General features: G+C 44.5%; 46 protein-coding genes, 1 tRNA gene and 1 rRNA gene. 18 read left to right on the top strand and 30 right to left on the bottom strand.

The genetic code is table 11. From position 1 onward, the window contains the following. Positions 1 to 70 precede the first annotated feature (70 nt). From GKS34_RS09750 to GKS34_RS09735, 4 genes are read right to left on the bottom strand one after another with little or no spacing between them, the layout of a single operon-like run. On the bottom strand, positions 71 to 1,603 hold the full coding sequence (locus GKS34_RS09750) for a Ppx/GppA phosphatase family protein (RefSeq protein WP_163384633.1): 1,533 nt from the start codon (positions 1,601 to 1,603) through the stop codon (positions 71 to 73). Between the two features lie 10 nt (positions 1,604 to 1,613). Next, a complete protein-coding gene (locus GKS34_RS09745) occupies positions 1,614 to 2,342 on the bottom strand; it encodes a succinate dehydrogenase/fumarate reductase iron-sulfur subunit (protein ID WP_163384632.1) in 729 nt (242 codons plus the stop codon). Further along, positions 2,342 to 4,276 (bottom strand): fumarate reductase/succinate dehydrogenase flavoprotein subunit, encoded by a 1,935-nt coding sequence (locus GKS34_RS09740; RefSeq protein ID WP_163384631.1) that lies wholly within the window; start codon positions 4,274 to 4,276, stop codon positions 2,342 to 2,344. The genes GKS34_RS09745 and GKS34_RS09740 overlap by 1 nt, the downstream gene beginning before the upstream one ends. 35 nt (positions 4,277 to 4,311) lie before the next feature. Then, complete coding sequence (locus GKS34_RS09735) at positions 4,312 to 4,563, bottom strand: hypothetical protein (RefSeq protein WP_163384630.1); 252 nt, start codon at positions 4,561 to 4,563, stop codon at positions 4,312 to 4,314. 34 nt (positions 4,564 to 4,597) lie between these two features. Here GKS34_RS09735 and GKS34_RS09730 point away from each other — a divergent pair, with 34 nt between their 5' ends. Further along, positions 4,598 to 5,470 carry a sterol desaturase family protein gene (locus GKS34_RS09730; protein WP_163384629.1) on the top strand — a complete coding sequence of 291 codons (873 nt, stop codon included), beginning with the start codon at positions 4,598 to 4,600 and terminating at the stop codon, positions 5,468 to 5,470. A 38-nt stretch (positions 5,471 to 5,508) separates the two neighbouring features. Continuing rightward, positions 5,509 to 6,363, top strand: coding sequence for a glycoside hydrolase family 16 protein (locus GKS34_RS09725; RefSeq protein ID WP_163384628.1), 855 nt, complete (start codon positions 5,509 to 5,511; stop codon positions 6,361 to 6,363). Between the two features lie 64 nt (positions 6,364 to 6,427). On the opposite strand, the gene GKS34_RS09720 is transcribed toward GKS34_RS09725, so the two are convergent. From GKS34_RS09720 to GKS34_RS09705, 4 genes are all read right to left on the bottom strand, one after another. Continuing rightward, positions 6,428 to 7,477, bottom strand: a complete 1,050-nt coding sequence (locus GKS34_RS09720) for a DUF3500 domain-containing protein (RefSeq protein WP_163384627.1) — start codon at positions 7,475 to 7,477, stop codon at positions 6,428 to 6,430. A gap of 45 nt (positions 7,478 to 7,522) precedes the next feature. After that, positions 7,523 to 8,692 (bottom strand): FG-GAP-like repeat-containing protein, encoded by a 1,170-nt coding sequence (locus tag GKS34_RS09715; protein WP_163384626.1) that lies wholly within the window; start codon positions 8,690 to 8,692, stop codon positions 7,523 to 7,525. 78 nt (positions 8,693 to 8,770) lie between these two features. Then, positions 8,771 to 9,436, bottom strand: coding sequence for an SDR family oxidoreductase (locus GKS34_RS09710; RefSeq protein WP_163384625.1), 666 nt, complete (start codon positions 9,434 to 9,436; stop codon positions 8,771 to 8,773). A gap of 102 nt (positions 9,437 to 9,538) precedes the next feature. Continuing rightward, positions 9,539 to 10,384 carry a purine-nucleoside phosphorylase gene (locus GKS34_RS09705; protein ID WP_163384624.1) on the bottom strand — a complete coding sequence of 282 codons (846 nt, stop codon included), beginning with the start codon at positions 10,382 to 10,384 and terminating at the stop codon, positions 9,539 to 9,541. Between the two features lie 120 nt (positions 10,385 to 10,504). Between GKS34_RS09705 and GKS34_RS09700 the strand changes: the two genes are divergently transcribed. Then, positions 10,505 to 11,029: an NADPH-dependent FMN reductase gene (locus GKS34_RS09700; RefSeq protein ID WP_163384623.1), complete on the top strand. Its 525-nt coding sequence runs from the start codon at positions 10,505 to 10,507 to the stop codon at positions 11,027 to 11,029. A gap of 2 nt (positions 11,030 to 11,031) precedes the next feature. Here the strand turns inward: GKS34_RS09700 and ftsZ are convergent, their stop codons facing one another. The 14 genes from ftsZ to GKS34_RS09630 all read right to left on the bottom strand — a co-directional run bounded on the left by ftsZ (position 11,032) and on the right by GKS34_RS09630 (position 27,616). Next, positions 11,032 to 12,654 (bottom strand): cell division protein FtsZ, encoded by a 1,623-nt coding sequence (ftsZ, locus tag GKS34_RS09695; protein ID WP_163384622.1) that lies wholly within the window; start codon positions 12,652 to 12,654, stop codon positions 11,032 to 11,034. Positions 12,655 to 12,700: 46 nt separating this feature from the next. Beyond that, positions 12,701 to 14,017, bottom strand: a complete 1,317-nt coding sequence (gene ftsA, locus GKS34_RS09690) for a cell division protein FtsA (protein ID WP_163384621.1) — start codon at positions 14,015 to 14,017, stop codon at positions 12,701 to 12,703. An 11-nt stretch (positions 14,018 to 14,028) separates the two neighbouring features. Then, positions 14,029 to 14,796 carry a cell division protein FtsQ/DivIB gene (locus GKS34_RS09685; protein WP_163384620.1) on the bottom strand — a complete coding sequence of 256 codons (768 nt, stop codon included), beginning with the start codon at positions 14,794 to 14,796 and terminating at the stop codon, positions 14,029 to 14,031. Further along, the gene (gene murC / locus GKS34_RS09680) at positions 14,783 to 16,183 is read right to left on the bottom strand and encodes a UDP-N-acetylmuramate--L-alanine ligase (RefSeq protein WP_163384619.1); all 1,401 of its coding nucleotides are present in this window, start codon (positions 16,181 to 16,183) and stop codon (positions 14,783 to 14,785) included. The genes GKS34_RS09685 and murC overlap by 14 nt, the downstream gene beginning before the upstream one ends. Beyond that, entirely contained in the window at positions 16,180 to 17,292 is a 1,113-nt protein-coding gene (gene murG, locus GKS34_RS09675) for an undecaprenyldiphospho-muramoylpentapeptide beta-N-acetylglucosaminyltransferase (RefSeq protein WP_240459261.1), read from the bottom strand. Before murG ends, murC begins: the two co-directional genes overlap by 4 nt. A 4-nt stretch (positions 17,293 to 17,296) precedes the next feature. Further along, positions 17,297 to 18,466 (bottom strand): FtsW/RodA/SpoVE family cell cycle protein, encoded by a 1,170-nt coding sequence (locus GKS34_RS09670; protein ID WP_163384618.1) that lies wholly within the window; start codon positions 18,464 to 18,466, stop codon positions 17,297 to 17,299. Continuing rightward, positions 18,453 to 19,814 carry a UDP-N-acetylmuramoyl-L-alanine--D-glutamate ligase gene (gene murD, locus GKS34_RS09665; RefSeq protein ID WP_163384617.1) on the bottom strand — a complete coding sequence of 454 codons (1,362 nt, stop codon included), beginning with the start codon at positions 19,812 to 19,814 and terminating at the stop codon, positions 18,453 to 18,455. The genes GKS34_RS09670 and murD overlap by 14 nt, the downstream gene beginning before the upstream one ends. Then, a complete protein-coding gene (mraY, locus tag GKS34_RS09660) occupies positions 19,815 to 21,026 on the bottom strand; it encodes a phospho-N-acetylmuramoyl-pentapeptide-transferase (RefSeq protein WP_163384616.1) in 1,212 nt (403 codons plus the stop codon). Between the two features lies 1 nt (position 21,027). Further along, on the bottom strand, positions 21,028 to 22,494 hold the full coding sequence (locus GKS34_RS09655; protein ID WP_163384615.1) for a UDP-N-acetylmuramoyl-L-alanyl-D-glutamate--2,6-diaminopimelate ligase: 1,467 nt from the start codon (positions 22,492 to 22,494) through the stop codon (positions 21,028 to 21,030). Then, positions 22,491 to 24,599 carry a PASTA domain-containing penicillin-binding protein gene (locus GKS34_RS09650; protein ID WP_163384614.1) on the bottom strand — a complete coding sequence of 703 codons (2,109 nt, stop codon included), beginning with the start codon at positions 24,597 to 24,599 and terminating at the stop codon, positions 22,491 to 22,493. The genes GKS34_RS09655 and GKS34_RS09650 overlap by 4 nt, the downstream gene beginning before the upstream one ends. Further along, entirely contained in the window at positions 24,596 to 24,976 is a 381-nt protein-coding gene (locus GKS34_RS09645) for an FtsL-like putative cell division protein (RefSeq protein WP_163384613.1), read from the bottom strand. Before GKS34_RS09645 ends, GKS34_RS09650 begins: the two co-directional genes overlap by 4 nt. A 2-nt stretch (positions 24,977 to 24,978) precedes the next feature. After that, positions 24,979 to 25,884, bottom strand: coding sequence for a 16S rRNA (cytosine(1402)-N(4))-methyltransferase RsmH (gene rsmH / locus GKS34_RS09640; RefSeq protein ID WP_163384612.1), 906 nt, complete (start codon positions 25,882 to 25,884; stop codon positions 24,979 to 24,981). Next, positions 25,877 to 26,326 carry a division/cell wall cluster transcriptional repressor MraZ gene (gene mraZ / locus GKS34_RS09635; RefSeq protein WP_163384611.1) on the bottom strand — a complete coding sequence of 150 codons (450 nt, stop codon included), beginning with the start codon at positions 26,324 to 26,326 and terminating at the stop codon, positions 25,877 to 25,879. Before mraZ ends, rsmH begins: the two co-directional genes overlap by 8 nt. Positions 26,327 to 26,641: 315 nt before the next feature. After that, complete coding sequence (locus GKS34_RS09630; RefSeq protein WP_163384610.1) at positions 26,642 to 27,616, bottom strand: polyprenyl synthetase family protein; 975 nt, start codon at positions 27,614 to 27,616, stop codon at positions 26,642 to 26,644. Between the two features lie 119 nt (positions 27,617 to 27,735). Here GKS34_RS09630 and GKS34_RS09625 point away from each other — a divergent pair, with 119 nt between their 5' ends. After that, positions 27,736 to 29,430, top strand: a complete 1,695-nt coding sequence (locus GKS34_RS09625; protein ID WP_163384609.1) for a 1-acyl-sn-glycerol-3-phosphate acyltransferase — start codon at positions 27,736 to 27,738, stop codon at positions 29,428 to 29,430. Then, the gene (locus tag GKS34_RS09620; protein WP_435380097.1) at positions 29,408 to 30,466 is read left to right on the top strand and encodes an NAD(P)H-dependent glycerol-3-phosphate dehydrogenase; all 1,059 of its coding nucleotides are present in this window, start codon (positions 29,408 to 29,410) and stop codon (positions 30,464 to 30,466) included. Before GKS34_RS09625 ends, GKS34_RS09620 begins: the two co-directional genes overlap by 23 nt. A 1-nt stretch (position 30,467) precedes the next feature. Here GKS34_RS09620 and GKS34_RS09615 read toward each other — a convergent pair whose 3' ends face one another. From GKS34_RS09615 to GKS34_RS09605, 3 genes are all read right to left on the bottom strand, one after another. Then, positions 30,468 to 31,253, bottom strand: coding sequence for a phytanoyl-CoA dioxygenase family protein (locus GKS34_RS09615; RefSeq protein WP_163384607.1), 786 nt, complete (start codon positions 31,251 to 31,253; stop codon positions 30,468 to 30,470). A 203-nt stretch (positions 31,254 to 31,456) separates the two neighbouring features. Then, the gene (locus tag GKS34_RS09610; RefSeq protein ID WP_163384606.1) at positions 31,457 to 32,686 is read right to left on the bottom strand and encodes a M48 family metallopeptidase; all 1,230 of its coding nucleotides are present in this window, start codon (positions 32,684 to 32,686) and stop codon (positions 31,457 to 31,459) included. Between the two features lie 12 nt (positions 32,687 to 32,698). After that, entirely contained in the window at positions 32,699 to 33,733 is a 1,035-nt protein-coding gene (locus GKS34_RS09605) for a PorP/SprF family type IX secretion system membrane protein (RefSeq protein WP_262888567.1), read from the bottom strand. A 95-nt stretch (positions 33,734 to 33,828) separates the two neighbouring features. On the opposite strand from GKS34_RS09605, the gene GKS34_RS09600 reads away from it, so the two are divergent. The 3 genes from GKS34_RS09600 to GKS34_RS09590 all read left to right on the top strand — a co-directional run bounded on the left by GKS34_RS09600 (position 33,829) and on the right by GKS34_RS09590 (position 42,508). Then, positions 33,829 to 38,958 carry a T9SS type B sorting domain-containing protein gene (locus tag GKS34_RS09600; RefSeq protein WP_163384604.1) on the top strand — a complete coding sequence of 1,710 codons (5,130 nt, stop codon included), beginning with the start codon at positions 33,829 to 33,831 and terminating at the stop codon, positions 38,956 to 38,958. A 3-nt stretch (positions 38,959 to 38,961) separates the two neighbouring features. Then, positions 38,962 to 39,714, top strand: coding sequence for a peroxide stress protein YaaA (gene yaaA, locus GKS34_RS09595; protein WP_163384603.1), 753 nt, complete (start codon positions 38,962 to 38,964; stop codon positions 39,712 to 39,714). A gap of 151 nt (positions 39,715 to 39,865) precedes the next feature. Beyond that, positions 39,866 to 42,508 (top strand): T9SS type B sorting domain-containing protein, encoded by a 2,643-nt coding sequence (locus GKS34_RS09590; protein ID WP_163384602.1) that lies wholly within the window; start codon positions 39,866 to 39,868, stop codon positions 42,506 to 42,508. Here the strand turns inward: GKS34_RS09590 and GKS34_RS09585 are convergent. Beyond that, the gene (locus GKS34_RS09585; RefSeq protein WP_163384601.1) at positions 42,495 to 43,028 is read right to left on the bottom strand and encodes a DinB family protein; all 534 of its coding nucleotides are present in this window, start codon (positions 43,026 to 43,028) and stop codon (positions 42,495 to 42,497) included. The two genes, GKS34_RS09590 and GKS34_RS09585, sit on opposite strands and share 14 nt — an antisense overlap. Before the next feature lie 108 nt (positions 43,029 to 43,136). Between GKS34_RS09585 and GKS34_RS09580 the strand changes: the two genes are divergently transcribed. From GKS34_RS09580 to wecB, 3 genes are all read left to right on the top strand, one after another. Next, entirely contained in the window at positions 43,137 to 43,751 is a 615-nt protein-coding gene (locus tag GKS34_RS09580; RefSeq protein ID WP_163384600.1) for a class I SAM-dependent methyltransferase, read from the top strand. 16 nt (positions 43,752 to 43,767) lie between these two features. Next, complete coding sequence (locus tag GKS34_RS09575) at positions 43,768 to 45,354, top strand: amidase (protein ID WP_163384599.1); 1,587 nt, start codon at positions 43,768 to 43,770, stop codon at positions 45,352 to 45,354. 99 nt (positions 45,355 to 45,453) lie between these two features. Beyond that, positions 45,454 to 46,551 carry a non-hydrolyzing UDP-N-acetylglucosamine 2-epimerase gene (gene wecB / locus GKS34_RS09570; protein WP_163384598.1) on the top strand — a complete coding sequence of 366 codons (1,098 nt, stop codon included), beginning with the start codon at positions 45,454 to 45,456 and terminating at the stop codon, positions 46,549 to 46,551. A 40-nt stretch (positions 46,552 to 46,591) separates the two neighbouring features. On the opposite strand, the gene GKS34_RS09565 is transcribed toward wecB, so the two are convergent. Next, on the bottom strand, positions 46,592 to 47,353 hold the full coding sequence (locus GKS34_RS09565) for a class I SAM-dependent methyltransferase (RefSeq protein WP_163384597.1): 762 nt from the start codon (positions 47,351 to 47,353) through the stop codon (positions 46,592 to 46,594). Between the two features lie 332 nt (positions 47,354 to 47,685). Here GKS34_RS09565 and GKS34_RS09560 point away from each other — a divergent pair, with 332 nt between their 5' ends. The 3 genes from GKS34_RS09560 to GKS34_RS09550 are packed head-to-tail and all read left to right on the top strand — an operon-like array spanning position 47,686 to position 51,864. After that, entirely contained in the window at positions 47,686 to 49,023 is a 1,338-nt protein-coding gene (locus tag GKS34_RS09560) for an efflux RND transporter periplasmic adaptor subunit (protein ID WP_163384596.1), read from the top strand. A gap of 44 nt (positions 49,024 to 49,067) precedes the next feature. Next, positions 49,068 to 50,381 carry an ABC transporter permease gene (locus GKS34_RS09555; RefSeq protein WP_163384595.1) on the top strand — a complete coding sequence of 438 codons (1,314 nt, stop codon included), beginning with the start codon at positions 49,068 to 49,070 and terminating at the stop codon, positions 50,379 to 50,381. Then, complete coding sequence (locus GKS34_RS09550) at positions 50,374 to 51,864, top strand: TolC family protein (RefSeq protein WP_163384594.1); 1,491 nt, start codon at positions 50,374 to 50,376, stop codon at positions 51,862 to 51,864. Before GKS34_RS09555 ends, GKS34_RS09550 begins: the two co-directional genes overlap by 8 nt. A gap of 7 nt (positions 51,865 to 51,871) precedes the next feature. Here the strand turns inward: GKS34_RS09550 and GKS34_RS09545 are convergent, their stop codons facing one another. Both GKS34_RS09545 and asnS read right to left on the bottom strand, forming a co-directional pair. Further along, positions 51,872 to 52,324 carry a hypothetical protein gene (locus GKS34_RS09545; protein WP_163384593.1) on the bottom strand — a complete coding sequence of 151 codons (453 nt, stop codon included), beginning with the start codon at positions 52,322 to 52,324 and terminating at the stop codon, positions 51,872 to 51,874. A gap of 79 nt (positions 52,325 to 52,403) precedes the next feature. Beyond that, positions 52,404 to 53,855 (bottom strand): asparagine--tRNA ligase, encoded by a 1,452-nt coding sequence (gene asnS / locus GKS34_RS09540; protein WP_163384592.1) that lies wholly within the window; start codon positions 53,853 to 53,855, stop codon positions 52,404 to 52,406. A gap of 185 nt (positions 53,856 to 54,040) precedes the next feature. On the opposite strand from asnS, the gene rpoN reads away from it, so the two are divergent. Then, on the top strand, positions 54,041 to 55,498 hold the full coding sequence (gene rpoN / locus GKS34_RS09535) for an RNA polymerase factor sigma-54 (RefSeq protein WP_163384591.1): 1,458 nt from the start codon (positions 54,041 to 54,043) through the stop codon (positions 55,496 to 55,498). 1 nt (position 55,499) lies between these two features. Beyond that, positions 55,500 to 56,123: a PA-phosphatase gene (locus GKS34_RS09530; protein ID WP_240459259.1), complete on the top strand. Its 624-nt coding sequence runs from the start codon at positions 55,500 to 55,502 to the stop codon at positions 56,121 to 56,123. A 58-nt stretch (positions 56,124 to 56,181) separates the two neighbouring features. Here the strand turns inward: GKS34_RS09530 and GKS34_RS09525 are convergent, their stop codons facing one another. Beyond that, entirely contained in the window at positions 56,182 to 56,916 is a 735-nt protein-coding gene (locus GKS34_RS09525; RefSeq protein WP_163384590.1) for a porin family protein, read from the bottom strand. A gap of 178 nt (positions 56,917 to 57,094) precedes the next feature. On the opposite strand from GKS34_RS09525, the gene GKS34_RS09520 reads away from it, so the two are divergent. After that, positions 57,095 to 57,168 (top strand) — tRNA-Arg (locus tag GKS34_RS09520). Positions 57,169 to 57,589: 421 nt separating this feature from the next. After that, positions 57,590 to 57,671 (top strand): 16S ribosomal RNA (locus GKS34_RS09515); the annotation flags it as partial.

The raw sequence follows: 57,671 nt of genomic DNA, 5'->3' as shown, positions 1-57,671 counted from the left end.
ATCTATGAACTACAAATTTGACCCAAATCTCTTTTAAAATAAGTGATCTTTATCACAAGCAGGTATGGTATCAGCCAGCGATCAGTTCGATATCCTTGTTTAGGTAGCTAGTCAAGGTATCTGAAAACCGCTGGGCTTCCCATAGTTCGAGTGCAATATTTTCCTCTGCAAAAACCTGTATTTGGATTTTGGATGCCGTAGGGATGCAGTAGACGGTTTGCACCCATTGGTTTTTGGTTTTATCCAGGCCTATTGCAATCCTTAAAATGCCTGCCAGTAATTTGACTTGTTTTCGTTGTGTGGAAGATAATTTTTTAAACTTTTTATGTTTTTTTTTGGGACCTTTTTTCCGATGGTATCTTGCCAAATGACCCAATAGCAAGACCTCTTCGTTGGTAAATCCCCGGAGTTGGCTGTTGTTGATAAGGTACCGGGAATGTTTGTGGTAATCCTGGAATTTCACATAAAGTCCCACATCAAAAATAAGAGAAGCATGGTAAAGAAGACTTCGTTCCATATCTCCGGCCTGATGCAGGTGTTTGAGCTGGTCAAACAGCTGCAGGGCCAGCCCTGAAATGTGTTTCTTGGCATCCAACTCCGTTTCGAAGCGATTGGCCAGCCAAAAGCAACTTTTTTCTTTCAAGTTTTTCCCCTGGTTTTCCTCGCCAATTTGCAGCTTGTGTTTTTCGATGTACTGCAGGATCATGCCCTCGCGAAGAGAGGCATCCGAAATCGTAATCTTTTCGGTTTTGGCCATTTCGAGCAATGCTACCAGTAAAATCGCTCCAAGGTGAATCGCGTCTGCCCGATTGGAACTGATGCCTGGAATGGTGGCACGGATTTCGGGGCTGGCTGTTGATAATTTGTCCCGGAGTTTGATCAGGTCCTTTACGTGGATTTCTTCTGCGTTGACACTTTCAGGAGAAGGATTCTGGCTTTTTTCCAGGCAGGCTTCTGCCAGGGATCGGATGGTACCAGAGGTGCCCACGACTTTATCAAAACCCGTTTCCAATGCTTTTTCCATTATTTTCGACGCTGCCTGCCGAATGTGAAGATTTAATGCCTTTTCCTCTTTTTTTGACAATGGTTCCTGATGCCCCACTCTATCCAGCAAACGAAGCACTCCCAGTTTCATTGAGTTTCCAAAATAAACCTGATTTTCATCACCCACGACAGCTTCCGTACTGCCTCCCCCGATATCCAGTACCAGAACTTTTTCTTTTCTGATAGAGATCGCTTTTTTAACTGCCTTAAAAATCAGGCGAGACTCTTCCTTTCCTGAAATCAGCCTGGGAGAAATACCTGCCTCATGAATTAACCTGTCTAGAAATTCCCTACCGTTTTTTGCCTCACGGCTGGCACTGGTTGCGTTTACAATGATGTCATCCACACCGTACTGGTCAGCCAGTTGCACGTACCTTTTGATGGTTTCCACACCCATATCAAGGGCTTGTGGGCTCAGTTCGTTGTTCGCGAAAACGCCTGCTCCCAATTTGACCATGCTTTTTTCCTGCATTAAAATATCAAAACGACTTTCAGGTTGCAACTTCACGATGATCATGTGAATGCTGTTGGTACCGATATCTATTGCTGCCAGATTCATTTTTTCCTGGTTATTTCCAATATTCTTTGTTCATCAAGGCAATGTGGCGTATGGAGATTCCTTGTGGGCATTCCACCTCACAGGCTCCGGTATTGCTACAAGCCCCAAATCCCAGCTGGTCCATGGCCTTTACCATGTTTTGGGTTCTTTTTTTGTGCTCTATTTTCCCCTGAGGCAATTGAAACAAATGGCTGATTTTTGCCGCGGTGAACAAGGCCGCGCTTCCGTTTTTGCAGGAGGCTACACAAGCACCACATCCGATGCAGGAAGCGGCATCAAATGCACTTTCTACCTCGTCACTACTGATGCGCGTTTGATTTGCTTCCGGTGCTTGTCCGGTAGATACCGAAATGTATCCCCCCGAGGCAATTATATTGTCCAACGCCTGCCGGTCTACCCGTAGGTCTTTTTTGATAGGGAAAGCGGATGAGCGGAAAGGTTCCACGTAAATAGTTTCCCCGTCTTTGAAGGATCGCATGTGCAATTGGCAGGTACTGGTTTGGTCTAAAGGTCCATGCGCTCTTCCATTAATAAAAAGGCCGCATTGCCCACAAATTCCTTCCCGGCAATCAGAATCAAAAGAAACCGGATTTTCTCCTCTAAGAATTAAGGTTTCGTTTAATTGATCCAACATTTCCAGAAAGGAAGTGTCTGCGGAGATATCCTTAACCTCGTAATCAACCAGCTTCCCTTTGGTTTTGGGATTTTCCTGCCGCCAGATTTTTAATTTGAAATTCATTACTTGTAACTCCTTTCGGTAGGTTTTGTAAACTCAAAATGTAATGGTTCCTTGATAAGCACCGGGCTTGGATCTCCTGATTTCCAACAGGAAATAAAGGCATAATCCCGGTCATTTCTTTTGGCCTCTCCATCCGCGGTCTGGTATTCTTCCCTAAAATGGGCACCACAGGATTCTTCTCTGCTCAACGCATCAATACACATTAATTCGCCTATTTCCAGGTAATCGGCCACCCTGCCGGCTTTTTCCAGTTCCTCGTTAATACCGTTTTCATTTTGAGGGATTTTTAAATCCTGGTAAAATTCCTGCCGAAGGCTGCGAATTGCCTCGATCGCAGCAGTAAGCCCCTTTTCGGTTCTGGAAAGACCGCATTTGTCATAGAGAATTTTGCCAAGTTCCCGGTGAAAGTGATCCACTGTTTTGCTGCCGTTTATTTGGCATAATTCCCTGAGCTGCGTTCTCATTTGGTTTTCACTTTCTTCAAAGGCGGCAGTATTTGTATCTGGTTTTTCACTTTTACTCAGTTGGGCCAGGTAATGGGGCAGGGTTTGTGGCAAAATGTAGTAGCCGTCTACGCACGCCTGAAGCAGGGAGTTTGCCCCCAGTCGGTTGGCTCCGTGGTCTGAAAAATTAGCTTCCCCAATGACATACAAGCCGGAAATGCTGGAACTGAGTTCATAGTCCACCCAAAGACCTCCCATGGAAAAATGGGCTGCAGGCGAAATCATCATGGGCTGCTCGTAGGCATTAATGCCAGTAATTTTTTCGTACATGGTGAAAAGGTTTCCGTATTTTTTTACGATCGTCTCTTTTCCCTGATTGGCAATCGCATCCTTGAAATCCAGGTAAACGGCGTTTTTTAAAGGACCCACTCCATGTCCGGCATCAATCCGCTCCTTGGCAGCTCTGGATGCGATGTCTCGCGGGGCCAGGTTACCGAAAGAAGGATATCTTCTCTCTAAATAATAATCCCGGTCTTCTTCCGGAATATCCTGGGGCTTTCGGTTTTCATTTTTAACCCGTGGGGTCCATATTCTGCCGTCGTTTCGCAGGGATTCGGACATGAGTGTCAGTTTGGACTGATGGTTTCCAGATTGAGGCAGACAGGTCGGATGGATCTGCGTCCAACTGGGACAGGAAGCCCAAGCCCCTTTTTTATGAGCCCGCCAGATGGCTGATCCATTGCAACCCATGGCCAGGGTAGACAAATAGTAAATTTTTCCAAATCCTCCGGTAGCCAATACGACAGCATGCGCCCCGTGCCGGCTGATTTCTCCTGTATCCAGGTTTCGCACCAAAATCCCTTTGGCTACACCATTTTCCGTGACCAGATCTAGCATTTCGTGCCGGCTGTAACAGGTAACCTTACCCAAATGAACCTGACGCATCATAGCCTGATAGGCTCCTAGAAGAAGCTGCTGACCCGTCTGTCCTCTCGCATAAAATGTCCGGCTTACCTGAACGCCGCCAAAAGACCGGTTGCTGAGATACCCACTGTATTCCCGGGCAAAAGGCACTCCCTGTGCTACTGCCTGATCAATGAGCGAGGCAGAGCATTCGGCTAGGCGGTAGACATTTGCTTCCCGGGAACGAAAATCTCCCCCTTTCAACGTGTCATAAAACATCCGAAATACGCTATCACCGTCGTTTTTGTAATTTTTCATAGCATTTACGCCGCCTTGTGCTGCTACCGAATGGGCCCTTCTGGGGGAGTCCTGGAAGCAAAAACTGGTCACCTGGTAACCAAGTTCTGCCAGCGAAGCGGCTGCCGAAGCTCCGGAAAGTCCGGTTCCTATCACCAGAATCCGGTAGTTTTTCCGGTTGTTAGGACTCACCAAACGGGCCTGGGTTTTGAAATTACTCCATTTATCCTTTAAGTCTCCTTCTGGAATTTTAGCTAATGGGGTCGTCGCGGTGTCTGTGCTGAAATACATGAAAACTATTTTACTGCTGTTATAGATTAATAATACTAAAATATCTCCAGTGTTCCCAATGCAAGGCCCAGGGATATGAATTTATTGCCGAGACGGCTATTGTAACTCCTGTCACCGATTGGATGATTTTTCCTTACTAATTTTACCTTGTAAAACTGAAAACCAGTTTTAGTTGAAAATGCCCCTCCCTTAGGTATTTTTGGGTTTGGATACTGGAAGCTTGGATTTCTGACCGGCCTCTTTGAAGTGTACTGTTCTTTCCTAATTAGGAGTGGTTTGAATTTCACAAAATAAATGGTTGTTATGTATTGCGTATAAATAATGGAAAAATACATTAAAATAATAGCGGACGCCTACTACGGATATTTCACCTACCTGGTGGATGAGATCATGTATCCTTCCTGGAATAATTATTTCTGGTGGTTGATTGGTCTTTCCCTGGCGGTGTGGTTGCTGGAGTTGGTTTTTCCCTGGAGAAAAAGTCAGCCTGCTTTACGAAAGGATTTCTGGCTGGATGGGTTTTACATGTTTTTTAACTTTTTCCTATTTTCTTTGATTGCCTACAATGCGATTTCCAATGTAGCGGTGGAGGCTTTCAATGATTTCCTTGGCCTATTTGGGATTACTAATCTGGTTGCCCTAGAGGTCGGTTCCTGGCCCAGGTGGGCGCAATTTGGTTTGTTATTCGTTTTAGCGGATTTTATTCAATGGAACGTTCATCGTATGTTGCACCGGGTTCCTGCGCTTTGGGAATTTCATAAAGTACATCATTCCGTAGAGCAAATGGGATTTGCAGCTCACCTGAGGTTTCACTGGATGGAAACCATTCTTTACAAAAGTGCCCAATACATTCCCCTGGCCATGATTGGGTTTGGCCTGACAGACTTCTTTTTGGTGCATATTTTCACCACGGCGATTGGACATCTAAATCATGCCAACCTCAGAATAACCTACGGACCGTTGAAATACCTGTTAAATAACCCCATAATGCACATCTGGCATCATGCCAAAACCCTTCCTAAAGGATCTTATGGGGTGAATTACGGACTGACCCTAAGTATTTGGGATTATTTATTTGGCACCGCTTACATTCCTCACGAAGGAAGGGACATTCCCTTAGGTTTTGATGGCATGGAAAAATTCCCAAAGACATTTTGGGAACAGATAGCTTACCCATACAAGAAAAAAAGGTGATTTTTAGCTATCTTTCTGCCCATTCAATCCTCAATCCGATGAAATACCTATTGTTAAGTAGCACCTTGCTTTTTTTTATTTCAGTCCGGCTGCAAGCTCAGATAGGGGCTTCGTCTCCCCATAAACCGGGGTACCGACTCGTTTGGGCGGATGATTTTTCTGGAAAGGGTGCACCGGATCACCGGTTTTGGTCATTTGAACATGGTTTTAAACGGAATGAGGAGCTACAGTGGTACCAACCTGATAATGCCCGTTTGGAAAAGGGATTGTTACTTATCGAGGGAAGACGGGAGAGGGTAAAAAACCCGGGTTTTGAAGATGGAAGTCGGGACTGGAAAAAGAACCGGCCTTTTTCGCGATACACCTCTTCCAGTATCCACACCCTGGGAAAGTTTTCCTTTCAGTATGGACTTTTGGAAGTAAGAGCAAAAATAGATACCGCCTCCGGGCTTTGGCCAGCTATCTGGACCCTCGGCGTGGAAGGACCCTGGCCAGCAAACGGAGAAATCGATGTGATGGAATATTACCTGGCAAATGGTGAACCCACTATTCTAGCCAATGCGGCATGGGCCCATCCGGAAAAGCGGGCTGCATGGGATGAATCTAAAGTTCCACTATCCGACCTTTTACAAAAAGATCCGGAATGGCCTGATAAATTTCATGTCTGGAAGTTGGACTGGACAGCTGAATACATAAAAATTTACCTGGATGACATGTTGATTAACGAGGTAGATGTTACCGAAACGGTTAATCCGGATGGAACGAACCCCTTTCATCAGCCACATTACTTATTGTTAAATCTAGCCATTGGGAGTAATGGGGGGAATCCGGATTCCACGGCCTTTCCAGTTACCTATCAGGTGGATTATGTGAGGGTATATCAAAAAGAATAAACCTAATTCAATAATTGATTATTTGTCAGAAAAGAAAACCTGCATCGAATTTTTCCCAAGGTTTTTATTTCCCCTGCTTTTCCTTCGATTCCGGGCCGTGATCTTTTTGGTAGTGACTTAATAACAAATCGCCACCAAAGTCATTTTGGAGGTCTCGGATGACGGTATGTACGTGATTGGCATTATTCTGAATGTTATCGTATTCGATCAGCAAATCCGCTCCCTGTATGCGGTAATAATGAGGTTCTCCAACGGAATTGATTTCACTTCCTGCCCATGCAAATGCAAAACTTCCCCAGCCTTGCTCTATGATCCGATCCTGAAGTAGTCCTTGGTAAGCGGGCGTGAACCTGGAGAGGTAAAGGGTTATCAGTTCCTGAAATAGTTTCTGCTGTTCCGGATTGAGCGCGGAATACTGTATGCCAATTGGTTGCAAAAGTTGGGCATTGCGATCATTGGATGTGATGATGTCAAAAGGGGCTTTATCCGCGAAGATAGCGGTACTTTTCTGCGTTTTCGTTAATGAATGTAGCATAGCGAATCCCATATTGGTTTCGTTTGCCAGAACCTGTCGGTTCATTTCCGGGCCAGAGAGGACCAAAGCTGGATTGGAGCCCATAAAGGAAGGTGTCGAAGAGACAATGGTATGTCTGTCAGAGGAAAAATTAAGCGACAAATGGTGGCCTTCCAGGCGCCAGCCCCATTCTTTTGTCCCACCAGGATTTCCAAAAACACTAAAATGGTAATTTAAAGGATCTCGGTAATCGTCATTGGCAGGCCGGTTTTCAACCTCCCGAAGTATATTTTCCAGCGTAAAAATGGCTTCTGTTCTTTCAACTCCTGGTTCTCCAAGGGAAGCATGCATCAGGGCCAGAGCTGCTGCTTTCTGCTGCTCATTAAAATCGTGAAAGGTTGGTCCCTTTCTTTCTCTGGGGACAAAATGCCAGTTGAACCTTTCTTCATGGTCAAAGGGAAAACAGGCTTTCTCTTTCAGTTCGGTGTCCAAGCTCCCGATAAATTCCTTTGCCAAAGGGGCCAAATCCTGTGAAGAACTGTGCGCTATAGAACCCAATAAGGAAAACAGGCAAAGGGGAATTTTGAGTAGGTATGTCATAAGGGTAGGGTTAATTGATAATAGGATGAAAAGGTTAATTTCCAATCAGTTACTAGTATTCCAATAAATTTTAAGGTTACCTGTAGCTCTCCCAGAGGCAATAATTTCGGGTTTTCCATCGCCATTGAGATCGGCTACTTTCAGGTCTTCGCAAGCCATGCCATTTTTATCCACCCAATGCTCCTGCCAGGAATTATCTGGTAAGGAATAAAAGAGTTTAATCCCTGTTTCCCCAGAATCATTTGGCTCTCTCCATCCAATGACAATCTGGTCTTTTCCCATGCCAAGTAAATCGCCAGTAGCCAGGCCATGCCCCTGATTCATGGCGGCTGTCAGCACCTGTCGGTTTAGGTTTTCCCTGGAAAAATTGTTGTTCTTCGGAAGGTAGGCTGAGAGGGTTGGCCCGTGAAAAGGCTCAACTCCTGTCAAGAATTGATGCCCAGAAGCCGTTTTACCTACACGTATTTCTCCGAAACCATAATCATTGACCAGCCAGGCCCCGTTTGGATGAGGTTCCCATTGATCGTTAGAAAAATGAAATGCTTTGACACCTTCTTTACCGCCAATGTATAAGGATTCGCCCTGGTTGTCATGGGGTACAATTTCCATGTTATGAGTGATGTGCATGGATTGGTCGATTACCCAATGGCTCCAGTCTCTTCCTTCCGTGTCCTGCATTTCGTAACCGATTACCTTTACCCCTGCGCCTTCACCACCGGAGTTTCCACGACCATGTAGGGGAAGCATGATCAGGTGGAAGAGGCCACTTTTTGCCTTTATCCAGCGCATGCGGTGGACAGTAGGTTCATGGTGAAGTTTCACGGGTTCCCACTTTTGGGTGGGATCTTTCGGGCGCATCAAATAGTGCACCGATCCTGATTGGATTTCATCAGTCGTTTCGCCGGGATTCCATTGGGCGCCAACTGCCACTTCCACTTGCCCGTCTCCATTAATATCTCTGGCCGCAATGCACACGTTATCGCGTTGGGTTAGGTTGTCTATCATGACGAACCGCTTCCAGTCTCCGTTTCTATACCAGACGAATTGTTTTTTATCAGCCAACAAAATGTCGGGTTTGCCATCTCCGTCGACATCCCCGATGGCCAGACCATAGCCTATTTCGACTTGTTCATCCAGTACCTGGGTTTTAAAGGAGGGATTTGGGTCATTACTGAAAGCATTTATTACTACCAGGGAGAAGAGCCAATGTACCATGCTGTTTGGTTTGGGTTTATGTTTGAATAAATTTAACCAAAAAATTGATAAATGACTACCTGTCTGACGGTAAGAAGATTAAATTACTGGCTGACCTGATTTCAGAAACAAATTTATTGCTTCGGGAATATCCACTTTTCCGGCAAGTATTTCAAATATTTGTCGGCCTTCGATAGCAGGATCCAGCATGTGTACCAAAACCGCAGCCACATCCTCTCTGGAAATCTCTCCTTTTTCATTAAACACTGCGGAAATCTTTATTTTTCCGGTGTAGGGGCCATTCGTTAGTTTTCCTGGGCGAACGATGGCAAAGGGCAGGGAAGAAGATTTCAAATACTCGTCCGCTGCTTTTTTTGCCATCAGGTAATGTTGCATGGATTCATCTGCTTTTTCGGCATTTTCAACTCCTCTGGCGCTCAACATTACAAATTTTTTTACCTGCTGCTGCATAGCCAGGTCCATGCTTTTGATCGCCCCGAGTTTGTCCACTGCCAGGGTTTTTTCTTTACCAGTTTTAGAACCGGAACCGGCAGCAAAAATCACCTTGTCAATTCCTTTAAACGCTTCACTGAAGTCCTTTTCCAAATCTCCCAAAACGGTTTTTACACCTAATTTCTCAAAAAAGGCCTGCTGGGAGCTATCCCGAATCATGGCGACCGGAGAATAGCTAGGGTGAGAAACCAACCGTTTTGCTATCATGCGCCCAGTCGTACCGTTCGCTCCAATAATCAATACTTTTTCCATATCTTCAGTAGTTATTTGTTTTCCAAATTTTGACCAAAAATTGTTCCAAGTACTGTGCAATTGCAAATTTCAGGATGGATTTTCTATCCCATTTGCCAGAAATCAGGATGGGTAGAGTTTATTCAAAATCCCATTTATGATTTCGCGCATGGCCGGTTCTGCTTTGGCCGCAGCACGTAATACATCATTTAAATCAATTTTTTTAATATTTCCGGGGCTTCCCAGGTCGGTTATTGCAGACAGGGCAAAAACCCTCATTCCAGAATGAACCGCTACCTGCACTTCTGGAACCGTGCTCATACCCACAGCATCAGCACCAAGGATTCTAAGATAGCGGTATTCTGCAGGGGTTTCCAGATTGGGGCCCTGAACCCCGGCATAGACACCCTGATGAATGGGAATGTCTTTTTCTCTGGCAATCTCTAGCGCCCATTCGATAAACGTCGGAAAGTAGGCCTGACTCATATCTGGAAACCTGTCACCGAATTGCCCCAGGTTGGGTCCCCGAAGGGGATTTTCAGGGAATAAATCTATATGATCCTGAATAAGCAGTATATCCCCCACCTTTTGGACGGGATTCAATCCCCCGGAAGCATTGGAAATTAGGAGATTGAGGACCCCCAGTTTTCGCAGGATGCGAATGGGAAAGGTAACCTCTTTCATGGAATAACCTTCGTAATAATGGAACCTGCCTTTCATAGCAAGGATGGTTTTTGTGCCCCATTTGCCAATAATTAATTTGCCATGATGAGACGTAACGGTAGAAAGGGGAAAATAGGGGATATCTTCGTAGGGGATTTCTTTTATTGGCTCGATATCATTGACCAGGCTTCCCAGACCGGTTCCCAAAATGATTCCGGTTTCAGGTATATCCTTAAGAAAAGGGGAAAGGAAATTCACCGCGTGAGTAATTTTGTCGGTGTAAGTGATTTCTGGTTCTTTACGCATGATCAATTGAAAGAGCGAATAATGACTGGAGGAAATGCCCAACGGTTAACAACCAAATATAACAATTCGGAAACTTTATGGGGGCCTCGTTTGTATTTATGTAACTTAAATCAATACTATATGATCAAAATTATAGTAAGCACCAACAGGAAAAATGCTGTTTCGGCAAAATTGGCCGAGTTATATCAAGAAATACTGAGTCAAAATGGTGCGGAGAGCGAAATCATTAACCTGACCGAATTACCGGATGATTTTGTATTTACTGCACTCTATGAGAATAATGGCAAAAATAAAGCCTATAACTCCATTCATAATCGTGTTAAAAGCGGGCAGAAATACGTTTTCATTGTTCCGGAATACAATGGTTCTTTTCCAGGGATTTTGAAGTCTTTTATAGACGGAATGACCTACCCAAATAGTTTCAGGTCGAAGAAATGTGCCCTGGTGGGAATTTCCTCAGGTATCGGAGGTGGCAGCATTGGGCTAAGCCACCTGACCGATATTTTTAATTACCTGGGAATGCATGTCCTGGCCAATAAAATCAAATTGGCCAAAATTGAAGAAAACATGACCGAAGGCCACCTTTCAAATAAATTATACATCAGCCTACTACAAGAACAGGCCCGATTGCTGATTGATTTTTAAAGTTAATCTACGTTGTCGTGTAAGAACCGGTTATTGCTAATTATCTCGTTATCGTCATTGAGGTTAAACTTGGAAAGGCTTCTTTCAGAGCTATGTTGGACTTCATGAAGTTTGATATTTTTCCTTTGGTAGGCAGGAACTTCCAGTTTTTCCTTAAACTCTTCCGGAGTCTGGTTTATTGAACGCATTTGACGTAACTTTTCAAACCTATCATGAGCTCGCTTCAAGGCCTTTTCCTTGATTTGTTCAAAATAATCGTTTTGATAGATGTTGTTTTCCTCTTTTTCTTTCGTTCTTTCATTGGTACTCGCTCTTTCGGGAGTATCAAATAAGGTCAGTACCTTTTTTTGCTGCGGAGCAGGTTCGCGGGAAACATATTCAAATTCCTCAGCCTCATCTTCTGGATCTTTCTTTGTGGGCTCTGATTGGGCTGCGTTCTGGGAATTGGATTCGTTGGTTGGGTTCCGTTCTTCGGTAGTCTCTTCTTCCGCTTCCGCTGCGGGCTGAGGGGGTTGTTTGACGGTGAAATTCACATTTTGCCCTGCACTTACTTCTTCGTCTACTTTCGAAGTTTTGCCGGACTCTAAATGGATCACTTTTTTTGATAGGTCCTCCTCTTTTTTCTTTTGCTGCATGAAATTTTTGTCAGCCAAAGAATCGGTTTCAAAACCTGTAGCAATTACTGTTACCCGAATGGCTTTTTTCAGATCCGGATCGATGCCTTGTCCAAAAATCACATCCGCCATGTCTCCGGCTCTGTCTTGGATGTATTCGGTAATTTCCACCAACTCATCCATGGAAAGTTCTTCGTCTTCTCCGGACATAATGGAAAGGAGGATTTTTTCGGCTCCTTTGATGTCCACATTGTTGAGCAAGGGAGAAGATATGGCTTTTTCTGCGGCTTTGATGGCACGGTCTTCCCCTTCCTCCATGGCTGAACCCATTACTGCTGCTCCTGCATCTTTCATGACGGTTTTGACATCTTCAAAATCGACGTTGACATCTTGGGTTTCGGTGATGATTTCTGCGATAGACTTGGCTGCCGTGCTCAAAATGTTGTCCGCTTTGCCAAAAGCCTGGCGGATGGGCAGGTTGCCGTAAATTTCCCTGAGTTTATCGTTGAGGATGACCAGTACCGTGTCGCAATTTTCCCGAAGGGCTTCGATCCCAGCTTGTGCCGAAAATGTTTTTTTTCTTCCTTCAAATACAAAAGGAGCGGTGACGATACCGACCGTAAGAATATCCATGTCCTTAGCGATCTTTGCTATTACAGGAGCCGCGCCAGTTCCGGTACCTCCGCCCATTCCGGCGGTAATGAATACCATTTTGGTGTTGTCTTCCAGTAATTTACGGATTTCTTCCTTACTTTCCAGGGCTGCATTTTTTCCCTTTTCCGGGTTGGCACCGGCTCCCAGTCCCTCGGTGAGATGGGCGCCGATTTGTAGTTTTAATGGCACCGGACTGCTTTTGAGGGCCTGGGAATCCGTATTGACGACAACGAATTCCACATCTTTTATGCCTTGGTTGAACATGTGGTTTACGGCATTGGAACCACCTCCTCCTACACCGATGACCTTTATGATCGATCGGTGATTTTTTTGAATATCAAATGAATAGTCTTTCATGATGTATGCTTTTTCTGCCTTGGGCTAGTGTTTGCGGTATGGTTGATTAATAATGTTCGTTTTCATCACTGATATCATCGGTGATGAAGTTTTTTAATTTTTTGGTAATGGAGCCAAAGATATCCCTTCCCATATGATCCGGTCGGTACCCTTTCCTTGCAGGTATATTACCGGTGGTTTCTTTCAGTCTATAGGTATCTTCCCGGTCATCCAGGGCTTTGAAGCCGGCCAACACCAAGCCTACGGTGGTGGCATACATGGGACTTTTTACATCTTCTATTTTGGATTTGCCCAGGTGTTCATTGGGATAGCCTATCCGCGTATCCAGGCCCGTCAGGTATTCAAATAAAGGACCTACGCCGTGTAGCAGGGATCCGCCGCCTGTCAGAACTATTCCCCCAGCCAGTTTTTTGTAAACCCCGCTGGTGGCAATTTCAGATTGTACCATTTCAACGATCTCCTCCATACGGGCTTGAATGATGGAAGCCAGATTTTTAACTGAGATCTCTTTGGGCGGGCGGTTTCGCAAGCCGGGGATGGATACAATCTCATTGGGATTGGCTTCCTCAGCGATTGCCTTTCCGAATTTGGTTTTCAACAGTTCTGCCTGATGCTGCATGACCATGCAGCCCTCCTTGATATCAGCTGTTATGATGTTGCCACCAAATGGAATGACTGCCGTATGCCGGATGATATTTTCGTAAAAGATGGCCACATCTGTGGTACCGCCTCCGATATCTACCAGACATACGCCGGCCTCTTTGTCCAAATCACTGAGCACGGAAAGTGAACTGGCCAAAGGCTCCAGGATCAGGGCTTTGGATAGAAGGCTGGCCCGTTTTACACATCGATCGATGTTGTTTATTGCTGCTGATTGGGCAGTGATGATGTGAAAATCGGCTTCCAACCTGGCACCGGACATCCCCACCGGATCCCGAATACCTTCTTCATAGTCTACGGTATAGTCCTGAGGCATTACGTGAATGATGCTGTTTCCGGGAGGAACGACGATGTTTTCCATATCGTTGGCCAGTCTTCGGACGTCCTCTACGGTAATTTCATCGTCTTTGGGATTTCGGATGATGACTCCATGGTGAATAGCGCTTCTGATATGTTGCCCGGCGATGCCTACAATCACCTCTCCAATGTCGACATTCGACATTTCAGAAGCTTCATTGACGGCCTTGGTGATGGCGTTGACGGTTTTGTCGATATTAGTGACGATGCCTCTTATCACGCCATCGGATACCGCCTTTCCCATACCTAAAACTTCCAGTTTTCCATATTCGTTTTTGCGTCCGATAATCGCGCAGATTTTCGTCGTACCTATATCCAGTCCTACAATGAGTTTTTCGTTTTCCATAGCGCTAACAGTTATTCACAAATGATTTGATCCTTATATTTTACATTTACCCGATCGTAAGTATTCCATCCTTTCTCGGGAAGAATTTTCTTATAATAGGTTTTAATTTTTCTAAATTTTATTTCGATATTTTCCGGTTTACCGAACTCAATAACTTGCTTTCCTACTTGCTGGTGGAGGTTGATGTCTCCATTCCCTAATAATTCCAGGGAACTGATCTGAGCTGACCAAAATGGGTCCTGACTGATAAATTGGATAAGTGCCAGTAACCTGGATTCTTGCTCCGACAAATCATCCAACTTCAATAAGCGCTCCGCCCTTGCCCCAGTAAGGATCAGCACCCTGCTTGTGTAATTGGCAGAGGTGGGCAATATCTTCCCTTTGGTGCTGATATAGCCATCAGCAGCCTTGGGCCTGACAATTCTTGCCATCGGGACATGCTGACTCACTTTTACCATAATTTCTCCTTTCAAATCCCTGAAAACTTCGGCCTTTCTGACAAAGGGATGAGCTTCTACTTTTTTTTCCATCTCATTAATGGAAACTTCACTTAAAGTGGCCATCTTTTCCAGGCCAGGAAAGGCACTGGTTAACAAGCTGGCGACCTCTTTTTCGTCCACAAAATAGACATCACTCACTCCTTCCACGTAAACTTCCAACCCTGTGATCGTATGTGACCCGGCTTTATGCTCTATAAAGGCAATAAACCCAGAGAGTACCAGCCCCACCAAAACAAGGAGGATGGGTTTTTTTATTTTTCTATCTCTAAGCTTTGTCATCTGCTATCCATTTTGCTATTGGTTCTACCAAACGATCTATATCACCTGCCCCAATAGTTACCAATACTTCAGGGCGCTGCTGCTTCAGATAGGGCAGAAGGGCTTCTTTCGAAAGCACCTGCTTTTTCGGGCAGTTTATTTCAGGTAGCAACATGCTTGCCGTCACACCTTCAATGGGCAATTCCCTGGCTGGATAAATGTCGAGCAGGATGACCTCATCGGCCAAAGAAAGGCTTTCGGAAAAACCGGCTGCAAAATCCCTGGTTCGGGTAAATAAATGAGGCTGAAATACCGCGGTAAGCTTTTTCGAAGGATACATCGCCTTGACGGAAGTCAAAAAGGACCTGATCTCCTCCGGATGGTGGGCATAATCATCTATGTAAGTGATTTTATCACTCGAATGAATGCATTCAAACCTTCTTTTTACGCCTTTGTAGGTGGCAATTCCTTCTTTAATGGCCTCCTTGGATAACCCGAAATACCGGGCGACAGCAATAGCAGCTACCGCATTTTCAATGTTATGAAAACCGGGTACATGTAATTTTAGTCCCTCAATGCGGTCATCCTCGGAAAGGTAATCAAATGAAAAAGCTACGGTACCGGCCTTGATGTTTTCTGCACGGACCCTTCCGGCATCGAGGCCGTAGGTGCTGACAGCGACTTTTCCAAAATCCCTCTCCTTAATTTTTTCATAGGCACCATGATGGATAAACAGGTGTCCATCCGGGCTTGTCAGTCCTATAAAAGCTAAGAATCCGTCCAGAAATTGATTCGGATCGCCATAAATGTCCAAGTGATCGGGATCGATGCTCGTTACAATGCTCACATTAGGGTGCAATTGAAGAAAAGAGCGGTCGAATTCATCGGCTTCCACCACTACCAGCGGGGCTTCCTGGCTCCCTTCATCGTGCAAGATCAGGTTGCTTTGATAATTTTGCGTGAGGCCTCCCAGGAAAGCTGCTGTATTTCTACCGGCATTCTTGAGTAGATGTGCAATCATGGAGGAGGTGGTGGTTTTGCCGTGGGTGCCTGCTACGGCTACCGTTTCCATGGATTTAGTAATCAGACCCAGTGCGGCAGATCGTTTCATCAACGGATAGGCCTGACTTTCGAAGTAGCGAAAAAGTTGGCTACTCTGCGGAACAGCCGGGGTCCAGATCACCAGTTTATTTTCGGTAGAGGAGCTAAATTCTTTGGGAATCTGTCTGCTGTCATCGGCATAGCTGATCTGCATGCCTTCCCTTTCCAGCGTCTCTGTGAGGGGAGACGGGGTCTTGTCATAACCATAAACAGGTATCCCAATGTGATTAAACCAGCGGGCGATGGCACTCATTCCGATCCCTCCGATTCCAAGAAAATAGACGCTATGTAAGTTGTGTAAATTCATTGTACCAGGGTTTCCATTACATGAACGATTTCCATTGCTGCATTTGGTTTCGAAAGCTGTTTAATGCTCTGCGACAAGGCCCGTTGTTTTTCCGGATTTTGTAGCAAGGAATGTACCATCGGTTCCAGGTTTTGAATGGCTTCGCTATCTTTAAGTAAAAGGGCTGCATCCTGGGACACAAAGGCCATGGCGTTTTTGGTTTGGTGGTCCTCAGCCACATTAGGCGAAGGGACAAAGATAACCGGTTTGCCCACAAGGCTCAATTCGGAAACCGAGAGGGCTCCTGACCTGGATATGACCATGTCTGCAGCGGCATAGGCAAGGTCCATTTCTTTAATAAATTCCTTGGGGAAAATATGCATCAAACCGGAATCCCTTACTTTTTTGACCACATTATCGTAATAATAGGTTCCCGTTTGCCAGAGTACCTGGTATCCGTTGGCTTCAAAACCGGCCATACTCTGCAGAAGCGCCTCATTAATGGTGCGCGCACCGAGACTTCCTCCTATAGAAAGAATCACCGGTTTTGTCGGATCCAGACCGAAATGCTCCAATCCTTTTTCTTTCTTGCCCTCCAGAGTCAAAATGTCCTTTCTTACAGGATTTCCCGTATAGTGGATCTTTCCTGCCGGAAAATAACGTTCCATACCAGGGTAGGCCACGCAGATGGCAGCCGCTTTTTTGGCCAGCAACTTATTGGTCAGCCCCGCATAGCTGTTTTGCTCCTGGATCAGGGTTGGTATTCCTTTTGCCTGAGCCGCGAAAAGTACCGGGCCACTTGCATATCCTCCAACCCCAACCACCAGATGGGGATTGAAGTTTTTGATTAATTTTCTTGCTTTTTGCAGGCTATCCAACACCTTGAAGGGAAAGCTTAGATTTTCAAGGGTAAACCTTCTTTGCAATCCGGCAATAGGCAAGCCTTCTATGGGATACCCTGCTTCCGGTACTTTTTGCATTTCCATTTTGTTTTCTGCACCCACGAATAATACCTCGCTTTCCGGATAGTTTTCATTCCAGGCTTTAGCAATGGCAATAGCGGGGTATATGTGGCCTCCTGTGCCACCCCCACTTATGATGATTCGATATGTCTCGGTGCTGTTTTTCAAAATTTTATGCTACGTTTACCCTGTTTCTAATCGTTTTTTCTTCTCCCAGAAATGCGTCTTCATGATCTCCCCTGCTAACGCTCAGGATAATACCCAAAGATATTCCAGTGAATATAAGCGAAGTTCCCCCCATGCTTACCATGGGGAGGGGCAGTCCTGTGATGGGGATAAGTCCGACTGCTACTCCCATATTAATCATAGCCTGAATGACCAGGGAAAAACTTAACCCTGCGGACAACAATCCCCCAAACGGCCGGGTGGAAATGGCGACTACCCGCATGCCTCGGTAGAGCAAAGCGAGGTACATGAAGAGCACGATACCACCCCCGACCATTCCATATTCTTCAATGATAATGGCATAAATGAAGTCCGAATAGGGGTGAGGGAGTATGTTTCTCTGTTCACTTTTACCGGGACCTTTGCCGGTAATGCCTCCGGTGGCGATCGCGATATAGGAATGTTTAGCCTGAAATGGGATTTCCCCGGGCTCATCATTCATAAATTTTTCTATTCGGGAAAAGAACACCCCACCTCGCTGGCCCATCAGGATAGCTGTGGATAATACCAGCGTACCCACCATACCAACAACCAGCAGGTATTTTAAGGGAACCCTTCCTATAAACATCAGCAGAAGGCAGGTAGCCAACAGCATGACAGCAGTTGACATGTTAGCAATGGCAATAAGCAGACAAATGATACCGATCCATACGATAATTGGAATAAAGGTACCTTTGATGTCTGTTATTTTCCGCTGCCGTTTTGCCAACATGCCAGCAACGGCTGCTATTAGGGCCAGTTTAGCCAAATCCGAGGGCTGAAATGCCTGATCTATGATGGGAATAGTGAGCCACCTGCTGGCCTGGTTGATGGTAGACCCAAAAAGGTAGGTAATCAATAACAAAGGAACGCTTACCCACAAAGCGAATAAACTCAATTTGGAGAAATATTTATAGGGAATGGTGTGCACCGCCCACATGACCACCAGACTGGTCAAAATCAGCGCACTGTGTTTAAATAAATAGATCTCCGTATTTCCTCCCATTTTGCGGTAGGCAAGGGATCCCGTGGCGGAATATACCGCCAAGATGCTGATCATGGACAACAGGATAACGATACCCCAGATTATGGGGTCTCCTTTTAGGTTTTCTTCTAGCCAGATTTTAACTTTTGCCATTTTCAAATGCTTTTTTCAAGTTCAAAACTGCCTCTTTAAATTGGTTGCCTCGATCTTCGTAATTTTTAAAAAGATCAAAGCTGGCGCATGCCGGAGATAACAATACCAGGTCTCCGGCAGCACCTTTTTCCAAAGCCCAGGTAATGGCCTGTTGTAAATCCTGTGTCTCCAGAATAACAGGTATTTTTCCAGAAAAGGCCTTTTTTAGTTTTTCATTATCCTTCCCCAGACAAATCAGCACTTTTACATGCCCTTCTATTTTTTTTTCCAGCAGGCTGTAGTCGTTTCCTTTATCCACCCCTCCGGCAATCCAGATGAGATCGTTTTGGTAAGCTTCAAGTGCAAATGCCGTGGCATCTACATTCGTGCCTTTGCTATCATTTATGAATTCGAGACCGTCAATCTCAGCCACCCACTCCATTCGATGGGCCGCATTTACAAATGTCTTTAGCCCGGGCCCGAGTTTTTCCGAGGGTACTCCAGCCATTTTAGCCGCCAGAACAGCTGCCAGGGAATTGCACAGGTTATGCTTTCCCTGCAGGGCCATTTCCTGTATGGGCCAGGTCCATATTTTCCCTCCGGTTTTTACGGTCAATTTATTTTCCTCCACATATGCCTTTCGTTCAGGGCTGATGTCCAATCCATAAGGCAGATCCTCTGGCTGGCTCTTTCTGCTTTTCAGCGTGGATTTAATGATAAGATCTTCATCGTAATAAATGAAATGGTCCTCCGGCTCCATTGTGTCGGTCAATTTCAATTTGGTCGCAGCATAAAGCGACAGGTCATTATCATATCGGTCCAGATGATCTGGTGTAATGTTAAGCAGCAGGGCCACGGAAGGACGAAATTTCACAAACCCCTCTATCTGAAAGCTGCTAACTTCCAACACCCACCAGTCGTGGTCGTTTTCACACAGCTGAAGGGCCCAGCTTTTCCCTACATTGCCAGCCAGCCCCACGTTCAATCCTGCTGATTTCAAGAGATGATAGGTAAGCAGGGTTGTGGTCGTTTTGCCATTGGTACCGGTAATGGCGATCACCTTTCCCTTGCTAAAGCCAAAGGCAAATTCCAGTTCATCCACTACAGGGATTCCTGAAGAGATTATCTGAGTCATCAACGGATTGGAATAGGGGATCCCCGGGCTTTTTACCACCGTATCAGCGGCAATAAATGACTCCACTGAGTGTTTTCCTTCCTCAAAGTCAATTCCCTTTTCCCGGAAAACGGTTTTCTTTTCCTCGGCTATTTTTCCAGCATCGGACACAAATACCCCGTGCCCCTGTTGCTTGGCAAGCAGGGCAGCTCCAAAACCGCTTTCTCCGGATCCTATGATGGCCGTTTTTTGCATTTACCTCAATTTAAGTGTAGCCAATGCCATGATGGCAAACAAGATTCCCAGTATCCAAAATCTTACCGTTATTTTCGCTTCCGGAACGTTTCTTTTCTGGTAGTGATGGTGTAGAGGTGACATCAGGAAAACCCTTCGTCCCTCCCCATATTTCTTTTTCGTATATTTAAAGTAACTGACTTGAATGATGACTGAAAGCAGTTCGATCAGGAAAATACCGCATAGAACCGGTAATAAGAGTTCCTTTCTAAGTGTAAGCGAAAGTACGGCGATGACACCGCCAATCATCAGACTTCCGGTGTCTCCCATAAATACCTGGGCAGGATAAGAGTTGTACCATAGGAAACCCACACAAGCTCCTACGAATGCAGCGCAGAAAATCACCAGTTCCCCTGAGTTGGGGATAAACATTACATTCAGGTATTGGGAGAAAATAGCATTGCCACTGATGTACGCGTAGATGGCAATCGTAAGTCCAATTATGGCAGAAGTCCCAGCTGCCAGCCCATCAATTCCATCGGTGATATTGGCTCCATTGGAAACTGCGGTCACGACAAAAATCACCAATATGACGTAAAGCACTGGAGTGAAATTTTCACCTAAAAACCCAAAAACCAGGTCGTAATTGAGTTCGTTGTTTTTGAGAAAAGGAATGGTGGTTTTCATGGACTTTACATCCTGAAATGCAGGCGTAGCAACGATCCCCTCCGCGATGGACACCGTATCTTGAAATTCACGGATCACGACGTCCTCATGGAAGTAAAGGGTAACGCCTACAATAATTCCAATGGATACCTGCCCGATAATTTTAAACCAACCGGCGAGGCCTTCTTTGTTTTTTCGAAATACTTTGATATAATCATCCAAAAAGCCGATGCCACCCAACCATAAGGTGGTTACCAAAAGTAGGATGATATAGATGTTGTAAATATTGGCAAACAAAAGAGTAGGAATGACAATGGCCGCCATGATCATCAACCCTCCCATGGTAGGAGTACCCTTTTTTTCAACTTGGCCTTGCAGCCCCAATTCCCTCACGGTTTCTCCGATTGATTTTTTTCTAATCCAGTCGATAATTCCTTTACCAAGGGTAATGGTAATCAGGAGTGAAAAAAGTGCTGCCATTCCCGCACGAAAGGAGATATACCGGAACACACCGGCACCGGGGAAATCGTAGGTTTGGTCTATATAGTCAAAAAGATGGTAGAGCATGTCATTCCTTGTGTAATAATTCCAAAAATTCTTTCACTATTTTTTTATCGTCAAAGGGATGTTTGACTCCCTTGATTTCCTGATAGGTCTCATGCCCTTTACCTGCGATCAAAATGATATCTCCTTTTCTGGCCAGACTGCATGCCGTTTTGATAGCAGATTTTCTATCGGCTAAAGTGAGGGTTTTCTTTTGGTCAATCGGATTAATCCCTGCCTCCATTTCCTGAATAATAGCCATTGGATCCTCATCCCGGGGATTGTCGGAGGTGAAAATAACCCGATCACTCAAGGAACAGGCAATTTTGGCCATTACCGGCCTTTTGCCACGGTCCCTGTTTCCGCCACAACCTACCAGCGTGATCAACGTCTCCCCACTTGTTCTGAGTTTTTGAATGGTTTTTAGAACATTTTCCAAGGCATCGGGTGTGTGGGCGTAATCCACGATCGCGGTGATGCCCGCATGGAACACTTGATCAAATCTACCCACGGCGCCAGTCAGTTTGGATAATTGACGCAATACTTCTTCTTCTTCCTCATCCAGGAGTAAGGCAATTCCCAGCACCCCCAGCAGGTTATAGGCATTAAATTCACCGATAAGCCTGAACCAAACCTGCTTGCCTTCCAAATCAAGCTCCAGCCCGTGAAGCGAATTGGCCAATATTTTTGCCTTAAAATCAGCGGGATATTTCAAACCAAAAGTAAAAGGCCTCGCTTTGCAATTTTGAAGCATTACCCGACCTCTTTTATCATCAGCATTGATCAGGGCAAAAGCATCCTTTGGGAGCTCATCAAATAATTTTTTCTTTGCTTTAATATAGCTATCAAAATCTCCGTGATAATCCAGGTGATCGTGAGAAATATTAGTAAATAAGGCACCCGCAAATTTCAGCCCTGCCGTCCGCTCCTGTACAATGGCGTGAGAGCTGGCTTCCATAAAACAATGGGTACATCCTTCCTCCAGCATTTTTAGTAGCAATTCGTTGATGGCTAAAACATCGGGAGTGGTATGACTGGCAGGAAGCACCTGGTCCATGATCCGGTTTTCAACCGTAGATATCAACCCGCAAGAGTAGCCCAGTTCCGAATACAACTGGTGGAGCAGGGTGACGGTAGTCGTTTTTCCGTTGGTGCCGGTTACCGCTACCAAGGTCAATTTTTCAGAGGGGTTTCCATAAAAATTGGCCGCCATCAACCCCAGTGATTGGGCCGCATTCACCACCTGCACGTAAGTAATTCCCTCTTGTAGCTCTGTTGGTAAGGATTCACAGACGATGGCGATAGCTCCTTTTTCCTCCGCACTTTTAATAAATGCATGCCCGTCCACCAGAGTGCCTGGAATAGCCACAAATACGGACCCAACGATGACCTTCCGGCTGTCAAAAGCCAGTTGGTTCACGGAAACCTCCATGTCGCCTTTGGTAGAGACCAAAGAAACTTTGTATAATATGTCCTTTAACTGTATGTTCAACGTAACGTTAGTTTTATAACCTGTTCGGTTTCATATCGGCTTCCTGAAGGCAGGGATTGAGTACTGACCCTCCCTTTTCCGGAATGCTGCACACGTAAACCTTTGTTTTCTAATATATACAGCGCATCCCTAAGGGTCATTCCCGAAACGTCAGGGACAACTGGTTTTTCTACCGCATTACTCACCCATTGTATGGATCGATTCGCAACCTTCGTGGTTACCCAGGTCTCCGAACCGGTGTAATGATTTGAAATGCCCATGCTGTTGCAAATCATTTGTAACTCTTCCACATGTCCTGCCTGAATGAATGGAAATTCTTCCCTGTCGATTTGCGGAAGCTCCTTCTTCCTTGTCGATTCTTCCTGTATGTTCAGGTCCTGTGCAAAGATCTTATCGGCAATTTCGCGGAAAACCGGTGCGGAAATATCGCCCCCGTAGGCATTGAATCCTTTTGGGCTATCAATGACTACAATAGCGCTGTATTTAGGTCGGTCTGCCGGAAAATAACCTACAAAGGAGGTATAGTATTTCTGAGTATACCTGCCGTTTTCCAATTTCTGGGCTGTTCCGGTCTTCCCGGCTATGGCATAGGATTCATTATAAATATTTCTCGCTGTACCATTTGCCACCACCCCCTTTAAGAGACTCTGAAGCTTGGAGATGGTCTTTTTTGAGGCAATGTTTTTTCGTAATGTTTCGGTACGGTAACTTTTCTCTACGGAATTGCCTTTGGATACCTGTTTGACGATCATGGGTTTTACAAAGGTTCCTCCGTTGGCTACCGCATTGTACAAAGAGAGTGTCTGCAAAGGAGTAATTTTGAGTTCGTATCCAATCGACATCCAGGGAAGGGTAGTTCCATACCAGTTTTTATCTTCCGGATTTTTAAAATAAGGAACACCTTCACCTATAATCTGAAATTCAAGCGGCCCGTCTAGTTTTACCTGGGATACATATTCTAAAAAGCGGTGAGGCTGGTGGCCAAAATGTTCATGGACCATTTTGGAAATTCCGACATTCGAAGATTTTTCGAATGCCTCCCGGACAGTGATTTTTCCGTAGCCCCCGTGTTTGGCGTCTCGCATGTAACGGTCGTAAAACTTATAGCTGCCGCTGCCGGTATCAATACTGTCCTCCAAATTGATCTTACCCTCTTCCAGCAATGCCAACATGGAAAGTAATTTAAACGTGGATCCGGGCTCGGTGAGGCCCTGCTCTCCTACGGCATAATTATAGTATTCTCCGTAGCCATAGCCATTTTTGCTTCTTTGGAGGTTCGCGATTGCCTTGATGTGTCCGGTAGCTACCTCCATAACGATCACAGAGCCATAGGCGGCATCTTTATTCATCAACTGTCTTAATAAGGCAGACTCCGCCAGGTCTTGGATATTGACATCCAGGGTAGTGTGGATATCAAAGCCGTCGGTGGGTTTGATATCTTCTGCATCGTGCAGGGGTTTCCAACTTCCACCTGCGATTTTTTGAAACAAGGCTTCTCCGTTTCTTCCTTCGAGGTACTCGTTAAAACTGTATTCCAATCCCACTCCGTATTGGTCTTCGTTTAAAAAACCCACGGTTCTGCCGGCCAGATTTTTGAAAGGGCGGTATCTTTTGTCAATTTTTTCGAAAATGATTCCACCACCCATTCTGCCTTCCCTGAACAGTGGCCAATTCATCATGTTGAGTTTTTCCTGGTAGCCGATTTGTTTCCTGTTTAGGGTAAGGTATTTTTTACCTTCATTTCTGGCATCCAGAATCAGGCGCTTGTATGAGGCGGCGGAACGGTCCTTGTAAAATCTGGAGAGTAGGGTAGCTAAGGAATCGATTCCTGCTTTAAGTTGAGGTGCGGAAGCAATGGAAGGGTCCATGGCTACACGGTAAAAAGGCAGACTGGTGGCAAGCAGGCTGCCGTCTGCACTGTAAATATTGCCTCTGGTGGCTTTTACCGGACGGTATTGCAGATGGATGTCCTCCGATAATTGCCGCCATTTGTCCCCTTCGGCAAACTGTATGGTGCCTATCCTGTAAAAAATAGCACCGGCTATCATGGTTACCACCAAAAAGGAGAGCCTGACCCGGAGCAATATGGATTTTTTTATATTCACTTTTCTAAAACAATTCGTTGAGGTGGTTCTTCAATTTCGAATATTCCCAATACTTCTATTTTTTTTGCCACTTCGGACTGTTTGCTCGAAAACATGTATTCTGCTTCTAAAGTGGTCACGTCCGCTCTGATATCTTCTACTTCCTGTTGAAGCTGGTCAATCTTTCGTATGGTGTTTTCCGCCTGGTGGTTGCTCCAGATGTAAATCATGGCAAGAAACGCAGCGTATAGAAAAGGAGGTACCAGCTTGACAGGTACGTTATCGCCTACCAATCCACTGATATCCAGCTTTTGCTCCAGCAGAGCAAAGGGGTTAAACCAGGATTTTTTTTGTTTCCTCCTGGGGTTGATGGGTTTTCTGAAACTGTTTCTACTCATGGTCATCCTTTCCTTGCTATTCGTAATCGGGCACTTCTTGCACGTTTATTGCTTTCCACTTCCTCCGGACCGGCAATAATGGCTTTTCTGCTGACCGGTTCCAGAGGTCTTACCGGGTTTCCATAGAAATCCTTCTCCAGTTCGCCATGCAATTTCCCTTTGGTCATGATGTTTTTTACCAGCCTGTCTTCCAGCGAATGGTAGCTCATCACTACCAGGCGTCCCCCGGTTTTCAAAAGGTCTATGCTTTGGACTAGCATTTCCTCCAGCGCAGCCAATTCCTGGTTTACTTCTATCCGCAGGGCCTGGTATACCTGAGCGGAATATTTAGCGTATTTTCCTCTTGGGGCATATTTATCAAGTAGTTTTTTGAATTCAGTACTGCTCTCGAAGCGAGTGTTGGCCCGGAAGGCGACAATCGCTTTGGCCAGTGTTTTGGCATTTTTCACCTCCCCGTAAAGGCTAAGCATTTTTTGAAGCTCCGCTTCGGAATAGGTGTTCAAAACCTCCGCCGCTGTCAGCTCTCCGGACTGGCTCATTCGCATGTCCAGCTTTCCTTCAAAACGGGTGGAAAAGCCTCTTGAAGGTTCGTCTATTTGATGGGAAGAAATCCCCAGATCGGCCAGGATTCCATCTACTTTCGCTACCCCGTAAAGTTTTAAATAGCGTTTCAGATCACGAAAATTCGCCTGGATGAATGTGAACCGATCATCTTTAATAATGTTTGCTTCTGCATCTGGATCCTGATCAAAAGCATATAAATGCCCTTTTTTCAGCCGTTTCAGGATTTCCTTAGCATGTCCACCTCCACCGTATGTCAGGTCCAGGTAGATACCGTCAGGATTTATCGCCAGTCCGGAGAGACAGGCGTCACGCATCACGGGAATATGGTAGGCCGGGTTATCCACTTTTTCCTAAAAATTTTTTATTCAAATCTTTGTACACCTGCTCCTCTTTGGCGGCATATTCTTCGTGAAGGTCCGGGTTCCAGATTTCTATTTTGGTACCAATTCCAATGAGTACGGCGTCTTTTTCTAGTTGCCCATGCCGAAGCATGTTTTTTGGTATCAGAAATCTTCCGGCAGTATCCAGTTCTACTGGCGATTCCCTTCTGAAAAAGGACCGCTTAAAGCGCCTGACATCATCGTCCGTGTCGTCCAGGCTTGCCAGCTTATTGTGATCCTTTCGTACTTCTATCATGGGAATCAGTTCGAGGCAAGGTTCCAAACCTTTACGCAGCATCATTTCCTGACCCAAGGATTCAGGTAACGATGCCTTCATTTTAGAAGGCAATACCAACCTGCCCTTGGCATCCAGTTTACATTCAAATTCACCGGTGAAAGATGCCATTCCTCTGCTTCCTGATTATAGATTACAAAAGTAGTAAATAGCTAAACACTTTATACCACTTTGCCCCACTTTTTACCACATTGGTATAAAAGTATCCAAAACAAACTACAAACACAATTTTTTATCAAAAAATAATACGGCCTGCTAAAGGGGGCAACGGACTATAAATCAGCAACTAAATGCCGCTAAAATGCCTTTCCAGGGGTTTTAAATAGAAGTTTTTGTGGAATGTGTTCAGGGAATAGTAGCTGGCTAATTTTGCCATAAAAAATATGTGGGAGGAATTCCCATAAAAAATGAAAAAAAAGAAAAATCTTATTTTTTCCGTTCGATAGTGTAGGTTACTAATGAGGATAGGGAGGTTTTATAGTCGGACTCCGGAAATTCGGCTAAAATGGAGAGCGCTTCCTGGTAAAAATCGTTCATCACCTGTTGGGCATATTCCAAACCACCAGAGGCTTTAACGAAATTAATAATTTCGTTCACCGTGCTTTTATTTTCGCTTCCATTGCGGATTTTATAGATAATTTTTTTCTTTTCGACCCAGGAAGCATGATTTAGTGCATAAATTAAAGGAAGTGTCATTTTCTTTTCTTTTATGTCGATCCCAACTGGCTTTCCCACCACGTCTTCTCCATAATCAAATAAGTCATCTTTAATTTGGAAAGCCATGCCAACCTTTTCACCGAAAAGCCGCATTTTTTCAGTGCTTTCCGCGCTTGCTCCGGCGGTGGCAGCGCCGACGGCGCAACAGGAGGAGATCAGGCTTGCTGTTTTTTGCCGGATAATGGTGTAATACACCTCTTCTGTAATATCCAATTTTCGTGCTTTGGAAATTTGAAGAAGTTCTCCTTCGCTCATTTCCCGAACCGCATTGGAGACGATTTTCAATAGATTGAAATCCTCGTTTTCGACACTTAATAATAAGCCTCTGGAAAGCAGGTAGTCACCCACCAAAACGGCAATTTTGTTTTTCCACAGCGCATTAATGGAAAAAAAACCTCTGCGGTAGTTGGCATCATCGACTACATCATCGTGTACGAGGGTGGCCGTGTGAAGGAGTTCAATAAGCGCAGCCCCCCGGTAGGATGCCTCGCTGATACTTCCACTTACACCAGAGCTGAGAAAAACAAACATGGGACGCATCTGTTTTCCTTTTCTTCGAACAATATATTGGGTAATATGGTCGAGCAGTTTGACCTTACTCTGCATGAAGGAGCGGAACTTTTTTTCAAAATCAGCCATCTCAGTGGCTATCGGGGCTTGTATCTGCTGTAAATCCTGCTTCATGGGTGTTTTGAATGGTGCAATATTACAATCTATTCCACCATTGACAAAACTGCCCTATTGATAATTCTGTTTAATGAATTTTATTTTTGGTTATCTTTGACCAACCAAATGACAAACCATTGACCGACGACTATATCAAGCACCAATACGAGCCCATATTGCCAAAAAAGGATGAATGGCCGGTGGTAAGACTGAGTAAAGGCAGGAAAGAGTTTATCCAGCAAGTAGTAGCGTCCAGTAGTGAGAAAATTAAAAACCTAACCGGAAATCAGGTTCAAGCCTTAAAAGAGGAACTGGAGATCACACTGTACAAAGAAAGGATGCGAATCAAGCAAAATCCCTGGTTGGTAGATCCGGACGACGAAGCATCTTTTTGGTCAGGTGTGAAGTCTTCCCTTTTGTCCATTGGGGTGGATCAAAGACTCAGCGAGTCAGATAAAAAAGAGAAGTACCTGGAAATATTAACTGCCATCACACAGCGCTACGCAGAAGAAATAGCCAGTAATTTTAAGCACAGTCACTATAAAATGACACGCCGGATCGTCACCTTTGGCTTTTCGCGACTACTGAATACTTCCCGGGTAAAGGGATTCAAATCTATTTTTAGCAACCAATATAGCCTGCAAGATAAAATCCAAATTATTGGAGAAACCGATCAACTACGGGAGCTTGCTTCGAAAGGCACCATCGTAATGGTACCTACTCATTTTAGTAACCTGGATAGCATTCTGATTGGTTGGACGATCAGTACCCTTGGTCTTCCTCCTTTCATTTATGGAGCAGGGCTTAACCTGTTTAATATCCAGATTTTTGCCTATTTCATGAATGCGCTAGGGGCCTATAAGGTGGATCGAAGAAAGAAAAATCAGATTTACCTGGAAACTCTGAAAACCTATTCCAGAGAAGCCATTCAGTTTGGGTGCCATAGTTTGTTTTTTCCAGGAGGTACGCGTTCCAGAAGTGGAACCATTGAGTCCAAGTTGAAACTTGGTTTGCTAAATACCGCTATCGAGGCCCAACGAGCCAATTATCAAGCAGAGCCCGATGACCCTGGAAAGGTTTTTATTGTGCCGGTTACGATCAATTACCATTTTGTTTTGGAAGCTCCCAGTCTGATAAAAGAACACCTGAATTATACCGGTCAGGAGAGGTACTACAGCGAATCGGATGAATTTTCCACCTCTTATAAGATTTCAAGATTCCTTGTTAAGTTTTTCACAAAGGGTTCAGATATTTCCGTTTCAATTGGAAAGGCGTTGGATATACTAGGTAACTATGTGGACGAAAATGGAAAAAGCAGGGACAGGCACGGAAGGCCGATCGATTGCAAGGATTATTTTTTAACTAACAATCAGGTGACGGTTGACCTGCAAAGGGAAGAGGAGTATACCAAAAAACTTGGCAAGCGGATTGCAGAAGAGTTTCATAAAATTAATCGGGTTTTTAGTAGTCATTTGGTTGCTTTTACTGCATTTCAACTCATACAACGCAGCAATGAAAAATTGGATTTGTTTAGCCTTCTGCAGCTTCCGGAGGAAGATATTCAGTTGCCATTTGATGACTTTAAGGCTGCTTGCGGGAAGGTTTTAGTTGAAATCAAGCGTCAAAAGGAAGCGGGTAAATTGGGCATTGCCCCCCATTTGGAAAAGCCTCTTGAGGAAATCATACGCCACGGTTTTGAAAACCTGGGTATGTATCATGCCAAAAGGCCCCTGATCCGTACCGAAGATGGTCATGTTATAACTGAAGATATTAGTTTATTGTATTATTACCACAACCGACTGGATGGATATGAATTGGAAAAAATCGTTTGATGCCCGGCCGATAGGTGTAATTGGTATTGGAAGTTTTGGCGCAGCCATTGCTAATTTGTTGGCAGAAAAAAATGAGGTTTTGGTATATGCCCGGGATGAAGCCGTGGTACAATCTATTAATGAAACGCACAAGGTCAAAAATAGAAAACTGGCTGATAAAATTAAAGCCACCAATGATCCGGAGATGCTTTGCGAGGCCTGCGAAGTGATGTTTCCCATGATACCCTCTTCGGGTTTTCAGGAGGTGATGGTTCAGTTTGCTCCCTATCTTCACCCTTATCATTTTTTAATTCACGGGACCAAGGGACTTTCCCTGAATTTGCCTGAAGGAAAGACCCTGGAAAACATCACTCAGATCAACCGGGAGCATATTTGTACAATGAGTGAGGTGATCCTGAAGGAGACCGTTGTGGAAAGAATTGGCTGTCTGGCCGGACCCAATCTGGCTAAGGAGTTATTGGAACACCAGCCAGGAGCCACCGTAGTGGCCAGTCGATACAATGAGGTCATCAGAGAAGGGCAGCGGCTATTAAGGTCAGATAATTTTCAGGTCTATGGCAATTCCGATATAATTGGAGTCGAACTTTCTGGCGTTTTAAAAAATATCATTGCCATTGCTGCGGGTGCTTTATCCGGTTTGGGGCTGGGAGACAACGCCAAAGGATTATTGGTTTCCCGCGGTATGGTAGAATTAATTCATCTGGGGAATGCCATGGGTGGCGGCACCAAATCTTTTCTGGGCCTTGCCGGAATAGGAGATCTGGTAACTACCTGCAACTCTACCCTCTCCCGCAATTATACCTTGGGATTTCGGTTGGCTCAGGGAGAAAAACTGGTGGATATTACTTCCGATATGGAGGAAGTAGCAGAGGGTATCAATACCGTCAAGCTTATCAAGCTGTACCTGGAATCCACGAATCGCAGAGCTCCCATCACCGAAAATTTATACAAGGTACTTTTTGAAAATTTCAAAGTGGAAACCGCCCTGCAATCCCTGATGAAATACCCTATCTATACTGATATTGACTTCCTGTAAATCAGTCGCCAAGTCCCAAAAGGTAAGCTGCCTCTTTGCTAATTCTGTCCAAGGTGGCAGGTCGTATATACTGCTTTTGATCGGTTTGCTGAATTTGGTCTCTACGGCAAAAATAGCTATGAATAGCCCTTCTGGGAGAGGAAGTCTGATTGGTGGTTCCTCCATGCCAGGTGTGGGAATTAAACACGATCACCGACCCCGCTGGGGCTTCAATGACGATTTCATCGGGATGAGAATCCATGGGATCATCCATTTCCTCCTGAGGTAAACTGGTTTTCAGGTGGGTTCCGGGAACGACCCTGGTCGCTCCATTTTTTTGGTGAAAATCATCCAGCAACCAAATGGAGTTGCACACCTTAAAGTCCCCATTCTGAATTGCTTCAGGCCAATCGGCATGAAGTTTCTGAAGTCCGGCACCCGGTAGGGCTGAGCGGAAATTTAGCGAGGATAACTTGAATGAAATTCCCAAAACCCAGGAAATAGCAGCCAATACTTTAGGATGAGTGTAGAAAAGATCGAATTCCGCTCCTTTGTTGACAAGATCTCCTAATCGTTCGGATCCTGGTTCTTTTGGGTGGCGGATGTTTGGAGACTGTACTAATTCGATCCCTGCCTGGTCCCCTTCCTTTTCGAGCAACTCCTGAATTTTGTCACGTAATATAGTCACGGTTTCATCTGAAAGTAATTTTCCCAAATTAAGGTACCCTTCCCTTTGTAGAAACTCTTTTTCAGCTTTGGAAAGGAGATTTTCGTGAACGCCCAGTTGTTGAAGTGTTTGTTGTTGCATGTTTTCGATTATTTTGCCACCCAAATCATTTTATTTTGTAGCCTTTTTGATATTCAGGAAGATGTCATTTTTTTGTTGCAAAAAGGAGCATTCGCCTGGAAGACCAGGGGATTTGATACCCGCAGGTGCTTCTGGCCCATACCAAATGTGCTCTTTGGGATAATGAATAAAGATAACGTACTCAGGATAGAAAAACAATGCCCTTATTCCAGTCTTTTTAATCGGCTAAGGAGCGGGGGGTGGGAGTAATTGACAAAAACATACAGGGGATGGGGATTGATATCCGAAAGGTTTTTGGCCGAAAGGGTTTTGAGTGCTTCAGCTAGAGGCTTTCCGGCATAGGTGAGTTTGGCAAAATCATCCGCTTCATATTCATGCTTCCTGCTAATCAAATTCATACCTATTCCCAGGATCATAGACAGGGGAGATACCAGCATGGTAAAACCCACGATATTTAGATGAATGGAGGAGATGTTGCCTCCCAGGGCAAAACTAATTTGTTCATTAAAAATAACCAATGACAACAAGTATAGAATAATTCCTGTTTGCAGAATCCCCGTTACCAATCCGGTTTTTATATGGCCTTTTTTGTAATGCCCAATTTCATGCGCTAATACAGCCACAAGTTCATCCGGAGTATGCTGCTCTATAAGGGTATCGTATAACACCACTTTTTTTCTTTTTCCAATTCCTGAAAAAAAGGCATTTGCTTTAGAAGATCGTTTGCTACCGTCTATGATAAAAACATTTTCCAGAGAAAACCCTACGGATTGCGCATAATTAAGGATGGTGTTTTTCAGTTCTCCATCCTTTAGCGGAGTCAATTTATTAAAAAGAGGTAAAATAAGGGCGGAATAAAACTGGTTAACCAATACAATAAATAAAGCCGAAATGAGCCAGAAAATCCACCAGAAATCATTGCCAATTTCCAAAACCAACCAAAGCAAAACGAATAGTAGGGTTCCCCCAACTACTATGGATAGCAGGTACCCTTTGATTTTATCAGCAAAGAAAGTTCTGACCGTAGTATTGTTAAACCCATATTCCGCTTCAATCCTGAATGTATGGTAATAGTCAAAAGGTATGGAAAGGATATCTGAACCGATAAACAAAACGCCAAAGTAAGCGATGGATAAAACCAGGTCTGAAAAACCAAATTGCCTCAGCCACTCATCCAGCCATCCAAAAAAACCGAATTGTAAAAAAACAAGGGTAAGGGCAAACGTAAAAAGGCCGGAAACCAATCCGAAATAGTAGTTTGTATTTTGATATTGTTTGCTTCGCTTTAGTTTTTTCTCATCCAGGTATTCCTCCAGTGTTCCTGGGACGGGTCCTGTTTTTCGCCTGACATTCAGGAAACTTATCGTCTTTTCAAATATAAAGGAAAGACTGATTATCCCCATTAAGAGGTACTTAATTGTATCCTGGTCCATCCTGCAAAAGTATTAAAATTTAGGACAAGGAAGAATGGTATCTCTTTTTCTGGGAGCTCCGGGATTATTGGGAGGGAAGACGTAGGAAATACTGATCTCATGTGCGCCTCCGGATTGAATTCCTAACTGAGACACGGTGTAGTCAAAACTGTAGCCTATATTTAAACCCGTAGGTAAATTAAAACCGGCCATGAGGACCAGCGCATCGCGGTTGCTTTGGTTTTCGATGGGTTTATAGGGAAGCCCCCGGTACCACAGGCCAAAGACCACCGGTTCCAGATAAATGTATGCCCCAACATCCAATTGTTCAAAAGGTCCTTGCCGCTTGTAATTGATGGTTGGGGTAAAATACCGTTGACGGTAGGTGTGCGTAAAATCCCTGCGTGGAGAACCTCTGCCCAGTGAAATCCGATAACCTGTATGAATGGAATACTTAATGGGTAGGCGACTTATTCCCTCTTCAATAAAACTTTGGTTGGGTTGGTTCACGTGGTGTGTGGAAAGTCCGAACCAGAAGTTATCCGTAAAAACCAACCCTCCGACGGATAGGGAAAGTAAGTTTACCGGTTCGCCAAAACCCTGCAGGTCATTACCGGGGAGGATAGGGCCAAAGGGGTCGGTTGGATTAATTTGATTGGCAAAGACCAAATTTTCATAAAAACCAATATCTCTTCTAAGGTAACTAGCCTGAAATCCAGGTCTCAGGTACAGGTTGTCCGCAAGCTTTAATTCATAAGAAAGCATCCCGGATACGTGGGTGGAACGCAATCCTGCAGCACCCTCCGTGTCGTTGGTTACCAAAAATCCGACACCTGTGTTGTATTCTTCTAAAAATGTATCCGCATAGGCAGAAAATGTGGAAAAACTTGCTTCCAATCCCGGCCATTGATTTCGGTAGTTTACCCCTACCCTGGTAGCCAGTTCGGAGCCCGCAAAAGCGGGATTCAAATAAAGGGGAGCCGCGTAATACTGGCTGTATTGCGGGTCCTGAGCAAAACTCGTCCCTGTGATACACACGGAGACAAGGGCTAAAAAAACTATACGTATTTGTGACTGAAACAAAGATTTATTCGTTTATTGGATACCAGACAGTTTATAAACGTTTTACTGCTTTCCAGTGTATGTAAAGCAGCATGTAAATTATGAAATCTAACTATTTTAACAACATAATTGATTTTATTTTTAGAGCAATATTTTTACTTATTGGACTTTGCGCCCCTTTTTTGAGTCATTCCCAAGGTTTTAACGAAAATGAATGGATATTCGGTTACTGTGAAGGCGGAGAAAATAGTTACCTCACATTTGGCAAGGACCAAACGGCCCGTGTAGCCACGCTGCCCGGAAATATTACGCTTGGAAAGGCCAATTCTGCTATGGCCATAGATCCTATTACAGGAGAAATTTTATTTTACACGGACGGTGCCCTGGTATATAATTACCTAAACGAAGCCATGCAGGGAGTAGTCGGCGAACTGGGTGGCGTGGAAACTGCCAGGCAATCCGTGGCCATAGCTTCCTTGGATTTCGATCCGGAACCGGGTGGAGCAAAGGAATTTTATATTTTTTATATCAGTCCCGCTGGTGAGCTGGAATACAGTTTGGTAAATATGAATGATCAGGGCGGCGCCCCTTCTAACCAGCCACCTGCCGGTTCAGTTTCAGCAGGAGGAATTATTGGGGATGCTGAGGGTCCTGTTCTGGTCGTGAAATCCGGAAGTTCCCCGAACTACCTGTTGAGTTTTGAAAACGGCGAATTGGTAGCCAGACGTGTGGAAGAAATGCAGGGTGAATTTGCCGAAACAGCAAGAACACCCTTGGATAATACTCCTGCAGCGATTCTCTATGACGAGGATTCCGGTACCTTGTATTTGCTACCGGAAGACGCCGGTGAAGACCTAATTTCTCTTTCTTTTGATACCGCTTCCGGAGTTTTTGGCTCGCCCGAAACGTTACCCGATACAGGAGGCGAAGAACCAATTGGCGGTTTGACAGTATCACCAGATGGGGATTTTCTGTATTATTCCCAGGGAGATGAGCTCATTCGGTATTTTATTGGGGATCCTTCGGTCGTAGATCCGGAGCCCGATCCTTCCGAAATACCCGATTCCGGTGCGGTCAGCCTTCCCCTCGCCAATGAAATCCATGCTATATACGATGTAAAAAATGGTCCGGACGGACAACTTTACTACATATACGAGGAAGTAGAAGGCGGACCTCAATACATAGGTAGGGTAACTAATCCGAATGAATGGGTTCTGGCTGATGTTGATATAGAGGAATTACCCTTTAACGGGACGGATTTTTGTGGCACTGTTTTTCCACAGTTTGCTCCGACCATCGATGTGGATCCCATGGCAGATTTTACCTGGGAACCGGAGATGCCCTGCATGAATAACCCACTTCAACTTACCAGTGTCATAAGTCCTATGAACTACCAACCGGTTAGTTTTGAATGGGAAATTTTGCCGCCGCTTACAGATGAGGAAGGAGAGGAAATAGAAATGGACCTGAATGCCGAACATTTGCTACTTCCAAGAGATGCCACTTCTGAACAACAGGTGACGGTAAACCTAACGGTGACCTATCCCAATGGAGAGACCAGCAACGTCACCAAGAGCATTACCTTTACCGAAAATAATTTAACGGTCCAGTTTAATCCTGCAGATACCACCCTCTGTGAGCCCTCCTGTTTGGATCTGATGCCACTGGTAGAAGCCCAAAGCGGGGAAGAAGGAGGTCAAGGTGGTGGGCAGCCTGGAGGACAACCTGGAGGCGGCGGTATTGGCGGAATTCCTGGTGTGGGACAGCAGCCCGGTGGTGGGCAAGGCCAAAGTCAGCAAAATTACGAGTATTTTTGGTCCAATAAGCGAGAAGAAGGCTGGGGGCCCGAAGCTCCAAATGAAATATGCCGACCTGGTTTTTACTGGGTATTGGTCAGGGAACAAGGTTCCACCTGTTATGCCTATGCGAGCATACGGGTAAAAATGTGGGATGTGGATGACCAAACCAATAATATATGGTATTTTGGCGACGGTGCAGGCCTTGATTTCAATCCCGATCCGGACAATCCGGATGGCCCTACTCCCAGACCTATCGAATCTCCTCACCCTCACAATATTCCCGCGGGGGTGACCACAGTATCCGATCAGGCAGGACAGGTATTGTTCTATACCGATGGAGAGACAGTCTGGGACTTGAATGGAAACCCGATGCAAAATGGCGAAAACATTGGAGGGGATAACCTATCCACCGGAAGTGTTTTGGCGATTCCTGTAGCCTCGGATGAAACATTGTATTACCTTTTCACCACTCAGCTTGGAGCCGGAGGTGAGAATGAGGTAAACTATTCCCTGGTGGATATCAAGGGAGATAATCCTCAGGGAATTGGAAACGTCGTTACAAAGGACAATTTCTTGTTTAGCCCCGCAACTGAACATTCCGCTGCGTTCAATTCCGGCGACACCACCTGGGTAGCATTTCATGAAAAGGGCACAGATGCCTTCCGGATGTACCCCGTTTCCTCAGAGGGGATCGGGCAACCGGTATTTAATTCAATTGGGGGTAATCATGACTATGGGGACGGAATCGGTACCCTTAAATTTTCAGCAGATGGCAGTAAACTAGCGGTAACTTATACCGAAGGAGGTACTAATTGGGTGGAAATATTTGATTTTGACCAGAGCACCGGAGAAATGACACTTTATGCCACGTTGGATCTGGGATCTGACGGAGAAGTATATGGATTGGAATTTTCATCGGATGCTAGTCGTTTGTTTGTATCCTACCGAAACGGCGGACCGGGGGTGGAGGAGTTTTTTGTGCAAAGCGCCGAAGAAACCGATGAGACGGATCCTGATAATCCAGTGACCAGGACCTGCCCGGAATGTTTTGAAACTGCTACCAATCAGGCTGCCATAGAAAGCTGTATTCTGGATAGCAGAGCTACTATTTCTGGAACTGGCGGACTGGATTTGGGGGCCTTGCAGATAGGACCAGACGGCCAGATTTATGTAGCGGTAGTCGGTTCCAATTTAATTGGTCAGGTTCAGATTGGATCAGGATGTACCCCTTCCACCTTCAACCAAAATGCCGTCGATGCCATGCCTGGAACGGCAAATTTAGGGCTTCCAGCTTACGTACAAAATTCAGGCAGTAACATTCCCGACCCTAGCCTGAATGGCCCGGACCGGCTTTGTCTTTCCGATGAAGAAGGAGCCGTGGGTTTGTTTGAAGGTGGGGGTGAACCTGATATAGACACTTATAACTGGACCATTTTCAACGAAGAAGGAGAAATGGTTGATGAATTTCTAAATGGGGGAGAAGAATTCCAGGATTTGGAATATGCTTTCGATACGGTTGGTGTATTTACAGTCCAACTTGAAGTAGATCGATGTGGTACTCCCTGGGAGGAAGTATTTTCGATGGAGGTGGAAGTAGTCGCTTCTCCGAAAATAATTCTTCCTGATGAGTTGTCGCTTTGTGGTGATATAAAAAATTTGGTTGCTGTGGACCCGGAAGATCCACGCCTGGCTGAATATGAATTTATTTGGGAGAATGCTGCCGGGGAAATCATCGCTACTACCAATGAAGTGGAAGTGACTGAAGAAAGCATTTATACCGTCACGGTGGCGTATGCCTTGCCCGATGGGGCAGATGGCGAGCTTTTTGAAACCTGTCCTGTAAGTCAGTCGGTATTTGTAGGTCCGCCATTCGAATTTGAGTTGGAGCAGTCGGCAGATGAAGTTTGTTTTGGGGACCAGGTAAGTTTCAATCCGGACACCCCTGTTTCAGGATTATGGTCCATTCGGCCTGCAACAGGCGGAGCTTACGATTTACTGGGAGAGACGCAGGTATTGGAGTTGAATACCGGTGATCTGGATGGGCCCGGGGAGTTTGAGTTATTGTTCCAGACCGAGGACCCTTTGGATAGTACATGTACGGTGGAGAAAACCACCCCATTAACGGTAAATCCCATCCCTACCTATACCGTCACAGCCACTTCTCCTGCGCAGAGTTGTGAAATTGGTGATGGCAGCATTCAGATAGAAGCGGGATCTGCTTTGGACAGTTTGGTTTCTGAGTCTACTGGTGAAGTATTTGCTGCATTGGAGACAGGGGACGAAATCACTGTTAGCGGGCTTGCTCCAGGCAGCTATATCTTTTCCGGCTATTCAGGTGCCTGCCCAAGTTCCCAAGTAGTAGTAATTGAAAATGCCAATCCTCCCTCAGATGTGCAATTTTCCGTACAGGCAGAACCGGAAACCTGCCTGGATGAGGGGTTTCTGGAAGGGGCAGTATTGATCATTTTTCCAGCAGGGGAGGCCTCCGGTAATTACCAAATATTAAATTTGGGGACCGGAGAAGAAGTGACGGCAGCCTTTACGGACCAAGATAGCATCCGGGTTAATTTACCGCAGGGCGATTATTTGGTAGAGATTTCAGATTTAGGCGGATGCGCGGTACCCGATCCGGAAACGTATACCATCGAAACTGGAAATCAGGTAGAAGTCAGCTTAAGTAGTCCGGGTCTTTGTGGCGGCGTGTTAACTACGGAAATCGTAGCGGATGCAGACTTTTCACAGGTGGATTCCATTGAATGGTTTTATCAGGTGGGTTCAATTAGTACCCAAATTGATGGAGCCCGTGATTCGGTGTTGGTGGTAGATCGTCCCGGAATTTATGAAATCCGGCTAATCAATGCATCGGGTTGTATTTTGGGTACTGAAACGATTGATATTCCTTTTTCGGATGCAGTACCCCCTCAGTTAGAAGATATCTATGAAATTTGTCGATCCACAGATAATTTAATTTCCTTGAACGTTGGGAACTGGGCAAGTTACGCGTGGTCGCGAAATGGAACCCTTGTAAGTGAGGCATCCGAATTTGTTCCGGATGCAGAAGGAGATTACGAATTGATAGTTCGTGACGATGCTGGATGTGAATTCCTACTGGATTTTACGGTTAATGAAATCTGTGAAGTCGATGTGCGGTTTCCAAATGCGCTGAGGCCAGGAGACCCGTCAAGGAATTTCGTGATCTATACCCAGGGTGAGATAGATAATCTGATGGTTTACATTTACAACAGATGGGGAGAATTAGTTTATTTTTGCGAAGAGGAAAACGTAACCGAAAATGTGTCGGTTTGCAGCTGGGATGGGATAGTAAATGGCACTAAAGTTCCTATTGGAACATATCCGGTGGTTGTGAAGTTTACCAATGAAGAACAAATGATTCAGAAAACAATAAGAGACGCCATAGTAGTTATCGATTAATTTATGATAGTATTGATTTCACCCGCAAAAACATTGGATTATAGCAGTAGCGAAGTTTCCATTAGCTCCCAGCCTCAATTCCAGAAAGAGGCCAGAGAATTGGCCGGGATTATGAAAAAAAAATCCGCTCAATCCATCCAGAAGCTTATGGGGGTTAGTGAGAACCTTGCCGCCCTTAATGAAGAACGTTACAAACATTTTGTGGATGAATATACCCGGGAAAATGCCAAACAAGCTTTACTGGCGTTCAAAGGAGATGTGTACATGCATATCGATGTGGATTCATTCACCGAAGAAGATTTTAATTTTGCACAGGAACACCTAAGAATTTTGTCCGGCTTGTATGGTTTGCTCCGACCGATGGATCTCATTCAGCCTTACCGGTTAGAGATGGGAACCCAACTAAAGACCAAAAAGGGGAGTAACCTATATGATTACTGGGGAAAAAAGATCGCTGATTCTATCAATACAATTTCCGATGGGCAGCCAGTGGTAAACCTGGCCTCAAAGGAGTATTTTAAGGCTGTAGATAGAAAAGCGTTGAAATCTCGGATTATCCATCCAGTGTTTAAGGAGTTTAAAAGCGGGACCTATAAAAATATCGGAATTTTCTCGAAACAGGCGAGGGGAATGATGACGGATTTTATAATCAAAAATAAACTAACAGATCCCGAAAAATTAAAAACATTTCAGAAGGCTGGTTACGAGTATGCTGAAAATAAGAGTACTTCCGATGAATGGGTTTTCATTCGGTGATTCCTTTTTTGATTCATGGAAAAAAACAACCCAACTATTTTCAGACCTTCAGTCGGTTTGGTATCATATCTGCTATCAATTTATTGATAAGTTTAGCACATAACAGATCAATTGTTTCTAAAAAGCTCAGGTGTCAGTTCGGTTTCTAATTATGTTTTTCTCAATACCGGCAATGGTACTTGCCGGCTTTGAGATTAATGAAGGCCTATCAAAGATCGATTTTATCGAACCCCTTTTGGAAGGACCGGGGGGAGTGTGTCTGAATGGCGGTTTTGCTTATGCAGATTTTTCAGCAGGTGGTGATCCGATTACAGACCGATATATTTGGAGTATTACCGATGCTACAGGATTTGAGATATTCTACGAGTCAGGTGGTGAGGAGTCCAGTGAAATCTCTTTTCCCTTTACCTCTACAGGCCTGTTTACGGTCAGTTTGCGAGTAATAAGGGGTGGTAATCAAAACTACTATCAAGAATCACAAACCGTTACAGTAGAACGTGGGCCCTCCTTTGTGTTGCCTCCTGATGTGGTTTATTGCGGCAGCGAGCCGGTGATGTTGCAAGCTCTGGATCCGGTGGACGCGAATAGCGGAAGGTATACAATAGAGTGGCTCAACCCGTCCAACGCCGTGATTGGAACTGGAAACACCTATCTTGCCACGGAACCTGGCAGGTATTACGCAAAGGTTAGTTCAGTGGCCTGTGAAGCTGTTGCCACCACTTTTGTAGGGCCTTCCATTTCCGTCAATGTGGTGCCTTCGGCTTCTGTGGCTTGTTTAGGCAGTACGGTTAATTATCGTCCCGACGCTCCCTACCTTGCTTCCTGGTTTTTCCAAAAAAATGGGTCGCCGGAAAAAACGTTTATTGAAGATGCCTTCGAACTGACACTCGATACAGACGAACTGGACGGGGTGGGAGCTTATACGGTTTATTTTAGCATAGAGGATCCCGATAGACCAGGTTGTGACGTGGAGTACGCTTTTGATCTTGAAGTTAGAAATGCCCCGGATTTTACGGTTACCAAGTTAAGTGATGCTGAAAGTTGCCAATCGCCCACAGGGGTTATTGAGATCCAGGCCAATTCGCCGCTCAATTCTGTTAGAATTGCAGGAGGGGAAGAAGTCATTATCAACCAGATTGCTGCAGGAGAAAAGAGAACCATTACCGGTCTTGAACCAAAGATCTACACCATTACTGCCAGTGCAGGTTCTTGTGATGTTACGCGATCCATTAGTATCGAAAATGAAAATCCAGCAGAAGGTATTGATTTTGAGGTTACCTCAGTTCCTTCCACTTGCTCTAATACAGGACTAGCAAGTGGCGTACTGTTTTTGGATTTTATGGGGTTGTCGGTTTCAGGTACGTACCGTATCGCAGGCGAAAATGGCAGGATCTATGAAGGGGATTTCCAAAATGAAACCCGCGTGGAAGTAGAAGTACCAAATGGAAGCTACACTGTGAGTGTGAGTGATGAAAATGCCTGTAGCAGTACCAAGTCGCAAACATATAGGATGATAGGTGCCAGGCAGGTCAGTTTCTCGGTTCCCGCTGAATTAAACGTTTGTCAGCGGTATTCTCTTGCTCCCGATACCGGCCAAGCCCTTTCATTCCAAATGCTCGCTCCTGATGGTAGCGAGGTAGCCTTGGAGGAAGAGGGGTTCCCCATTGACCAAGCCGGGACTTACCGCCTGATTGGCCGACCGGAAGATGCTGCTTCCACCCTTTGTCCCAGGACCAGATTAATAGAAGTGACTGTCAACGAACCGTTGGAATACGATGTCAACCAACGTATCATCAACTGCTTTGGAAACCAAATATTTGGCGTGGAGCTTTTTGGAAAAAATCCCAATGAGGTTATTATTCGTTGGATGACTGAAGACAGAACCATTTTGGCAAGGGAATTGGAATTTTTCCCCCCTTCCACAGGCAATTTTCTATTGGAAGTACAGCCCCGCGGAAGTAGTGCCTGCCCCGTGGCTCCTATTACTTTTGAAGTTACTATACCTGAGAACAATGCCTCCGCTTTCATTGAGGGCAGCCCTATTTGCGGAGAAGGCGCTGTATCGGTGTTAAAAGCCGAGGTAACAGGAGAGACAGTAGATAAGGTGGAGTGGTATAAAATAGACGAAAATGGGGACAATACCTGGCTTTTTGAGTACGACGACCAGTTAGAAATGGAGGTAGATGAGCCTGGCGTTTATGAACTGGTTTTGAGAAATGAAATTAATTGCAGGCTGTACGGTGCGGTGTACGAGGTGGAAGAAATAATTCCTGCACCCATCGATTTAGCAAATTCCTATACTTTATGCAGTGCTGAAAACCGTAGACCCACGCTTGAGCCGGGTGATTTTGAAGCCTATGCATGGTATCTGGAAGATAGTTTGCTGAGTGAATCAGCCAGCTACATGCCCTCGTCACCTGGAAATTACCGGCTGGAAGTGGTGGATGCTTCGGGCTGCCCTCTGGAACAGGCGTTTTCTGTAGAAGAAAACTGCTTCATTTTGATCCGATACCCAAATGCACTTGTGCCCGGGGATCCTCAAAGGGAGTTTACGGTCTACGCAGCACCCGAAATAGATCGGGTGGAAGTATTTATTTACAACCGAAACGGGGCGTTAATTTTTTATTGTGAAGAGTTAGACGGTGGTCAGGCAAGTCCTGCCTGTTCATGGAATGGATTCATAAATGGAAATAAGGTCATAGATGGTACCTATTCGGTAATCGTAAATTACAGTAGTGACGACCTGGGAATTGAAAAATCGGAGAAAAGGTCACTTACCGTTATTGGTAATTGATGTAATTAGGTGGTTCGATATTTTGGAGTCGGAGAAGTACAATCATCTGTGCGCGGTGGTGGCTGACATGATCCGCCAGAAGTAGGAGAAATTGCCTTTTGGTACGAATAAAGGAAGCGTAGGAAACAGTTTCATCAAGCTTTTCCGGGTCAAATTCACCAATTAAAATGGCAGCACGCTCAAACTCATGGGAGACCAGTTGTATCAACTGTTTCTTGCTTTTACCTTCGGGTTGGAAATCCTCCCATCGAATACCGGAATTACTACCTCCAAATTTACTAAAAGCATGCCAGTCAATGATTGCCCCTACATGCATCATCTGTTCGGCAAAGTTCATTCCCTCTGGGTAGGGAGTTTGGAAATAGATTTCTTCAGGCATTGCATTGGCAACTTCAATAAAATAATTCCTGGATTGTTCCCATCTAATCAAGAAATCTCTTAGAAAAGAGTCTTCCTGGCTCATGGAAGGGGAGATCCCCAGGAACATGAGGAAAATGAGATAAATCAGTGACAATTTCATTTTTATTGGTAAATTTTGCTTTTCTAAGAGGCTAAGTATCTACTAATATCCAGCTAAATTCAGTAATAGAAAACTACAAACTTGCAGCCAACATAAAAAACAAAAGGGATGAAAACATTTTGGGACGAAAGGTATAAGTCCAAGGAATATGTTTATGGGGAAGCGCCAAATGCTTTTTTTACTTCAAAAATAGGTTCGCTGGAGCCGGGAAAACTAATTCTGCCAGCAGAAGGAGAGGGTAGGAATGCGGTATTTGCGGCCAAATTGGGATGGGATGTTTCTGCCTTCGACTGGAGTGAAGAAGGTAGAAAAAAAGCCGAAAAGCTTGCAGATAAGGAACAGGTAAAGATTGAGTACCTTGTCAGTGATCTTGAACATGTGAGGTATAAAAAGGAATCGTTTGATCTTTTAGGTTTATTTTTCGCTCATTTTCCTGAAAAGGTAAGGCATGCCTACCACCGGAAACTTGCCTCTTATGTCAAGCCCGGCGGAAAATTAATTTTAGAAGGATTCGCCAAAGCTCATATTGAGTTGAGCCGGGCCAATCCAAAAGCAGGTGGACCTAGGGAAGAGGGAATGCTTTTTTCCCGTGAAATCATTCGTGAGGATTTCCCCGAGTTCCAATGGGAGTTGCTAGAAGAGGTGACCGCATTCCTTGAGGAAGGTGCTTTTCATGCAGGAAAATCGGTATTGGTACGTGCCGTAGGTACAAAAGTGGATTGAAATATTTGAATGATATATGAGCATGGTTAATAATTTCAGAATAAAATATCTCTTTCAATGGCTGATTCCGCTGGCCGTTTTTGCTTGCGAGGGTTCAGATGAAAAGGAAAATTCAGCTGAGGAATTCGCATATGAGGAGTGGGGAATTGAAGATTTCCAGGAGGGATATGCAAATGGCACACTCACCGTAAGAGCAGTAGTAACGGCTTACCTGGAAAGGATTGCGGCGATTGACCAATCCGGCCCTGAGCTAAATGCTGTATTACAGATCAATCCGGATGCCTTGAAAATAGCAGATTCCCTTGATCGGCTTCAAGCTTCTGGGCAGGCAACAGGGGCTTTATTTGGGATTCCCGTACTTTTAAAGGACAATCTGGATACTCAGGATGCGATGGCTACCACGGCTGGCTCGCGTGCGCTAGCAGGTTCCCAACCCTTGGAAGATAGTTTTGTCGCAAAAAAACTGAGGCAATCAGGCGCCGTCATTCTTGGGAAGGCCAATTTAAGTGAGTGGGCCAACTTTCGTGGAGAATTATCCAGCAGTGGATGGAGTGGATTGGGAGGGCAGACAAAGAACCCTTATTTCCTTGATAGAAACCCTTGCGGGTCCAGTTCAGGTTCTGCCGTGGCGGTATCCGCTAATTTGACTGTTCTGGCCATCGGAACGGAGACCAATGGATCGATCGTGTGTCCTTCACATGCAAATGGGATTGTGGGTATCAAGCCTACGGTTGGCTTGGTAAGTCGGTCAGGGGTAATTCCTATTTCGGATACCCAGGATACTCCCGGGCCTATGGCAAGAACCGTGAAAGATGCCGCGATGGCACTTGGGAGTTTGGTGGGAGTAGATCCTGAAGATGAAAAAACACTGGCAAGTGCCGGTAATTATTCACTCGATTACGTGCAGTTTTTAAATAAGGACGGTTTGAAAGGAAAGCGAATTGGCTGGTTTAAAGGGCCTTCCGGGAGGCATTTTAAAGTTGACAAACTAATGGAAGAAGCCGCTGCCCACATGGAAAAGGAGGGGGCTGTAATTATTCCCATTGAACGTATTGAACCTCCGGGCACCGGAGCTCATTCCCTGCAGGTAATGCTCTATGAATACAAAGATGGGTTGAACCGGTATTTTGCCGCTTTGGGACCGGATGCCCCAATAAAAAATCTGGAAGAATTAATTGCATTCAATAAAAACGACAGTATTGAATTGAAGCATTACAATCAATTGTATTTGGAACAGGCCCAGGAAAAAGGAAGCCTGGAGGAGGATGCTTATCGAGAGGCGCTCACTTCTTTGCTGCGGATGAGCAGGGAAGAAGGAATAGATAAGGTCTTGGAGGAACATGAATTGGATGCGCTAATAGCCCCCACAGGAGGCCCGGCTTGGAAGACAGACCGGATCAATGGGGATGCTTTTCATCTGGGAAGTTCCTCCCCAGCGGCCCATGCTGGATATCCAAACATAACACTTCCAATGGGGTTTATCGATGGCCTGCCCGTAGGGATCTCCATTTTTGGTACCGCCTGGTCCGAACCGGTATTACTCGAAATAGCCTATGGATATGAACAGGGAACGCAATTCCGAAAGCCACCAACGTTTAGGTAATAGGTACATTTTCCCTTGAATTTTTCGAAATAATTCACGTGTTTTTTTCACTTATTTTCCGATAAATTTGGTAAACTTGAGAAATAAAATTTTTAATTCATGATACAGATAGACTTAATAGCAGGGGCGCGGCCCAATTTTATGAAAATTTCTCCCATCATCGATGCTATCAAAGCAGCCTCATCGGATGGTAAGGGCATTACTTTTCGGTTGATTCATACCGGCCAGCATTACGATAAAAACATGTCAGGTAGTTTTTTTGAGCAACTGGGTATTCCGGAACCTGATGTGAATTTGGGTGCCGGCGGAGGTAGCCAGGCAGAACAAACAGCAGCCATCATGGTCGGCTACGAAAAATTGTTGCTGGATACGGCCAAACCAGATCTTTGCCTGGTGGTGGGTGATGTTACCTCTACAATGGCATGTGCCATTTCGGCCCAAAAACTACATGTCAAAGTGGCCCATGTGGAAGCCGGTATTCGTTCCGGTGACTGGTCTATGCCCGAAGAAATAAACCGCATGGTTACCGATAGTATTACCAACTACTATTTTACCACTTCTGAAGTCGCTAATACGAACCTCAAAAATTCCGGAGTGGGTGAAGACCGTATATTTTTTGTGGGAAATACCATGATAGATACCTTGCTAAAACACCGGTCACGGTTTCAAAAACCGGAAATATGGGACCAGTTAAAACTGGAAAAGGGAAAATACTTGGTCATGACGCTGCACCGGCCGGCAAACGTAGATCAGGAAGAAAAGCTGAAGGACCTCATTCAAAAAATTGTGGATCATACCTTGGATCTTCCCTTGGTGTTTCCTGTCCATCCCAGGACGAAGAAAATGCTTCAGAATATTGGGATAAGTCATGACAGGTTGCACATGATTGATCCGTTGGGGTACCTGGAATTCAATTATCTGGTAGAAAAAGCCAAGGCTGTCGTCACCGATTCCGGAGGCATTACTGAGGAAACAACGGTTATGGGCATACCCTGCATGACACTGAGGGATAATACAGAACGGCCGGAAACTATCACCCAGGGAACAAACGAATTGTTGGGCACGGATCCAAAAGCCATCCCACCAGCAATGGAAAAACTGTTTTCCGGAAGCTGGAAAACCGGTCAGGTGCCCCATTTATGGGACGGTAAAACCGCCGGAAGAATTGTAAACGTGCTATTGGAAAAGCTGGGGTAAGGAAGCGTACTTACATGGGAAGATCGATGAAAATCGGGATTTATCCTTTATTACATCGATAGATCATTTCCGTTTCAGGGAGAGCGTGTTTCTGGATGAGAGATGGGTCTATATCCCTGACAAAAGGGATCTCCGTCACTTTTAATCCAGATGTGCTTAGTCTTTCTGCATAATCCTTTCCGTACTTCCGCACGTGGTCCCGTTGGCCAAAAACTCTTTCCCTTTCTACAGGGTCTGTAATGTTGGGGTCTTCCAGGGTTTTATCCAGTTCGTATACAGGGGATTGCAAAATGCCCCAGCCGTCAGGTTTTAATACCCGATTGATTTCTTTACAGGCATCGATATCGCTTTTCACGTGTTCGAGCACATGGTTGCAAAAAATCACGTCAAAGGTATTGTCTGGAAAGGGGATCTGGTGGATGTCCATTTTAATTTTAGCAAGTGGAGACTCTAAATCCCCGGTAATGTAGTCCAGGTTTTTAAGGGCCTCAAACCGCTTTAGAAAGCACAGTTCCGGTGCAACGTGAAGGACCTTCAAATTGCGGGTAAAAAAATCCGTTTCCTCCTGTAGAAACAACCACATTAACCGGTGCCTTTCCAAGCCCAGGCAATTTGGGCAAAGAGCGTTTTCTCTTGCCACTCTGCCGTAGGGCAAGAACTTACGGAAACCCTTGCTGCATATGGGGCATCGAACCTTATTTCCTTTGTAAAAGACAGATGCCATTCGCAAAAAAACATGGCTGAATAGCTGAAGGTATTTTCGTGGAATGTACCTGATCGTCCAACTTATCAATGATTTCATATGATTATAATTGTTTCTTAATGGTCACATAGCCTGTCCCGATATTAAATCGGGAGAATCTCGCATGGCTTATAATCATCCCAGTGTGTGACGGGTACGTCATGCTCGATTTCATGGAGCAAAGATAGAAAATGAGAATAGAAAGAACGGTTTGTAGCTGATTAAAACCATATGGATTTAATGCTATGTATCGCAGATGCCGGAGCTAAATTTATAAGAACGAATAGGATAGGTATGTAATTATCTTTTATGTCAATGGCCAAATAACATGCTCATTGGGAAGGACTTGGTAGGTGAAATGGTTACCTTTGAATGCGTAAATAATAGAAAAAATGAAAAAGAATTTAATTTATGTAGCTATCGGAAGTATTGTCGTCATCGGCGCTTTGTACTTCTTCTTTGCCTCAGGAAGTGCTGGGGTAGAGAATGATATACTGGCTACTGTCAATAAAGGCGAATTTCGGGTAGAGATAACAACTTCGGGAGAATTAGAAGCACTTCGGTCGGTACAAGTGTTTGGCCCGGCAGAGGCACGTCGTTTCAGGATCGGGAATTTTACCATCGATAAGATGGTGGACGAGGGTACTTTGGTTGAAAAAGGAGATTTTATTTGTTCCATTGACAAAACCGAACTTTTTGGCCGGTTGGAAGATAGCCGTTTGGATTTGGAACAAACAAAGGCCCAGTACGAGCAAATCCAACTGGATACCTCACTGAATTTACGAGTGGAGCGCGACAATATTCTAAATCAGGAATACATTGTACAAGAGCAGGAATTGATATTGGAGCAGTCGCAGTTTGAACCGCCAGCGATTATCAAGCAAAACGAGTACAATTTAGAAAAAGCTAGGCGAGAGCTGGATCAGGCAAGAGAGCGGTACCGAATCAAAACCCTGCAGGAGAAGGCTAGAATGATGGAAATTGCGGCTGACCTTCGGGAAGATCAATTGGAAGTTAGGCAAATGGAGGAAGTACTCGATAAGTTTGTCGTAACCGCTCCGCAGGATGGAATGGTGATTTATGTAGATTATAGGGGTAGTAAAGTGAAAGAAGGCTCTCAAATAAGCACTTGGAACCCTGTGGTGGCAACGTTGCCGGATTTGTCCACCATGCAAAGCATTACCTATGTAAATGAGGTAGATATCCGGAGGGTAAAAGTTGGACAGAGGGTAGAATTGGGAATGGATGCCTTTCCTGATAAAAATTATACCGGAGAGGTTACAAAAGTTGCCAATGTCGGGCAACAAAGGCCTAATTCGGATGCAAAAGTATTTGAAGTAATGGTGGTAGTAAACGAAAGTGACCCCATGCTACGGCCTTCCATGACTTCCAGTAATTCCATCATTGCAGACCAGTTGAATGATGTGATATATGTTCCTTTGGAGGCTGTTAATGTTGAAAACGACAGTATAAATTATGTTTACCTTCGAAACGGGGTCAAGCAGGAAGTTCTTTTAGGGATGACAAATAACAACGATGTGGTCATTGAAAAGGGATTGAGCGAAGGGGAATACGTTTATTTAAATACGCCTAACTGGGGAGAAAACCTAACTGTCAATTTATTGGAAGAGTTGAATGGGAAAAGGAACCTGGATAGCAGCCAGGAGGAGGGCGAACCAATTGCCGAATTTTCTTCATTAAGTCGAAATAAGAACACCACTTCCCCCTAAATCTTTTTAAAACATAACTACTTTCCCCATATATAACTGAATTTATGTTTAACGAAAGGCTATTAGCCAATTTCTATATCGCTTTTGAAGCGGTATTGGCGAATAAGGTACGCTCCTTATTGACTGCTCTGGGTATTATCTTTGGAGTCGCTGCAGTCATTGCGATGTTGGCAATCGGTACCGGTGCTCAGCAAGAAATCATGGAGCAAATCAAACTGGTCGGGGTAAATAACATTGTGGTGGAGCCAGTGGTGGAGCAGGTGGAGGAACAATTGGATGAAAATAGTGGCCTTGAAAAAGAGCGAAATAAATTTTCCCCTGGATTAAAACTGGCCGATGCGGAGGCAATAAGGAAAGTAATACCGGGCATTAACAAAATAAGTCCTGAAATTGTCATGGATACTTACATCGTGAAAAGCGGTATCCGAAGATCTGCCAAATTGGTGGGAGTAAACCCTGCCTATTTCGAAGTTCTGGATTTTCAGTTGAGAGAGGGGAGGATGTTCAGTGAAAATAACCTGGCCAAAGGTGATCCTGTTTGTATTATTGGCAGAAGTGTGGCGGCGAGATTTTTCCCAAACGAAAGCCCTCTGGGTAAAAAAATCAAAAGTGGAAGTCAGTGGCTCGAGGTAGTTGGGATTTTAGAAGAAAGGCTTGTTTCGGAATCCAGTATTTCCAAGCTGGGCATACGGGATTTTAATATGGATGTTTACATACCCATACAAACCATGCTCATTCGATACAAAAACAGGGATCTGGTTACGGAATCGCAGTTGAATGATGATAGCGGTGATGGCTCAGGTAATTACCATCAAATAGACAAAATGGTCATTCAAGTGTCCGAAAGTGAGCTACTCAACCCGACCGCTGAAGTGTTAGCCAAAATGCTTGAACGAAGACATTTCAATGTAGTAGATTTTGAAATCACCATACCGGAGTTACTTCTTAAACAACAGCAGCGTACCCAAAATATATTTAATATTGTCTTGGGAGCTATCGCAGGCATTTCCCTATTGGTTGGAGGCATAGGCATTATGAATATTATGCTCGCTTCTGTGATGGAAAGAATAAAAGAAATTGGCCTAAGGCTTTCGTTGGGAGCAAAAAAGAACGATATTGTGAATCAGTTTCTATTTGAATCCATAATGATAAGTGTTTCGGGTGGGCTGATAGGAGTGGTTTTGGGAATTATATTGGCTCATTTAGTCTCTACCTTTGCCGAATTCCCTACAGTCATCACTTTAAGTTCCATCCTACTGTCATTTGGAGTTGCCGCTACCGTTGGGTTGGTATTTGGAATCACACCAGCCAAGCGGGCAGCCAGTCAGGATCCGATAACCTCTTTACGCTATGAATAAACTATTTCTACCAACCCTGATCGTTATGTTTTTAACGATCATTTTTTCTGTCCAATCCCAGCAGGTCGTTTCGTATTCCCTCGAGGAGATTATTTTACGTGCAAAGGAACAGTCCCCTGCTGCCTTGAGGGCGGATACCAGAAGGGAGAATCGTTATTGGGGTTTCCAGTTCTATAAATCCGATTTTAGACCCCAATTACGGCTGGAGGGTACCCTCCCCCGGTATTCTCAAGCCTTCAATAACGTTGAGCAACCAGACGGAACGATTGAATTTAGGGAGGTAAGGCAAAATTTGGTGGATCTGGAGTTGGGTCTGCGCCAGGTGATCAGTCCTACAGGAGGAATTATCTCTGTCAACAGCTCCACAAACAGGTTTGATAATTTTCTGGCTACCGGCTCCAACCCTCAAACCAGGTGGAGTGGGATACCGGTGAATGTGAGGTTGTCTCAACCGATATTTGCCTATAACCGTTACAAATGGGATAGAAAGATTGAACCTATCAGATATGAAGAGAGTAAGAGGGAGTATGTGGAGGAAATGGAGGACATCAGCCAGTTCGTGACCGAAATGTTCTTTGACTTTTTGGTGGCTCAGGTCAACCTGGACATCGCCACCAAAAATCTGGAGAATTCGGAGGCCATTCTTAAAATTGAAAGAGGAAGGTACAATATAGGGACTACCTACGAGGATAAACTTTTGCAGGTGGAACTGCAAGTATTGGAAGCCAAGCAAGGGGTGGCCCAAGCCAGGCTGGATATGGAAGCCGCATCCTTAAGATTAAAATCTTATATTGGCTTGAACGAAACAGTCAGTCTAAACCTGGCCCTCCCTGACGAAATCCCGGAATTTGATGTTAATGTAGAAGAGGCCATTGAATATGCTTTCCAAAATCGGTCAGATGCCATTGGATTTGAAAGACAGCGGATGGAAGCCCAGGCAAATGTGGCGCAGGCCAAGGGGGATCGTTTTCAAATGAACCTGAATGCCAGTTATGGTTATAATAAGGCTGCTTTGATGTGGGGTGAAATCTATAATAATCCCAACACCCAGGCGCTTGTCAACCTGAGCATTCAAGTACCCATTTTGGATTGGGGCAGAAACAAGGCCAGAATGAGCATAGCAAGGTCCAATCAGAAGTTGACCGAATATGAAATTGAACAGGAAATCATCAATTTTGAACAGGAAATCTTTACCCGTGTCAGGAATTTCATCATGTTGAAGGACAGATTGGAAATTTCCAAAACCTCCGATGAAGTCGCTGATAAAAGGTATGAAATATCGTTCAGAAGGTATCAAAGCGGAAATGTCACTATTACTGATTTGGGGATTGCCCAGCAAGCAAAGGATCAGAACAGGAGGACCTATATCGAATCTCTGAGGGACTACTGGACAGCGTATTTTGAACTGAGAAGGCTGACACTGTATGATTTTCAGAATAACGAACTTCTCTACAACCCGGGGATGAGTTTTCAGGAAGAATAAGGCTTACCTAATATGGCCAGGGGCGGGTTATTCGCTCCCGTATGTAGGCCTTGTAGGAATTTCCAAGACAGTAAATAGCCGCCCCAAAAAGCAAGGCAATGTGAAATAGCCCATTGTTGTAAATTCCAAAGATGGAGTTAAGGGCTGTTAGGAATGAATCGGTTTGCAAAATATGGTCTCTTACCCATCCAATAGAAAATACGACCCGGATAAAAATGGATAGAAGTGCCAGCACCCCACCAATCAAGCCAATTAAAGGCTTTTTGTAATGGATGAGCAGACCAAATGCTGCAAAGGTTTCGATCCCCGCTAATAATATGGCCCAGAAAAGGCTGTATTCCAGGGCCCCAATAAGCTTCAACTTCGTAAATCCACCAAACAATAGTAAACAGGCTAGAGAAATGCGGATGACATGGCCACCAATTCCCTCAATTTTCAAGTATTTTAAAAACGTTTCCACTACACAATGTAAAAATTTTATGCTGAGTGCACAAAAAATACCCCAAATTACTTTTAAGGGATGCTTTGAGATAAAATAATTAAAATTCGGCGTTACCAGGGGTCCGAGGGAAAGGGATTACATCCCGTATATTTCCCATACCCGTTACGAATTGCACTAATCGTTCGAACCCAAGTCCAAAGCCTGAATGAGGGGTAGTGCCAAACCTCCTGGTGTCCAGGTACCACCACATTTCCTCCTGGCTGATATCCAATTCCTGCATTCTCTCGGTAAGCTTATCCAGCCTTTCCTCCCGTTGGGAACCGCCAATGATTTCACCAATTCCTGGAAACAGAATATCCATGGCGGCTACCGTCTTACCATCCTCATTTTGCTTCATGTAAAACGATTTGATGGATTTGGGGTAGTCCGTAATGATTACGGGTTTTTTAAAGTGCTTTTCTACCAGAAACCTTTCGTGTTCGGATTGCAAATCGGTACCCCAATCCTCAATTGGGTAGGCGAATTTTTTCTTTTTATTTGGCTTGGAGTTTTTCAGGATTTCCAAAGCCTCCGAATAGGTAATGCGTTCGAAGGTGTTTTTGGTAACCAATTCAAGTCGCTCCAGAAGGCCAAGTTCACTGCGTTGCTCGGCTTTTTTGTTTTTTTCCTCTTCGGCTGCCCTTTTGTCAAGGAAGGCCAGGTCCTCCTGGCAATTTTCCAGGGCAAAACCAATGATATACTTCAGAAAATCTTCCGCCAGGTTTTGGTTGTCCTCGGCATCATAAAAGGCCATTTCTGGCTCAATCATCCAAAACTCTGCCAGGTGACGGGTGGTGTTGGAATTTTCGGCCCGGAAAGTGGGGCCAAAGGTATATATTTCGGAAAGTGCCAGGGCGGCAAGCTCCCCTTCCAGCTGTCCGGAAACGGTGAGGTTTGTGGCTCGCTCAAAGAAGTCTTCTCTGAAATCGATGTTATTATTTTGATCTCTTGGCGGATTTTTTAAATCAAGTGCGGTTACCTGAAAAGTTTCACCCGCTCCCTCTGCATCCGAGGCAGTGATAATAGGCGAATGCAGGTAAAAGAAACCTTTTTGATGAAAATACTGGTGTACGGCAAAGGCCAGATGGTGCCTAATTCGAAAAATGGCACCAAAAGTATTGGTTCGGATTCTCAAATGAGCATTTTCCCTCAAAAATTCAAGCGAATGTTTTTTGGGTTGAATAGGAAATTTATCAGGGTCTGCCTCTCCTAGGATTTCGACCAGATCAGCCTGAATTTCGCTGGATTGACCTGCTCCCTGAGATGCAACCACCGCACCGGTGATTTTAAGGCAGGCGCCAGTATTTGCTTTTTTTAGTGTGTCGTCATCGATTTTTGCAGGATCCGCTACAATTTGGTAGTTTTGAATGCAGGAGCCATCGTTTAATGCGATAAAGGTAACGTGCTTATTGCTACGCCGGGTTCGAACCCATCCCATTACCGTTACGCGTTCACCTACTGAGTCCGTTTCCAGTAAATGCTTGATTTTGATCCTGTTGTTAAATGCCATGGTTCGATTTTCAGTTGAGGTGTATGCCTGCTATTGTCAATAACTTTTAATTGAATGCAAAAAACGATATAATACGCTTTTTATCAAAATTTTGATCTTATTTCCTAAATTTGAAAAATGAAAGGATGCTTTTATAAGTATTCATTAAGTTACAAGTGCCTAACAATTATCAGGTAGAAGAATTTATGCAAAAACTGAATTTAAATCAGATATTATCTCAGAAGCTGTCTCCTCAGCAGATACAGTTTATTAAGCTCCTTCAGGTTCCTACGGCTGAACTAGACGCCAGGATCGAAGAGGAGTTGGAGGTCAACCCAGCCCTGGAAGAGGGCAAGGAGGAGGATGCTGATAATCAGGTCGAGGATTTTGCCGAAGGATCTGAAAACACCGATGTGAAGGACGATAAGGACGTCAATATCGAAGAGTATTTGAACGAGGAGTATGGAGGATATAAAATGCAGGGGGATGGGAACTATTCCGGAGATGAGGAGGAGCGGGAAATGCCATTGTCCAGCTATTCCACCCTTCATGAGCAACTACTTTCACAGCTTAATTTCCTAAAGCTGGACGAGCGGCAGCGGATTATAGGAAAACAGCTCATCGGTAGCATTGAGAACGATGGCTACATCCGAAGAAGTCTGGAAGCTATTATTAACGATTTGGCATTTAGCCAAAATGTGGAAACCGATTTGGATGAGCTGGAAGAAATACTGATTAAAATTCAGGCATTTGATCCTCCGGGAATTGCTGCCAGAAATCTTCAGGAGTGCCTTATCATCCAATTGGAAAGAAAGGATGACCCCAACGAACCGTTGGTTCAAAAGGCCATTTTCGTGGTTCAGAATTGCTTTGAGGAATTCACCAAAAAGCACTATGATAAGATACTAAAGAAGGCAGGGATTGAGGAGGATGAATTGAAGGAGGTGATCCACTTAATCACCCGATTGAATCCCAAACCAGGAGGAGTTTCCGATGGTATGGTTCGAAACCATTATGTGATCCCCGACTTTATTTTGAATAACAGTAACGGAAAATTTGAAATCGTTTTGAATTCAAAAAATGCACCTGAGCTCAAAGTGAGCAGGTCTTATTCGGAAATGTTCAGTGCGTACGATAAGAGTGATAAAAAGGATAAAAAACTTAAGGAGACAGTCACCTTTGTCAAGCAAAAACTGGATTCAGCTAAGTGGTTTATTGATGCGATCAAGCAGAGACAGCATACCTTAATGAAAACCATGCAGGCGATTATGGATTACCAGAAAGAATTTTTTGTGGATGGGGATGAGACAAAACTACGTCCCATGATTCTAAAAGATATCGCCGAAAAAATTGACATGGATATTTCCACTGTTTCCAGAGTAGCCAACAGCAAGTCCATTCAGACTGAATTCGGTGTTTTCCCACTGAAATATTTTTTCTCAGAGGGAATCGCTACTACGGATGGTGGAGAGGATGTCAGTAATCGCGAAGTGAAGAGTGTTCTCAACAAATTGGTAGAGGGAGAAGATAAGAAGAGGCCCTTATCAGATGATAAGCTGGTTAAATTGTTGAATCAAAAAGGATATAATATTGCGAGAAGGACTGTAGCCAAATATAGGGAGCAATTGCAGATTCCCGTGGCAAGGTTAAGAAAGGAGTTATAACGTGTGTAGAAAACTAGCAATGGGGATTTCAGTGGTTTTCCAGCCGCTGGTGATTCCCTCGTTAATGGTACTTACCTTATTTTATATTGTTCCGGAAGCGACGATAGTTCCTGGAGAAGCAAAATGGTCCCTCTCATTGCTTATTGGGTTTACGACCTTTCTGATTCCCCTATTGGGATTGGCTGGAATGCGATTCTCTACTTTAATCCATAGCTATCATTTACCGGACAGGAAAGAAAGGCTACTACCTTTCACACTGGTGACGGTATTCTATTGCATGACTTCCGGTTTCTTCTATTGGAAGCTAAATGTAGACCAACTTTTAATTACGACGCTTGGTATGGTCACCATCAGCCTTTTTGTATTGACGATTGTCACTTACTTTTGGAAAATAAGCGCGCACCAGACGGCATTGGGAGGTTGGGTAGCATTGGTGGCTGTCCTTGCCGTTAAATTTTATTCTACCCCTATGTTCTATTACCTGTTGTTAATTATTTTTATTAGCGGGCTGGTTGGGACAGCGAGATTGTACCTAAATGCCCATAAGCCAGATGAAGTGTATGGCGGCTTTGCATTGGGTTTTGGAATTAATTTTTTTGTGTTTTATTCTTTATTGATGGCATAAAAAAAAGCAGGTTTAAAAAGTAAACCTGCTTCCATACGCTTTTTTTAAATATCCTTTTTTAGAATAAAGCCACCGATAATCCAAAATTGAATTGGGTAGCTTCTGTACCAAAGGGACCCTGTTCACCTTCAAAAAGACCGTTAAGCCCATAATAGCCCCACAGGTTAAACCCGGGAAACCCCAGACGGGTATAAACGCCATAACGGATCGGACTCAAGCCATAGTCCTGACTGTTTTTGACTTTTTGTTCCAGTCCATCACTATCGGTTACTTCAATTTTTGAATGGGCATTATAAAGTAGCCCAAATTTTCCTCCAACTGCTACACGAAATCCGGTATTGTAATCGTCCTTGTTTGCATGATACCGGATTTCAATGGGTACGTCAAAATAATTGATAGCCATGGTATTGGCGGATACCCGTATGTTTTCACCATAAACATCCGATATGGGTACCAATTGGCTGGAATTTGGCCCCTTGGCCGGATCGGGTATCAGGGTTTGGTTATCCTGAAACGCGAGTTTCTCCAATCCAAAACCCAGGCCGGGGTTAAACGTAAAACCGGAATTAGTACCTAATGGAATCTGGGTTTGGTAATAGATATTGACAACACGTGAAGCGATAAATCGGGTATTCAGATCATCAGGCCGATTGTTAAGTAAATTAAATCCAAAATCCAAAAACAAGTCTCCTTTAATGTTTGGCCTGCCGCCCATGGGTGTTCGTTCTCCTTGTTGGGCATGAAGTTGAAAAGTAATTAGGAATACGATGGATATTAGGGTAAGTTTTTTCATGAAAACAATGATTATTTTTTCAATTGATCGGCTAAATTAGGAAATCTTGCTTGATTTGGAATGTTATTCATCTTAATAATTCTTAAATTAAAAATTGGGTTGTGTTAATTCTTTCCCGGACAAGTCTCTTTGTAATATAATCGATATTGTTTACCTTTGCCTTCCGTTAAAAAGAAATGGCTTCGTAGCTCAATTGAATAGAGCACTTGATTACGGCTCAAGAGGTTCCAGGTTTGAATCCTGGCGAGGTCACAGTTTTCCCTGATAAGCATGGGAAGAAGTTTTAAAATTTATCTAAAAAAATTCGATCAAATCCATTGCCGGGTCAAAAAAACGGGTCATCTTTGTGATCCCAAACGGGGGTTAGCGGTGAAGAAGCGAGTGGATAGGTTGGAAGTTGCTAAAAAAAGATAAAAAACATTTTGCACGGGTCGGATTTTCTATTACCTTTGCAAACCCAAACGAAAAGAGGGCATCCAAAAGGGGTTCGATTTTAGTGGGTCAAGCCGGCGTAATTGCTTCGAACGGGAGCGAGTAAAGCCGGGATAAGTTCTTTGAAGTATTGTCAGACGAGATATTAAAAACAGAAATAATTTCTTCGGGCCACGGAAACAACAAGGTGTTGATTTGGGTAGGATGGAAGTTCTATTTGGAGATACACAAAACAAACTTTACAATGGAGAGTTTGATCCTGGCTCAGGATGAACGCTAGCGGCAGGCCTAATACATGCAAGTCGAACGGGATTGTTGACTTC

This window comes from Cyclobacterium jeungdonense, assembly GCF_010994275.1.
GTDB lineage: Bacteria > Bacteroidota > Bacteroidia > Cytophagales > Cyclobacteriaceae > Cyclobacterium > Cyclobacterium jeungdonense.
Note: the sequence above shows the minus strand (reverse complement) of the source record. Positions and strands in the feature narration are given on the sequence as shown.

Excerpts from the sequence above, each read along its gene's own strand:
- GKS34_RS09750 (WP_163384633.1), bottom strand. The coding sequence starts at position 1,603 with ATGAATCTGGCAGCAATAGATATCGGTACCAACAGCATTCACATGATC.
- GKS34_RS09745 (WP_163384632.1), bottom strand. The coding sequence starts at position 2,342 with ATGAATTTCAAATTAAAAATCTGGCGGCAGGAAAATCCCAAAACCAAA.
- GKS34_RS09740 (WP_163384631.1), bottom strand. The coding sequence starts at position 4,276 with ATGTATTTCAGCACAGACACCGCGACGACCCCATTAGCTAAAATTCCA.
- GKS34_RS09730 (WP_163384629.1), top strand. The coding sequence starts at position 4,598 with ATGGAAAAATACATTAAAATAATAGCGGACGCCTACTACGGATATTTC.
- GKS34_RS09725 (WP_163384628.1), top strand. The coding sequence starts at position 5,509 with ATGAAATACCTATTGTTAAGTAGCACCTTGCTTTTTTTTATTTCAGTC.
- GKS34_RS09720 (WP_163384627.1), bottom strand. The coding sequence starts at position 7,477 with ATGACATACCTACTCAAAATTCCCCTTTGCCTGTTTTCCTTATTGGGT.
- GKS34_RS09715 (WP_163384626.1), bottom strand. The coding sequence starts at position 8,692 with ATGGTACATTGGCTCTTCTCCCTGGTAGTAATAAATGCTTTCAGTAAT.
- GKS34_RS09710 (WP_163384625.1), bottom strand. The coding sequence starts at position 9,436 with ATGGAAAAAGTATTGATTATTGGAGCGAACGGTACGACTGGGCGCATG.
- GKS34_RS09705 (WP_163384624.1), bottom strand. The coding sequence starts at position 10,384 with ATGCGTAAAGAACCAGAAATCACTTACACCGACAAAATTACTCACGCG.
- GKS34_RS09700 (WP_163384623.1), top strand. The coding sequence starts at position 10,505 with ATGATCAAAATTATAGTAAGCACCAACAGGAAAAATGCTGTTTCGGCA.
- ftsZ (WP_163384622.1), bottom strand. The coding sequence starts at position 12,654 with ATGAAAGACTATTCATTTGATATTCAAAAAAATCACCGATCGATCATA.
- ftsA (WP_163384621.1), bottom strand. The coding sequence starts at position 14,017 with ATGGAAAACGAAAAACTCATTGTAGGACTGGATATAGGTACGACGAAA.
- GKS34_RS09685 (WP_163384620.1), bottom strand. The coding sequence starts at position 14,796 with ATGACAAAGCTTAGAGATAGAAAAATAAAAAAACCCATCCTCCTTGTT.
- murC (WP_163384619.1), bottom strand. The coding sequence starts at position 16,183 with ATGAATTTACACAACTTACATAGCGTCTATTTTCTTGGAATCGGAGGG.
- GKS34_RS09670 (WP_163384618.1), bottom strand. The coding sequence starts at position 18,466 with ATGGCAAAAGTTAAAATCTGGCTAGAAGAAAACCTAAAAGGAGACCCC.
- murD (WP_163384617.1), bottom strand. The coding sequence starts at position 19,814 with ATGCAAAAAACGGCCATCATAGGATCCGGAGAAAGCGGTTTTGGAGCT.
- mraY (WP_163384616.1), bottom strand. The coding sequence starts at position 21,026 with ATGCTCTACCATCTTTTTGACTATATAGACCAAACCTACGATTTCCCC.
- GKS34_RS09645 (WP_163384613.1), bottom strand. The coding sequence starts at position 24,976 with ATGAGTAGAAACAGTTTCAGAAAACCCATCAACCCCAGGAGGAAACAA.
- mraZ (WP_163384611.1), bottom strand. The coding sequence starts at position 26,326 with ATGGCATCTTTCACCGGTGAATTTGAATGTAAACTGGATGCCAAGGGC.
- GKS34_RS09630 (WP_163384610.1), bottom strand. The coding sequence starts at position 27,616 with ATGAAGCAGGATTTACAGCAGATACAAGCCCCGATAGCCACTGAGATG.
- GKS34_RS09620 (WP_435380097.1), top strand. The coding sequence starts at position 29,408 with ATGAATTGGAAAAAATCGTTTGATGCCCGGCCGATAGGTGTAATTGGT.
- GKS34_RS09615 (WP_163384607.1), bottom strand. The coding sequence starts at position 31,253 with ATGCAACAACAAACACTTCAACAACTGGGCGTTCACGAAAATCTCCTT.
- GKS34_RS09610 (WP_163384606.1), bottom strand. The coding sequence starts at position 32,686 with ATGGACCAGGATACAATTAAGTACCTCTTAATGGGGATAATCAGTCTT.
- GKS34_RS09600 (WP_163384604.1), top strand. The coding sequence starts at position 33,829 with ATGAAATCTAACTATTTTAACAACATAATTGATTTTATTTTTAGAGCA.
- yaaA (WP_163384603.1), top strand. The coding sequence starts at position 38,962 with ATGATAGTATTGATTTCACCCGCAAAAACATTGGATTATAGCAGTAGC.
- GKS34_RS09590 (WP_163384602.1), top strand. The coding sequence starts at position 39,866 with ATGTTTTTCTCAATACCGGCAATGGTACTTGCCGGCTTTGAGATTAAT.
- GKS34_RS09585 (WP_163384601.1), bottom strand. The coding sequence starts at position 43,028 with ATGAAATTGTCACTGATTTATCTCATTTTCCTCATGTTCCTGGGGATC.
- GKS34_RS09580 (WP_163384600.1), top strand. The coding sequence starts at position 43,137 with ATGAAAACATTTTGGGACGAAAGGTATAAGTCCAAGGAATATGTTTAT.
- GKS34_RS09575 (WP_163384599.1), top strand. The coding sequence starts at position 43,768 with ATGAGCATGGTTAATAATTTCAGAATAAAATATCTCTTTCAATGGCTG.
- wecB (WP_163384598.1), top strand. The coding sequence starts at position 45,454 with ATGATACAGATAGACTTAATAGCAGGGGCGCGGCCCAATTTTATGAAA.
- GKS34_RS09565 (WP_163384597.1), bottom strand. The coding sequence starts at position 47,353 with ATGAAATCATTGATAAGTTGGACGATCAGGTACATTCCACGAAAATAC.
- GKS34_RS09560 (WP_163384596.1), top strand. The coding sequence starts at position 47,686 with ATGAAAAAGAATTTAATTTATGTAGCTATCGGAAGTATTGTCGTCATC.
- GKS34_RS09555 (WP_163384595.1), top strand. The coding sequence starts at position 49,068 with ATGTTTAACGAAAGGCTATTAGCCAATTTCTATATCGCTTTTGAAGCG.
- GKS34_RS09550 (WP_163384594.1), top strand. The coding sequence starts at position 50,374 with ATGAATAAACTATTTCTACCAACCCTGATCGTTATGTTTTTAACGATC.
- asnS (WP_163384592.1), bottom strand. The coding sequence starts at position 53,855 with ATGGCATTTAACAACAGGATCAAAATCAAGCATTTACTGGAAACGGAC.
- rpoN (WP_163384591.1), top strand. The coding sequence starts at position 54,041 with ATGCAAAAACTGAATTTAAATCAGATATTATCTCAGAAGCTGTCTCCT.
- GKS34_RS09525 (WP_163384590.1), bottom strand. The coding sequence starts at position 56,916 with ATGAAAAAACTTACCCTAATATCCATCGTATTCCTAATTACTTTTCAA.